Origin of the sequence: Mycobacterium appelbergii, assembly GCF_032883035.1 — a bacterium.
Lineage (GTDB): Bacteria > Actinomycetota > Actinomycetes > Mycobacteriales > Mycobacteriaceae > Mycobacterium > Mycobacterium appelbergii.
The window spans coordinates 56,683-105,447 of the sequence record NZ_JAMQTH010000022.1; the positions used below are offsets into that span (position 1 = coordinate 56,683).

48 protein-coding genes and 1 pseudogene (1 of these 49 only partly in view) are annotated in these 48,765 nt (G+C 66.8%); 23 read left to right on the forward strand and 26 right to left on the reverse strand.

The genetic code is table 11. The features are described 5' to 3' along the window. Positions 1 to 88, reverse strand: the start of a protein-coding gene (locus tag M1247_RS34600; RefSeq protein WP_317160971.1) for an APC family permease. Its footprint begins 1,442 nt before the window's first position; only the first 88 of its 1,530 coding nucleotides appear in the window; its start codon is at positions 86 to 88; the stop codon falls past the left edge of the window. A 179-nt stretch (positions 89 to 267) separates the two neighbouring features. Between M1247_RS34600 and M1247_RS34605 the strand changes: the two genes are divergently transcribed. Genes M1247_RS34605 through M1247_RS34620 form a run of 4 tightly spaced genes read left to right on the forward strand, consistent with a single transcriptional unit; the run spans position 268 to position 3,544 of the window. Continuing rightward, positions 268 to 1,017 (forward strand): FadR/GntR family transcriptional regulator, encoded by a 750-nt coding sequence (locus M1247_RS34605; protein ID WP_317160972.1) that lies wholly within the window; start codon positions 268 to 270, stop codon positions 1,015 to 1,017. Then, positions 1,014 to 1,754, forward strand: coding sequence for a cache domain-containing protein (locus M1247_RS34610; protein ID WP_317160973.1), 741 nt, complete (start codon positions 1,014 to 1,016; stop codon positions 1,752 to 1,754). Before M1247_RS34605 ends, M1247_RS34610 begins: the two co-directional genes overlap by 4 nt. Beyond that, a complete protein-coding gene (locus tag M1247_RS34615; protein WP_317160974.1) occupies positions 1,751 to 2,578 on the forward strand; it encodes a gamma-glutamyl-gamma-aminobutyrate hydrolase family protein in 828 nt (275 codons plus the stop codon). The genes M1247_RS34610 and M1247_RS34615 overlap by 4 nt, the downstream gene beginning before the upstream one ends. Before the next feature lie 9 nt (positions 2,579 to 2,587). Beyond that, positions 2,588 to 3,544 (forward strand): sigma-70 family RNA polymerase sigma factor, encoded by a 957-nt coding sequence (locus tag M1247_RS34620; protein ID WP_317160975.1) that lies wholly within the window; start codon positions 2,588 to 2,590, stop codon positions 3,542 to 3,544. Here the strand turns inward: M1247_RS34620 and M1247_RS34625 are convergent. Continuing rightward, positions 3,507 to 4,160 (reverse strand): annotated as a pseudogene (locus M1247_RS34625) (carboxymuconolactone decarboxylase family protein); the annotation flags it as partial. The gene M1247_RS34620 and the pseudogene M1247_RS34625 sit on opposite strands and share 38 nt — an antisense overlap. A 149-nt stretch (positions 4,161 to 4,309) precedes the next feature. On the opposite strand from M1247_RS34625, the gene M1247_RS34630 reads away from it, so the two are divergent. Then, the gene (locus tag M1247_RS34630) at positions 4,310 to 5,086 is read left to right on the forward strand and encodes a type IV toxin-antitoxin system AbiEi family antitoxin (protein WP_317160976.1); all 777 of its coding nucleotides are present in this window, start codon (positions 4,310 to 4,312) and stop codon (positions 5,084 to 5,086) included. A gap of 81 nt (positions 5,087 to 5,167) precedes the next feature. On the opposite strand, the gene M1247_RS34635 is transcribed toward M1247_RS34630, so the two are convergent. The 4 genes from M1247_RS34635 to sdhC all read right to left on the reverse strand — a co-directional run bounded on the left by M1247_RS34635 (position 5,168) and on the right by sdhC (position 8,633). Then, positions 5,168 to 5,881: a succinate dehydrogenase iron-sulfur subunit gene (locus M1247_RS34635; protein WP_317161021.1), complete on the reverse strand. Its 714-nt coding sequence runs from the start codon at positions 5,879 to 5,881 to the stop codon at positions 5,168 to 5,170. Between the two features lie 106 nt (positions 5,882 to 5,987). Further along, positions 5,988 to 7,742, reverse strand: coding sequence for a succinate dehydrogenase flavoprotein subunit (gene sdhA, locus M1247_RS34640; RefSeq protein ID WP_317160977.1), 1,755 nt, complete (start codon positions 7,740 to 7,742; stop codon positions 5,988 to 5,990). 4 nt (positions 7,743 to 7,746) lie between these two features. Next, on the reverse strand, positions 7,747 to 8,220 hold the full coding sequence (locus tag M1247_RS34645; protein WP_317160978.1) for a succinate dehydrogenase hydrophobic membrane anchor subunit: 474 nt from the start codon (positions 8,218 to 8,220) through the stop codon (positions 7,747 to 7,749). After that, positions 8,217 to 8,633, reverse strand: coding sequence for a succinate dehydrogenase, cytochrome b556 subunit (sdhC, locus tag M1247_RS34650; protein WP_317160979.1), 417 nt, complete (start codon positions 8,631 to 8,633; stop codon positions 8,217 to 8,219). The genes M1247_RS34645 and sdhC overlap by 4 nt, the downstream gene beginning before the upstream one ends. Before the next feature lie 214 nt (positions 8,634 to 8,847). Between sdhC and M1247_RS34655 the strand changes: the two genes are divergently transcribed. Next, positions 8,848 to 9,246: a cytidine deaminase gene (locus M1247_RS34655; RefSeq protein WP_317160980.1), complete on the forward strand. Its 399-nt coding sequence runs from the start codon at positions 8,848 to 8,850 to the stop codon at positions 9,244 to 9,246. Between the two features lie 32 nt (positions 9,247 to 9,278). Here the strand turns inward: M1247_RS34655 and M1247_RS34660 are convergent, their stop codons facing one another. Further along, positions 9,279 to 10,679: an MFS transporter gene (locus tag M1247_RS34660; protein ID WP_317160981.1), complete on the reverse strand. Its 1,401-nt coding sequence runs from the start codon at positions 10,677 to 10,679 to the stop codon at positions 9,279 to 9,281. A gap of 80 nt (positions 10,680 to 10,759) precedes the next feature. Here M1247_RS34660 and M1247_RS34665 point away from each other — a divergent pair, with 80 nt between their 5' ends. Genes M1247_RS34665 through M1247_RS34675 form a run of 3 tightly spaced genes read left to right on the forward strand, consistent with a single transcriptional unit; the run spans position 10,760 to position 13,722 of the window. Then, on the forward strand, positions 10,760 to 11,317 hold the full coding sequence (locus M1247_RS34665) for a TetR/AcrR family transcriptional regulator (protein WP_317160982.1): 558 nt from the start codon (positions 10,760 to 10,762) through the stop codon (positions 11,315 to 11,317). Between the two features lie 2 nt (positions 11,318 to 11,319). After that, positions 11,320 to 12,612 (forward strand): thymidine phosphorylase, encoded by a 1,293-nt coding sequence (locus M1247_RS34670; protein ID WP_317161022.1) that lies wholly within the window; start codon positions 11,320 to 11,322, stop codon positions 12,610 to 12,612. Between the two features lie 21 nt (positions 12,613 to 12,633). Continuing rightward, a complete protein-coding gene (locus M1247_RS34675) occupies positions 12,634 to 13,722 on the forward strand; it encodes an adenosine deaminase (RefSeq protein ID WP_317160983.1) in 1,089 nt (362 codons plus the stop codon). A gap of 10 nt (positions 13,723 to 13,732) precedes the next feature. Here the strand turns inward: M1247_RS34675 and satS are convergent, their stop codons facing one another. The 5 genes from satS to M1247_RS34700 are packed head-to-tail and all read right to left on the reverse strand — an operon-like array spanning position 13,733 to position 17,494. Next, the gene (satS, locus tag M1247_RS34680; RefSeq protein ID WP_317160984.1) at positions 13,733 to 14,995 is read right to left on the reverse strand and encodes a protein export chaperone SatS; all 1,263 of its coding nucleotides are present in this window, start codon (positions 14,993 to 14,995) and stop codon (positions 13,733 to 13,735) included. 35 nt (positions 14,996 to 15,030) lie between these two features. Then, the gene (locus M1247_RS34685; protein WP_317160985.1) at positions 15,031 to 15,234 is read right to left on the reverse strand and encodes a hypothetical protein; all 204 of its coding nucleotides are present in this window, start codon (positions 15,232 to 15,234) and stop codon (positions 15,031 to 15,033) included. Next, positions 15,209 to 16,297: a C40 family peptidase gene (locus tag M1247_RS34690; protein ID WP_317160986.1), complete on the reverse strand. Its 1,089-nt coding sequence runs from the start codon at positions 16,295 to 16,297 to the stop codon at positions 15,209 to 15,211. The genes M1247_RS34685 and M1247_RS34690 overlap by 26 nt, the downstream gene beginning before the upstream one ends. A 2-nt stretch (positions 16,298 to 16,299) precedes the next feature. Continuing rightward, a complete protein-coding gene (locus M1247_RS34695) occupies positions 16,300 to 16,605 on the reverse strand; it encodes a hypothetical protein (RefSeq protein WP_317160987.1) in 306 nt (101 codons plus the stop codon). Between the two features lie 46 nt (positions 16,606 to 16,651). Beyond that, on the reverse strand, positions 16,652 to 17,494 hold the full coding sequence (locus tag M1247_RS34700; RefSeq protein WP_317160988.1) for a helix-turn-helix transcriptional regulator: 843 nt from the start codon (positions 17,492 to 17,494) through the stop codon (positions 16,652 to 16,654). Positions 17,495 to 17,626: 132 nt separating this feature from the next. Between M1247_RS34700 and M1247_RS34705 the strand changes: the two genes are divergently transcribed. Further along, a complete protein-coding gene (locus M1247_RS34705; protein ID WP_317160989.1) occupies positions 17,627 to 18,565 on the forward strand; it encodes an SDR family oxidoreductase in 939 nt (312 codons plus the stop codon). Positions 18,566 to 18,578: 13 nt separating this feature from the next. Here the strand turns inward: M1247_RS34705 and M1247_RS34710 are convergent, their stop codons facing one another. From M1247_RS34710 to M1247_RS34720, 3 genes are all read right to left on the reverse strand, one after another. Next, positions 18,579 to 19,301: an SDR family NAD(P)-dependent oxidoreductase gene (locus M1247_RS34710; RefSeq protein ID WP_317160990.1), complete on the reverse strand. Its 723-nt coding sequence runs from the start codon at positions 19,299 to 19,301 to the stop codon at positions 18,579 to 18,581. Between the two features lie 19 nt (positions 19,302 to 19,320). Beyond that, positions 19,321 to 19,941: a sigma-70 family RNA polymerase sigma factor gene (locus M1247_RS34715; protein WP_317160991.1), complete on the reverse strand. Its 621-nt coding sequence runs from the start codon at positions 19,939 to 19,941 to the stop codon at positions 19,321 to 19,323. Positions 19,942 to 20,150: 209 nt separating this feature from the next. Further along, positions 20,151 to 22,970 (reverse strand): helix-turn-helix transcriptional regulator, encoded by a 2,820-nt coding sequence (locus tag M1247_RS34720; RefSeq protein ID WP_317160992.1) that lies wholly within the window; start codon positions 22,968 to 22,970, stop codon positions 20,151 to 20,153. A 132-nt stretch (positions 22,971 to 23,102) separates the two neighbouring features. On the opposite strand from M1247_RS34720, the gene M1247_RS34725 reads away from it, so the two are divergent. Next, positions 23,103 to 24,008 (forward strand): RNA polymerase sigma-70 factor, encoded by a 906-nt coding sequence (locus M1247_RS34725; protein WP_317160993.1) that lies wholly within the window; start codon positions 23,103 to 23,105, stop codon positions 24,006 to 24,008. On the opposite strand, the gene M1247_RS34730 is transcribed toward M1247_RS34725, so the two are convergent. Further along, complete coding sequence (locus M1247_RS34730) at positions 23,985 to 25,715, reverse strand: L-aspartate oxidase (protein WP_317160994.1); 1,731 nt, start codon at positions 25,713 to 25,715, stop codon at positions 23,985 to 23,987. The genes M1247_RS34725 and M1247_RS34730 overlap by 24 nt on opposite strands. 153 nt (positions 25,716 to 25,868) lie before the next feature. Between M1247_RS34730 and M1247_RS34735 the strand changes: the two genes are divergently transcribed. Both M1247_RS34735 and upp read left to right on the forward strand, forming a co-directional pair. Continuing rightward, positions 25,869 to 26,630, forward strand: coding sequence for an SDR family oxidoreductase (locus tag M1247_RS34735; protein ID WP_317160995.1), 762 nt, complete (start codon positions 25,869 to 25,871; stop codon positions 26,628 to 26,630). 65 nt (positions 26,631 to 26,695) lie between these two features. Then, positions 26,696 to 27,337 (forward strand): uracil phosphoribosyltransferase, encoded by a 642-nt coding sequence (gene upp, locus M1247_RS34740; protein WP_317160996.1) that lies wholly within the window; start codon positions 26,696 to 26,698, stop codon positions 27,335 to 27,337. Between the two features lie 27 nt (positions 27,338 to 27,364). Here the strand turns inward: upp and M1247_RS34745 are convergent, their stop codons facing one another. Together M1247_RS34745 and M1247_RS34750 are read right to left on the reverse strand one after the other, a co-directional pair. Then, positions 27,365 to 28,981: a phospho-sugar mutase gene (locus M1247_RS34745; RefSeq protein ID WP_317160997.1), complete on the reverse strand. Its 1,617-nt coding sequence runs from the start codon at positions 28,979 to 28,981 to the stop codon at positions 27,365 to 27,367. Then, the gene (locus M1247_RS34750) at positions 28,978 to 29,424 is read right to left on the reverse strand and encodes a MarR family winged helix-turn-helix transcriptional regulator (protein ID WP_317160998.1); all 447 of its coding nucleotides are present in this window, start codon (positions 29,422 to 29,424) and stop codon (positions 28,978 to 28,980) included. Before M1247_RS34750 ends, M1247_RS34745 begins: the two co-directional genes overlap by 4 nt. A 105-nt stretch (positions 29,425 to 29,529) precedes the next feature. Here M1247_RS34750 and M1247_RS34755 point away from each other — a divergent pair, with 105 nt between their 5' ends. Then, the gene (locus M1247_RS34755) at positions 29,530 to 30,633 is read left to right on the forward strand and encodes an AbrB family protein (RefSeq protein ID WP_317160999.1); all 1,104 of its coding nucleotides are present in this window, start codon (positions 29,530 to 29,532) and stop codon (positions 30,631 to 30,633) included. On the opposite strand, the gene M1247_RS34760 is transcribed toward M1247_RS34755, so the two are convergent. Both M1247_RS34760 and M1247_RS34765 read right to left on the reverse strand, forming a co-directional pair. Then, positions 30,579 to 31,286, reverse strand: a complete 708-nt coding sequence (locus M1247_RS34760; RefSeq protein WP_317161000.1) for a hypothetical protein — start codon at positions 31,284 to 31,286, stop codon at positions 30,579 to 30,581. The genes M1247_RS34755 and M1247_RS34760 overlap by 55 nt on opposite strands. Before the next feature lie 100 nt (positions 31,287 to 31,386). Then, on the reverse strand, positions 31,387 to 32,532 hold the full coding sequence (locus M1247_RS34765; RefSeq protein WP_317161001.1) for an FAD-dependent oxidoreductase: 1,146 nt from the start codon (positions 32,530 to 32,532) through the stop codon (positions 31,387 to 31,389). An 86-nt stretch (positions 32,533 to 32,618) separates the two neighbouring features. Between M1247_RS34765 and M1247_RS34770 the strand changes: the two genes are divergently transcribed. Beyond that, positions 32,619 to 33,164, forward strand: a complete 546-nt coding sequence (locus tag M1247_RS34770; RefSeq protein ID WP_317161002.1) for a TetR/AcrR family transcriptional regulator — start codon at positions 32,619 to 32,621, stop codon at positions 33,162 to 33,164. 24 nt (positions 33,165 to 33,188) lie between these two features. On the opposite strand, the gene M1247_RS34775 is transcribed toward M1247_RS34770, so the two are convergent. Then, complete coding sequence (locus M1247_RS34775) at positions 33,189 to 33,971, reverse strand: purine-nucleoside phosphorylase (RefSeq protein WP_317161003.1); 783 nt, start codon at positions 33,969 to 33,971, stop codon at positions 33,189 to 33,191. Between the two features lie 37 nt (positions 33,972 to 34,008). Between M1247_RS34775 and M1247_RS34780 the strand changes: the two genes are divergently transcribed. Both M1247_RS34780 and M1247_RS34785 read left to right on the forward strand, forming a co-directional pair. Further along, a complete protein-coding gene (locus M1247_RS34780) occupies positions 34,009 to 35,190 on the forward strand; it encodes a M20 family metallopeptidase (RefSeq protein ID WP_317161004.1) in 1,182 nt (393 codons plus the stop codon). Next, on the forward strand, positions 35,187 to 36,350 hold the full coding sequence (locus tag M1247_RS34785; protein ID WP_317161005.1) for an amidohydrolase: 1,164 nt from the start codon (positions 35,187 to 35,189) through the stop codon (positions 36,348 to 36,350). The genes M1247_RS34780 and M1247_RS34785 overlap by 4 nt, the downstream gene beginning before the upstream one ends. A gap of 34 nt (positions 36,351 to 36,384) precedes the next feature. Here M1247_RS34785 and M1247_RS34790 read toward each other — a convergent pair whose 3' ends face one another. After that, entirely contained in the window at positions 36,385 to 36,852 is a 468-nt protein-coding gene (locus M1247_RS34790) for a gamma-glutamylcyclotransferase family protein (RefSeq protein ID WP_317161006.1), read from the reverse strand. Between the two features lie 41 nt (positions 36,853 to 36,893). Here M1247_RS34790 and M1247_RS34795 point away from each other — a divergent pair, with 41 nt between their 5' ends. Genes M1247_RS34795 through M1247_RS34805 form a run of 3 tightly spaced genes read left to right on the forward strand, consistent with a single transcriptional unit; the run spans position 36,894 to position 40,977 of the window. After that, the gene (locus tag M1247_RS34795) at positions 36,894 to 38,309 is read left to right on the forward strand and encodes an NAD(P)H-quinone dehydrogenase (protein ID WP_317161007.1); all 1,416 of its coding nucleotides are present in this window, start codon (positions 36,894 to 36,896) and stop codon (positions 38,307 to 38,309) included. Positions 38,310 to 38,329: 20 nt separating this feature from the next. Next, positions 38,330 to 40,087 (forward strand): glycerol-3-phosphate dehydrogenase/oxidase, encoded by a 1,758-nt coding sequence (locus M1247_RS34800; RefSeq protein ID WP_317161008.1) that lies wholly within the window; start codon positions 38,330 to 38,332, stop codon positions 40,085 to 40,087. A gap of 11 nt (positions 40,088 to 40,098) precedes the next feature. Next, on the forward strand, positions 40,099 to 40,977 hold the full coding sequence (locus tag M1247_RS34805) for a pseudouridine synthase (protein ID WP_317161009.1): 879 nt from the start codon (positions 40,099 to 40,101) through the stop codon (positions 40,975 to 40,977). A 4-nt stretch (positions 40,978 to 40,981) separates the two neighbouring features. On the opposite strand, the gene M1247_RS34810 is transcribed toward M1247_RS34805, so the two are convergent. Both M1247_RS34810 and M1247_RS34815 read right to left on the reverse strand, forming a co-directional pair. Then, positions 40,982 to 42,799: a glycoside hydrolase family 2 protein gene (locus M1247_RS34810; protein ID WP_317161010.1), complete on the reverse strand. Its 1,818-nt coding sequence runs from the start codon at positions 42,797 to 42,799 to the stop codon at positions 40,982 to 40,984. Positions 42,800 to 43,209: 410 nt separating this feature from the next. Then, complete coding sequence (locus tag M1247_RS34815) at positions 43,210 to 43,797, reverse strand: Rv1733c family protein (RefSeq protein WP_458695279.1); 588 nt, start codon at positions 43,795 to 43,797, stop codon at positions 43,210 to 43,212. 161 nt (positions 43,798 to 43,958) lie between these two features. Between M1247_RS34815 and M1247_RS34820 the strand changes: the two genes are divergently transcribed. Further along, positions 43,959 to 44,729, forward strand: a complete 771-nt coding sequence (locus M1247_RS34820) for an SDR family NAD(P)-dependent oxidoreductase (protein WP_317161012.1) — start codon at positions 43,959 to 43,961, stop codon at positions 44,727 to 44,729. A gap of 15 nt (positions 44,730 to 44,744) precedes the next feature. Here M1247_RS34820 and M1247_RS34825 read toward each other — a convergent pair whose 3' ends face one another. Next, positions 44,745 to 45,431, reverse strand: coding sequence for a TetR family transcriptional regulator (locus M1247_RS34825; RefSeq protein WP_317161013.1), 687 nt, complete (start codon positions 45,429 to 45,431; stop codon positions 44,745 to 44,747). Between the two features lie 71 nt (positions 45,432 to 45,502). Here M1247_RS34825 and M1247_RS34830 point away from each other — a divergent pair, with 71 nt between their 5' ends. After that, on the forward strand, positions 45,503 to 46,570 hold the full coding sequence (locus M1247_RS34830) for a ferredoxin reductase (protein ID WP_317161014.1): 1,068 nt from the start codon (positions 45,503 to 45,505) through the stop codon (positions 46,568 to 46,570). A 29-nt stretch (positions 46,571 to 46,599) separates the two neighbouring features. After that, positions 46,600 to 47,772 carry a fatty acid desaturase family protein gene (locus M1247_RS34835; protein WP_317161015.1) on the forward strand — a complete coding sequence of 391 codons (1,173 nt, stop codon included), beginning with the start codon at positions 46,600 to 46,602 and terminating at the stop codon, positions 47,770 to 47,772. A 27-nt stretch (positions 47,773 to 47,799) separates the two neighbouring features. Here the strand turns inward: M1247_RS34835 and M1247_RS34840 are convergent. Beyond that, positions 47,800 to 48,765: HNH endonuclease signature motif containing protein (locus M1247_RS34840; protein ID WP_317161016.1), on the reverse strand; the 966-nt coding region annotated here is incomplete at its 5' end.

The window sequence follows — 48,765 nt, forward strand, 5'->3', positions numbered from 1 at the left end:
ACAGGCTCATCTCACGTTTGAACTCGGATTGAAAACCCAACGCCGCCAGTTGGGCGTCGTCGTCATGAGGCACTGCATCGGTGGGCATGCGGTTGTCTTTCCTCGGGGCGGTTGGCCATATCTGTTGCCGAGGCCCCGGTGTGAGGTCGATCCGTCCAACCCATCGATGTGGGCCTCGTCACAACGTAGAAAACATAAGCCTTCATAGTTCATAGTTCAAGTCTCAATTGTTACGATCGGTCGCGCGGTCACCAGCAAGGAGATGGCGTGGCAGTCGAACAACTGGGCGGGCTCACCGCCCTGGGGGCAGTGCTCTCCCCGCTGGACGGTGCCGGCCCACGCACCGACGCCGTGGTGGCGCGGATATCCGCGGCGATCGCCATGGGGGTGATGTCCGACGGCGAGCAGCTGCCCAGCGAGATCGAGTTGGCCACCCAACTCGGTGTCTCCACCATGACGCTGCGCGAGGCCCTGGCGGTCCTTCGTCAGCAGGGCCTGGTCGAGACGAAGCGCGGTCGCGGCGGTGGCAGCTTCGTGCGCGCGTCCGCCGATGCCGTCAACAGCCGATCCCTGGCGCGGTTGCACGACCTGACCATGCAGGACCTACGCGACCTCGGCGACGAACATTTCGCCATTGCGGGTGCGTCGGCAGTGCTCGCCGCACGCCGCGGGGTGGCCGGTGACGTCGCCCGCCTGAAATCGTTGGCACAGCGGCTCGTTGACGCCGAGGACCCGGTGCGCGGTCGCCGTGCCGACAGCCGCTTTCAGATCGAGGTCGCGGTGTGCGCACAGTCGGCGCGGCTGACCCGTGCCGAAGTCAATCTGCAAGCCGAGATTTCCGCGCTGAAATGGCTACCGCAGATGGCAACTGACGCCAAGGTAGAGGGCGAACAGCATTTGGCCCTCGTGGCGGCCATCGCCGCGGAGGACGAGGCGGCCGCCCGTGGACTGGCCGAAGCGCACAGCGCCGCGACAGTGCGACGGGTGATCGAGCTACGTATGGAGTTGACGCAGTGAACGACCGCGACGAAGTACGGGACGACGGGGCGATGGACCGGGTGCAGAGTGCGGTGACTGCGTTGGTGGAGCAGGTATTCGGCTCGCTGAACCGAATTGCCTCCGCCACGACCGCCCTGTGGGACGGCCTGCAGGACACCGGGGTCACTCCGCGCTCGACCGATCTCGCACCGTTACGCGACGTGATCGTCGGAGAACTGCACCAGCAGCGACCGATGTTCAACGGTGCCGGCGTGGTGGTCGCCGACAGCGTGCTCGCCGACCGGCCGCGTTACCTGGAGTGGTGGTGTCCGGACCTCGAGCACGGCGGGCCGGCCCAACGATTGCGCCTGGACCTGAATCCGCAGAGCGAATACTTCTACGACTACTACTCGATGGGGTGGTTCACCACCGTCCGCGATCAGAATGCCCGCTACGTGTACGGTCCCTACCTCGACTACACCGGCGTCGACCTCTACGTGTGCACCTTCAGCGTGCCGCTGCGATCACGGCGGGGAGAATTCCTGGGCATCGCCGGATCCGATGTACCGGTGACGACGATCGATGCCGCGCTGATGCCGGAATTACGCACGGCACGAAGGCAATTGGCATTGGTCAATGCCGAAGGACGGGTCATCCTGGCCAACCATGCCGACCATGTCCCCGGGTCGCGGTTGCGGGACAGCGGCTCGTCGGGCTCACGCCGGATTCCCGGCTCGCCGTGGACCTTGGTCGACCTGCAGCTTGCAACGCGATGAATCGAATGGAGGACGCCGAAACGATGCCGACCGAACTGGCGCCGATCACCGTCGACGAGGTGCTGCCGCCCACCTCAGGCGGTGACGGTCCCGACATCTGTGTCGTCGTGCCGTTGAACTCGCCCGACACCACGGCAGAAACCCGCGAACTCGTCGTCCGGTTCACCCGCACAGCGTTGGTCACCTTGATCGATATGGGGGCGAACCCGCAGGTTCTCGACATTTCTGCGCCGGACGCACCAGCACCGAGGCCCGGCGTCGCCGGTGTGCTGCTGCTCGGCGGTGGCGACGTCGACCCCACGCTCTATGGGCACCACGGCGAGGTGCCCAACCTCTACGGCGTCGACCGCGGGTGCGATGACCGGACGGTGGCGGTGATCAACGACGCCGTCAGCGCCGCCATCCCGATTCTCGGCATCTGTAGGGGATCCCAACTGATCAACGTCGCCTACGGCGGAACACTCATCCCCGATCTGGGCCCGGACACGCCTCACCACGGGCACGGCGACGACCCGCTGTTCGTCGACGACACCGTCGTCGTCGAGGAGGGCAGCCGCCTGGCCCGGATCCTCGGCGTCACCCGGTTGACGGTGCGTAACGGGCACCATCAGGCCGTGCACGCCGTCGCACCCGAATTGCGGGCGGCGGCACATGGTCTGGACGGGGTCGTCGAAGGTGTCGAGCACCGGGATCCGGCGAAATGGGTGCTCGGCGTGCAGTGGCATCCTGAAGACACCGATGGTCCCGCCGAAGCGCGGGTGGCCCTGTTCGGCGCATTGCTCGCTCAGGCGGCGCAGCGTTCAGGCATCTGCACCCCGACCTAGACTTGCTCCATGACCGCGAGTGCCCGCGTCACCGAGTTCGAGGAGCTGCGGCCGCACATGCTGGCGGTGGCCTACCGACTCACCGGAACCTACGCCGACGCCGAGGACATCGTGCAGGATGCCTGGATCCGGTGGGATGCCAACCGCGACCGGATCGAGGATCTGCGGGCCTGGTTGACCACCGTGGTGAGCCGGCTCGGCCTGGACCGGCTGCGCTCGGCCGCGCATCGTCGCGAGGCCTACCTGGGGGAGTGGCTGCCCGAGCCGGTGGTGACGGGATTCGAGGCCGATGATCCGCTGGCTGCAGTGGTCGCCGGGGAGGACGCGCGCTTTGCCGCCATGGTGGTGCTGGAACGGTTGACCCCGGATCAGCGGGTGGCCTTTGTCCTGCACGACGGTTTCGCGGTGCCGTTCCCCGAGATCGCCGGCGTTCTCGGTGTCAGCGCCGCGTCCGCCCGGCAGTTGGCGTCACGGGCCCGGCGCGCTGTGGCCGACGCACCGAGGCCGGTGGAAGGTGACACGCACAACGAGGTCGCCGGCGCCCTGATGGCGGCGCTCGCGTCAGGCGACATGGAAGCTGTTGTCCGGCTGCTTCATCCGGACGTCACGTTCACCGGCGATTCCAACCGCCGGGCCCCGACCGCGCCGCGTGTCATCTCCGGTCCGGAGAAGGTGGCCCGCTTCCTGTTCAGTCTGTCCAGGCGCTACGGGCCCAATTGGCTGGCCGGTAATCAGCTCGCGCTGGTCAACGGTGAGCTGGGTGCCTATACAGCCGGCGCACCGGCGGCAGAGGGCTATCCCGAGTTGATGCCCCGCGTCACCGCGATGACGGTTCGGGACGGAAAAGTCTGTGCGGTATGGGATATCGCCAATCCGGACAAGTTCACCGGTTCCCCGTTACGCGAAAGCGGGGTGGGCGACCTGGAGATCACGCCCAGGGAACCCGGCACGCATCGCCCGAGCTGAAGCCCTGCTCGGTGATGCCCAACGCCGAATACATCCGGGCGCGCATGTTCTCCACGCCGATCTGATAGGTCAGCTCGATGACACCGGCATCGCCGAAGCGCCGCTGCAGGTCGGCCACCTGCTCGTCGGTCACGGTGTGTGGATCGGTCGTCATCGCATTGGCGTAGCCGATCGCGGCGCGCTCGTCGTCGTTGAACAGCGGCGACGTGGCGTACTCGTCGATGAGTTTCAGCCGGTCGACGTCGAGGTTGTCCAGGCGCATCAGCATCGAGCCGAAGTCCACACACCAGGAGCAGCCGACGGTGCGGGCGGTCCAGAACACCGCCAGCTCGCGGACGCTGGCCGGCAGCTTCTTCGATCCGGACTGCAACAGGCCCTCGTGCACGGCGTTGGCGACGAGGAGCCGGGGATGATGCGCGGCGACCGTGAACGGTTCGGGCACCTCACCGAAACGGCGCTTGGCGTACCGGTACATCATTCGGGTCATCAAGCCGGCCCGCTTTGGGGTGACAGGGGCGATTCGGGTCTTGGTTGTTTCCGTCATACCCGTTAGACGAGGCAGCCCCGCGATGTGTGACAGGCCGAGCGTGAAGACGATCGCGCACATCGCGGCTGGATGCGCCATCGAGTTCACGTTCGCGGCTCGTGGAACCGGTTCAGCGTTGTCGGCGTCCTATTCATGTGACACGTGACTGGCCTTTTCTGGGCTCTGAGGCCCTCGCGGCGGGGGTCGTCACTCGGCATCAGTTGAGTACGAGGTACGAGATGATCCACCGAGACGTGTACGTTCCGCGCGGCGAAACGCTCACCGCCATCGACCGGGCGGTCGGGGCATGGCTGTGGTCAGGACGGCGCGGAATTGCTGCGGGCCTCTCAGCGGCCGCATTGCACGGTTCGCGGTGGATCGATCACCGCCTGCCCGCCGAACTGAATCAGCCCAGCAGGCACAAAGCCGCCGGCGTGCTGCTGCACAGCGATCGACTGACATGTGACGAGGCCTGCTCAATCCATGGCATCCGAGCCACGACACCGGCCAGGACGGCATTCGATCTCGGACGTCGTAAGGGCCTGACCACCGCAGTCATCCGTGTGGATTCGCTGTTGCAGGCCTGCGATCTGAAACTTGCAGAGGTACAACGGCTTATCGACGCTCATCGAGGGGTACGGGGACTGGTGCAGTTGAGGCACGTGCTGGCCCTTGCCGACGACGGTGCCGAATCGCCGCAGGAAACCCGGACTCGGCTGTTGCTGACGTCGGCCGGTATGCGTCCCAGTCACACTCAGATCAAGGTGTTCGATCACGGTCAACAGGTCGGTCGGATCGACATGGGGTGGCCGGAGTGGAAAGTGGGCGTGCAGTACGACGGCGTGCAGCACTGGACGGATGCCAAGCAACGCACGAAGGACATCGACCAGCACGTCGAATACCAAGACCTCGGCTGGCGGATGGTCCGCGTGGGCGCCGATCTGCTGCGATACCGGCAGGGCACGGTGATTGCCCGCACCCGGGATGCTCTTCGCGCCGCGGGAGCCCCGTACTGACCCCAACGTGAAGAAGATCGCGAGATTTTCGAGAAATCTCGCGATCTTCTTCACCTTGGGCGCACCGGGCGCAGAGAGAACCTAGCGCGCGAACATCAACGCCCGCTTGACCTCTTGGATCGCCTGGGTCACCTGGATGCCACGCGGGCAGGACTCGGTGCAGTTGAACGTGGTCCGGCAGCGCCACACACCGTCGACCTCGTTGAGGATGTCCAACCTCTCGGCGGCTGCCTCATCGCGTGAGTCGAAGATGAACCGGTGCGCGTTGACGATCGCCGCTGGCCCGAAGTACGACCCTTCACTCCAGTACACCGGGCACGACGTGGTGCAGCAGGCACACAGGATGCACTTGGTGGTGTCGTCGTAACGGGCCCGGTCGGTCGCGCTCTGGATGCGCTCCTTGGTGGGCGGGTTGCCGCTGGTGATCAGGAACGGCTTGACCGCGCGGTAGGCGTCGAAGAACGGCTCCATGTCCACCACCAGGTCCTTCTCCACGGGCAGCCCGCGGATCGGCTCGATGGTGATGGTCAGCTGCTTGCCCGCCTTCTTGGGCAGCATGTCGCGCATCAGCACCTTGCACGCGAGCCGGTTCACCCCGTTGATGCGCATGGCGTCGCTGCCGCACACGCCGTGCGCGCAGGACCGGCGGAACGTCAGCGTGCCGTCCAGGTAGCTCTTGACGTAGATCAGCAGGTTGAGCAGCCGGTCGGTCGGCAGACACGGAACCCGGAAGCTCTGCCAGCCGGCCGCGTCGGGATCTTCCGGATTGAACCGGGAGATCTTCAGCGTGACCATGACGGCACCGTCGGGTAGTGGCGGCAGTGGCGGGTCGCCGGCCTCTGGCTTGTCTATGACTGGTGCACTCACTGGGCACTCTCCTCTTCACGCAAGCGGCTCATCGTCAGTACTTCCGCTCCATCGGCTCGTACCGGGTCTGAACCACGGGCTTGTAGTCCAGCCGGATGTCGCTGAGTAGTTCACTGCCCTGCTTGTAGGCCATGGTGTGGCGCAAGTAGTTGGTGTCGTCGCGGTTGGGGTAGTCCTCACGCGCATGCCCGCCGCGGGACTCCTTGCGGTTCAGTGCGCCGACGACGGTGACCTCGGCCAACTCGAGCAGGAAGCCCAGCTCGATCGCTTCGAGCAGGTCGCTGTTGAAGCGCTTGCCCTTGTCGTGGACGGTGATTCGGGAGTAGCGCTCCTTGAGGGCGTGGATGTCGGTCAGCGCCTGCTTGAGGGTTTCCTCGGTACGGAACACCGCGGCGTTGTTGTCCATCGACTGCTGCAGAGACGTACGGATGTCGGCGACGCGTTCGTTGCCGTGCTCGGAGAGGATGTCTCCGACCCAGCCCACCACCATCTCGGCCGGGTTCTCCGGCAGGTCGACGTGGTTGTGGTTCTGGGCGTACTCGGCGGCGGCGATGCCGGCGCGGCGACCGAACACGTTGATGTCCAGCAGCGAGTTGGTGCCAAGCCGGTTGGCGCCGTGCACCGATACACATGCGCACTCGCCTGCGGCGTACAGCCCCGGGATGACGTTGGAGTTGTCCCGCAGCACCTGACCGTGCACGGTGGTGGGGATACCGCCCATGACGTAGTGGCAGGTGGGGTAGACCGGCACCAGTTCTGTCACCGGGTCGACGCCGAGGTAGGTGCGGGCGAACTCGGTGATGTCGGGCAGCTTGGCCTCGAGCACGTCGGCGCCGAGATGACGCACGTCGATGTACACGTAGTCCTTGTTGGGACCGGCGCCGCGGCCTTCGAGCACCTCCAGCACCATCGACCGGGCGACGATGTCACGCGGGGCCAGGTCGACGATGGTCGGCGCGTAACGCTCCATGAAGCGTTCGCCTTCGCCGTTGAGCAACCGGCCGCCCTCGCCGCGCACGGCCTCGGAGATCAGGATGCCCAGACCGGCCAGACCGGTCGGGTGGAACTGGTGGAACTCCATGTCTTCCAAGGGAAGTCCCTTGCGGAAGATGATGCCCAGACCGTCACCGGTCAGGGTGTGCGCATTCGAGGTGGTCTTGTACATCCGGCCCGACCCGCCGGTGGCGAACACGACCGCCTTGGCGTGGAAGATATGAATATCTCCAGTTGCGAGCTCGTACGCGATGACGCCGGTGGCCACCGGGCCGCCAGGGGTCTCGGTCAGCGAGATGTCCAGTGCGTAGAACTCGTTGAAGAACTCGACGTCGTGCTTGACGCAGTTTTGGTACAGCGTCTGCAGGATCATGTGGCCGGTGCGGTCGGCGGCGTAACAGGCCCGGCGCACCGGAGCCTTGCCGTGATCGCGGGTGTGGCCACCGAACCGACGCTGGTCGATGCGGCCTTCGGGGGTGCGGTTGAACGGCATCCCCATTTTTTCCAGGTCGAGCACCGCGTCGATGGCTTCTTTGGCCATGATCTCGACCGCGTCCTGGTCGGCGAGGTAGTCGCCACCCTTGACGGTGTCGAAGGTGTGCCACTCCCAGTTGTCTTCTTCGACGTTGGCCAGCGCGGCGCACATGCCGCCCTGTGCCGCGCCGGTGTGGCTGCGGGTCGGGTACAGCTTGGTCAGCACCGCGGTCCTGGCCCGCGGGCCCGCCTCGACTGCCGCGCGCATCCCGGCGCCGCCGGCACCGACGATGACGACGTCATAGCGATGTTCGTGAATCATTTACTCAACCTCCGATGTTCGCGTCGAAGGTGACAAGGACGTAGGTGCCCAACACCAGCGTGAATCCTGTCGCCAGCAACAACAGCGAATTCAGATAGAACTTGGTGACGTTCTTGCGGGCATAGTCGCCGATGATGGTGCGCATGCCGTTGGCGCCGTGCAGATTCGCCAGCCACAGCAGCGCCATGTCCCAGATCTGCCAGAACGGTGACTCCCACCGTTGCGCGACGTAATTGAAGTCGATCCGGTACACGCCGTCCTGCCACATCAACATGATGAAGAGGTGCCCGAGCGCCAGAAAGACCAGCGCCACACCGGAGAACCGCATGAACAGCCAGGCGTACTTCTCGAAGTACGGAATGCCGCGCGGGCGTCGCGGGGCGCGCGGATGGTCCAGCGAGGCCGGCCGGTCGTGCTCGCGTTCGAGCACGGGTGCCTGACGTCCCAGGCGGGATTCGGGGTTCGTCGGCGCGCTCACAGGAAACGCTCCGCCATGTGCATGCCGATCACACCCAGCGACCCGATGAAGATGACCGCGAAGACGCCGGCGACGACGGCAAGCATGTGCCGCTGGTAGCGCGGACCCTGCTGCCAGAAGTCGATGAGGATGACCCGGATGCCGTTGAGTGCGTGGAAAAGCACCGCCACGACCAGGCCGATCTCCATCAATCCGACGATGGGTGTCTTGTACGTGTCGATGACTTCGTTGTAAGCCTGGGGGCTCACCCGCACCAATGCGGTATCAAGGACATGGACGAACAGGAAAAAGAAGATCGTGGCACCGGTTATGCGGTGGAGTACCCAGGACCACATGCCTGGATCACCGCGATAAAGGGTGCGCCTGTTCGGCTTCCCGGCTCGTGGAGCCGGTAGCTCCGTCTGCGTACTCATAGGGCCCTCCAACGCCATCGGTGGACACTCGGGACCGGTCTGTCGATTAGCCCCAAACCTCGGGGCGACTCTAAACCCATTTGTATTGCTTAACGAATTACGGTGGAGCCGTTAATCCCCCTAACCAGGTCAAAGTTAGGCTTACCTATCTTGCGGGGCGGGCGGAGAGTCGAGGTTTACGGAATGGATTCAGAACCGGTGAGGCGTTAGAGACATGAGTGCCGATATTGATTGGAATGCATTGCGGCGCAAGGCGATTGAAGTATCAATTGATGCTTACGCGCCGTATTCCGGATTTGCGGTTGGCGCGGCTGCGTTGGTCGACAATGACCGGATCGTAGCCGGATGCAATGTGGAGAATGTCTCATATGGCCTAGGTCTCTGTGCCGAGTGCGCTGTGGTCTGTGCCCTCCACTCCGGCGGTGGCGGACGGCTGATTGCACTGACGTGTGTGGGTCCCGACGGCGCCTTGCTGATGCCCTGTGGGCGGTGCAGACAGCTGTTGCTCGAGCACGGTGGGCCCACGATGTTGATCGACCATCCGGTGGGCCCCCGAACCCTGCGCGAGCTGCTGCCCGACGCCTTCGGTCCCGAGGATCTGAATCGGCGGTAACGGCAAGTCGTGCAACGGTTGCGACGGTAGTTCTATCGACGGAATGCCGGCAGCAGCGCCAGGGCAGCGCCAGCCACCGCGACCCCGGCCGCGATCGTGAAGGCAAGGGAGAACCCGTTGTTCGTCGGGAACGGGGCTCCGGCAAGCGTGTTACTGGCGAGTACGGCGGCCGCGAGCTGTGCGCCGACGGCCCCGCCGACCGTTCGCGCCACGGTGTTGATGCCATTGGCGCTGCCGCTCTGTGCAGGCGGGCACGCGGTGTTCACCATCCGGGGGAGCGCCGCCATGGCGAACCCCCAACCGATGCTGGCGATCGCGTAGTTCAGCACCACCTGCCAGGCGGTGGCATGTGCGAGCGCCAGCAGGATAGTCCCGGCTCCGGCGAAGGCCAGCCCTGCCACCAACGGGGCGCGCACGCCGATACGCCGTTCGAGCCACGGTGTCGACCAGCTCGCAGGCACGGTCAACAGCGTGCCCGGCAACAGCACGAGGGCGGCGCCGGTGACCGACAGCCCGAAGCCGTAGCCCGGGAGCACTGCCAGCTTGGGTACGAGCACGTAGACGGCAAACTGGTTGACGCCCAGGATGAGTGCGCCCAGGTGCGCGACGGCCAGGGGGCGCTTGGTGAGCAGCCCCAGATCCACCACCGGGTGTGTGACGCGACGCTCGACCGCGATGAGAACGATGAGGCAGGCCAACGCGCAGGCGAGCAGGCCGAACAGCCGTGGCGACGACCATCCCCAGGACGGGCCCTGCGTGATGGCCAGCAGAATCAACACCAGCCCGGCCGTCATGACCGCCGTGCCCGGTAGGTCGAGTCGGCCCGGATGGCGTTCGGTGCTCTCCGGTATCCAGCGGACGGTCATTGCCAGGGCAGCGATGACCACCACCGCCCCGATCGCGAAGAGCCACCGCCAGGAGCCGTGGTCGACCACCAGGCCACCGATCAGCAGGCCCAGCCCCGCCGTTCCGGTCACGAGTCCGGAGGCCAACGCGAGCCCGGCATGCACACGATCGGCCGGTAGCGCTTCCCTGATGATCGCGAAGGACAGCGGCAGCAGGGTGAGGCTGACACCCTGCACGGCGCGGCAGGCGATGAGGGTGCCGATATTCGACGCCGCGGCGGCGCCCACCGTGCCGATCAGGAAGACGACGAGCATCCACAGGATCACCCGGCGCTTTCCGTAGCGGTCGCCCAGCCGCCCGGCAACGGGGGTGATCACCGCGCTCGCGAGCAGCATCGCCGTCAGCACGGCCCACGATGCGGCGGCGGTGCTGGTGTCGAGGTCGCGCTGGAGGACGCCGATCGTCGGGACCAGCATGGTCTGCATCAGGCCGTAGGAGACGACGATGGCGGACACGGCCGACAACACCCGCTTCGGCTGCTGACGGGCGTCCGCCGATGGGGCATGCTGACTGGCGATGGCGTCCATTGAGCTCCTCTGCGGCGTAGCCGGATACCCCGGAGACAGCCTAATGCGAACGATGTTCGCGGTGGGGTCTCCGTGCTGACATGAGTAGCGAACCGCAACGGCCTGCACTGAGCGCGGCGTCCATCACCGCCGCGGCCCGCCAGATCGCCGACCGGGAGGGCCTGGCCGAGTTGACGCTGCGCCGGATCGCCCGCGAGCTGGGCACCGGACCGGCATCGCTGTACCGGCACATCGCTGACCGCCAACAGTTGCTCGCGCTACTCGTCGACGACCTGGCCGGTGGCTATCCACTGGTCGACGCTCCTGGCCCGCCGATCGAGCAGTTGACGGCGCAGTGGTTGGCGATGCACGACTACCTCGCCTCGCACCCGTGGGCCGCCCGCATCATCGCCGACGGCGAGCACACGGTGTCCTCCGCGCAGCCGGTCGTCGATCGCTGCATGCTGTTGTTGCAAGCCGTCGGACTCGACGAGGCATCGGCGCACCGGACCTATCGCGCCCTGTGGCGACTCCTGATCGGCCATCTGCTCAGCAGGCACCCGTTCGGGCATCTGCAGGGCGCACCGCCCGAGCATGACGATTTCGACTGGGCGCTGCGGGCATTGCTCGCCGGCGTTGTCACGAACACCGAGAAGTGAGGATCCGCACCATCGACGCACCGACCATCATCCGGACAAAGCGCGACGGCGGCACGCTCTCCGAGCAGGCCATCGACTGGGTTATCGACGCCTACACCCATGGGGGCGTCGCCGAGGAGCAGATGTCAGCCCTGTTGATGGCGATCTTCCTGCGCGGGATGACCGCCGGTGAGACCGCCCGGTGGACAGCCGCCATGGTCGCCTCGGGGGAGCGGTTCGACTTCACCGATCTTCATCGTGACGGCCGACCACTGGCCCTCGTCGACAAGCACTCCACCGGTGGCGTCGGTGACAAGATCACCATCCCGCTGCTCCCGGTGGTGATGGCCTGCGGCGCAGCCGTACCGCAGGCGTCCGGGCGGGGTCTGGGACATACCGGCGGCACCCTCGACAAGTTGGAGTCCATCCCGGGCTTCACCGCCGAGCTGTCCAAAAACCAGATCCGCCAACAACTTTGCGATATCGGCGCGGCCATTTTCGCCGCCGGTGAACTGGCTCCAGCAGATCGCAAAACCTACGCACTACGCGACATCACCTCGACGGTCGACTCGATGCCGCTGATCGCGAGCTCGGTGATGAGCAAGAAACTCGCAGAAGGTGCCCGGGCGCTGGTGCTCGACGTCAAAGTCGGCCGCGGCGCGTTTCTCAAAACCGAGCCCGAGGCACGCGAGCTGGCCCGCACCATGGTTGACCTGGGCAAGGCGAACGGGATTCCGACGCGCGCGCTGCTCACCGCCATGGATCGGCCGCTGGGCCGGACCGTCGGCAACGCGGTGGAGGTCGTCGAGTCGATCGAGGTGCTCGCCGGCGGTGGGCCCGATGACGTCGTCGCGCTGACGCTGGCGCTGGCCACCGAGATGCTCGATGCCGCCGGCATCGACGACGTCGACCCCGCGGAAACCCTGCGCGACGGATCGGCGATGGACCGGTTCCGCCAGTTGGTTGCCGCCCAAGGCGGCGACCTGTCCCAGCCACTGCCCGTCGGCGCCAGCTCCGAGACCGTCACCGCCCCCCGCGGTGGGATCATGGGCGACATCGATGCCATGGGGGTGGCGATGGCCGCGTGGCGGCTCGGCGCAGGCCGGGCTCAGCCCGGGGAACCCGTGCAGTCAGGTGCAGGTGTGCGGATCCATCGCAGTCCCGGGGAACCGGTGACGGCAGGGGAGGCACTGTTCACCCTCTACACCGACACCCCCGACCGGATCACCGACGCCATGGCGGAGTTGGACGGTGCCTGGCGCATCGGTGATGACGCACCCGCCGACAGTCCGCTTATCATCGACCGTGTCGGGTGAGTGAACAGGGATGATGGTGGCATGAGTACGCCGTTGACCCTGGAGAAGATCCGACACGCACCCAAGGCCCTGCTGCACGACCACCTCGACGGCGGGCTGCGGCCGGCCACGGTGCTCGATCTGGCCGGCGAGTTCGGCTACGACGAGTTGCCGGCCACCGAGGTCGAGGAGCTCGCCACGTTCTTCCGCACCGCGGCGCACAGCGGATCGTTGGTCCGTTACCTCGAACCGTTCGCGCACACCGTGGCGGTGATGCAGACACCGGAGGCGCTGCACCGCGTCGCCCGCGAATGCGTCGAGGATCTGGCGTCCGACAACGTGGTGTACGCCGAGGTCCGCTTCGCGCCGGAGCTGCACATCGACGGTGGGCTGTCGCTCGATGAGGTGGTCGATGCGGCGCTGGCCGGGTTCGCCGACGGCGAGAAGTCGGCCGCCGCCGAAGGGCGGACGATCACGGTGCGCTGCCTGGTCACCGCGATGCGCCACGCCGCGCGGAGCAGGGAGATCGCCGAGTTGGCGATCCGGTTCCGGGACAAGGGCGTCGTGGGCTTCGACATCGCAGGCGCCGAGGCCGGTTATCCGCCGTCACGCCACCTCGATGCCTTCGAGTACATGCGAAGCAACAACGCGCGCTTCACCATTCACGCCGGTGAGGCATTCGGGCTGCCGTCCATCCACGAGGCGATCGCGTTCTGCGGCGCCGACCGGTTGGGCCACGGCGTCCGCATCGTCGACGACATCACCGAGTTCGACGACGGCTCGCAGAAATTGGGCCGGCTCGCATCGATCCTGCGGGACAAGCGAATTCCGCTCGAGATGTGCCCCAGCAGCAACGTGCAGACCGGGGCTGCGCCCAGCATCGCCGAGCATCCGTTCGACCGGCTGGCGCGCCTAAGGTTCCGGGTCACCGTCAACACCGACAACCGCCTGATGAGCGACACCACGATGAGCCAGGAAATGCACCGGCTGGTCGAGGCGTTCGGTTACGGCTGGACCGATCTGGAGCGGTTCACGATCAACGCGATGAAGTCGGCGTTCATCCCGTTCGACGAGCGCCTGGCGATCATCGACGAGGTGATCAAGCCGCGGTATGCGGTCCTGGTCGGCTGACCGGTAGGACCTATTCGGGCCGCAGCCGCGATTCCACGAAACGTTCGAGGGTGTCCCACTGTTCGACGGCCTCGGCATAGGGCGCCGAGGGCGCGCGCACGGCATCGGGGTCGAGCACGTGGCCGATGAACCGACCCAGCGGCTTGGCGGTGTCCAGGGTCTCGTCGACGGTCTTGTCCTCGGCGTAGTCGCTGACGTCCCGGAGCAGTTCGACCGCCAGCTCAAGCTGGTCACGATCGATGGCCTCGGGTCCGTCGGCGATGTCGTCGGAGATGCCGCTGAGCACGTAGACGTTCTCATCGGCCACCTCGACGCGCAGCGAGCCATCGGTGGCCGCGGTCCGGATGTCCTCATAGGTGGCCAGGTCCGACAGGTCGTGATCGTGCTCGTCGGCCAGGTAACGGGCCAACGCGCGCTCGGAGCCGAACACGCTGATGCGGCCGTTGCGGCCAAGGAACACCGGCTCGTCGTCCAGATAGCAGCGCAGCGTGTAGACGGTTTCCGAACCGGTCATGATCCTGACCGGATCGATACCGACCTTGAGCCAGAAGTCCTCGTCACCGCCCAGCACGGCGTTGTCGCCGACCGCGGCACGGGTCTCCACTTCCGCCTCGGCGTCGGTGTCGTCAATGGCGGTGTCGTCGACGGCCTCGGTTTCGTCTTCCTCCGGGGCGGGCTCTTCCAGTTCGGCCTCGGCCTTCTTGACCGCCGCGGCGTCGATGCCCTCGGGGACGGTGACGACCTCGTCGAGCGCATCGACCACGCCGTCCCACCCGCGGTTGATCACGGCCTCGATCTCACCCCAGCGCTTACGTCCGCTGCGGCCGCTGAAGGAATCGATCCCCCCGCCCAGCGTGCTCAGTACCGGATTGCCGTTGAAGAACTTGCTGATCGGCGTCAGTTCGCACACCGAGCCCAGCGACGACACGATCGCCAGCATGCGCTGCAACGACTCCACCGATTCCTCGGTGGGTTTCTCGGCCGCCAACTCGGGCACGCCGATGACGTCGTACCGGTGGTCCTCGGCCGGGTCGAGCTTGTGTGCCGATGCGGTGGTCAACTTCTCCCACGCCGGGTGATCGGCCAGGTCGTTGTCGGTGTCGGTACGCACGAACGCCACCAGATCGGCGACCGACTCGAAGGCGAACAAGTCCTCGTCCTTGCCGAGGAACGCCTCCCACTCGTCGCCGGCGTCACGCCAGCGCGGAGCCCACAATGTGTAGAGGTCGCCCTTGGTCAACCCGAGCCGGACCGGCACGATGTCAGCAGCCATGCGGCACAGCCTAACGGCGCACCCTTGGTGCTCAGTCAGGTTGCCTCCTGTTCGTCCCCGAACTCGCAGGCAAGCCCGTTCAGCAGCTGCCGTCGACGGCCGAGGTAACCGGGGTCATCACGCCGTCCCGCCAGGTCGTCACAGGCTTGCTCCAACGCGGCGAGCCTGCCCCTGGCCCGGGCCATCGTCTCCTCGAACATCAGGGCCAGTGCCTCAGGCGGTGGGCCGGAAGAATCCATGGAAGCCCTGCCCGGCGTTGGTGGTACGGATCGCGGACAGTTGCACGGGATCACCCGCCTCGATCATGACGTTGCCGCTGACGATCATGGCCACGTGACCGTCCCAGACCGCGAGGTCACCGGGCCGCAGCGCGTCCGCCGCGACGGCGGCGCCGACATCCTGTTCCTGCGCGAGACGCGGAATGTTCAGGCCCGCTTCGTGATATGCCCACTGGGTCAGCCCGCTACAGTCCAAACCGACGCCCGGTGTGGTGCCACCCCAGTGGTAGGGCACACCCAACTGGGTCAGGGCATGCCGGACCGCGCTGGCTGCCACCGCGTTCGGAGCCAGCGCGGTGCCGCCGTCGGGCAGCCGCACCGCGACGCCTTCGCCGAACATGCCGGGGTCACCCAATGCCGCCGCTTCAGGCGGCGCGGACGAAGCGAGGTCATCGGTGCCCCAGCCGCCGGGTGCGCCCGTCGGCGAACCCGAGCCCAGACCCGAACCAGAGGCCGAGCCCCAACCCGCACCTGACCCGGGTCCCGCGACCGGTCCGAAGCCCGGGGGCGGGGTCATCGGGGCGGGGGAGACGCCGGAGGTGACGACGGCGGCCTGACGGTCCAATTCCGAGCGCAGTTCATCGACGACGGCGAGCGCCTCGCGTAACGAGCGCTGGGCTTCACCCAGTAACTCTTCGGCCACCCCCGGCTCATCGAGATGAGGCTCCAGGGCGGCGGCCCTGGACTCGAAACGGTCGACGATGGCCTGCAACCGGGTGCCGGCGCGTCCTACGGCGGCCCCCGCGTGGTCTGCGCCTGCACTCAGTACCGCTGCCCGGTCAGCCAAGGCATCGGCGGCGGCCGCGGTCGCCGATGTGAACTGCCCGGCCGCGGCGGCCGCCGTGCCCGACCAGTCACCGCCGGCCTGATTCCATGACCGCCGCGCCGCGGCGGCGATGTCGGCGAGCCCTGCACGCACCTCGGCAAGCGTGGTTGCCGCGGCCTGTGCGGGCCAGCCAGGACCCACCAGGGCCCGAACCTCGTGCAACGGTGCGGCCAAGGCGCTGACCAGCGTGCTCGGCACCGCTAGACCTGCGGCAGCAGTCCGGCGGCCCGGTACACGGCCGCGTCGTAGCCGGCGGCGGTGAAACCTGCGGCGCTGCCGCCCGCCCGGGCGTCCACCTCGAGCGCACCAACCGCGTCCGACTGCTCGGCGACCGCGTCGGTCAACGCGGCCACGAAAACCGCACCCACGGGTCCCAGCGCCGTCGCCGGAAGCGGCACAGATCGCAGTGTCACCGCCACCGCCGCGAGTTCGGCGGCGTGCGCGGTGTAGTCGCGGCCGAGGGTGCGGATGGCAGCGGTGTCGGCGAGCAGCGGATCGGCAGGCATGTGGTTATGACGTCCGCCGGCGGCGTTCGGTTCCACCGAATTGTGATTACGCCAACGATGGAGCGGCGCCGACGACCGAGAGCAGTTGCAGGTTCTCGTGGCTGGCGCTGCCCGGGATCGCGGTGTACACGAGCAGAGAGTGGGACTGCATCGGATCGTGGAGGATTTGGCAGTTCAGTTCCAGCCGCCCGACGACTGGATGGTTGTATCGCTTGACCTCGTTCGGCGTGATCCCGACTTCGTGCGCTTTCCACAGCGTGCGGAACTCCTCGCTCTGCTGGGTGAGGAGCTCGGCGAGGTGTGCTGCCTTTGATCGGGGCCCGCGCAGCGTCAGGACTGTCCGAAGTCCCGAGACATACATCCGGGAGTAGAACTCGTGGTCCTCGGGCGGATAGAGCTCGCGCGCCGCCGTGTCGGTGAACCACCGGTAGCCGATGCTCCGCGCGGGGCCGGTGTATCGGCTCAGGTCTCCGACGAGGGCCACCCCGAGCGGTGTCTGCAGCAGCGTCTCGCCTAGTTCGGTCACAATCTCGGCCGGGGTGTCGGTCAGCCGGTCGAAAATCCGCAGCATCCCCGGGCTGATGTGGTCACTGGCCGAGCCGCGGGTCGGTGGCTGGTGTCCGGCGAGACGGAAGAGGTGGTCCCGCTCGTCGAGTGAGAGGTGCAGGCCCTGTGCGATCGAGGCGATCATCTGCTCGGAGGGTTGCGGGCCGCGCTGCCGTTCGAGGCGCGAGTAGTAGTCGGTCGACATGTGGCACAGCGCAGCGACTTCCTCCCGACGCAGGCCGTTGGTGCGGCGGCGTCGCCCGCGAGGGAGTCCGACGTCCTCTGGCTGCAGGGCCTCACGACGGCGGCGGAGGAAGTCGGCCAGTTCGGCGCGATCGATCACCCGGCCAGCCTGTCATGTCTGGGCCTCGCCCAGCCACGGATCGTCAGGCCGTGGATAACCACCTCGATGCCGAGCAGGCTTGTGTCGGCAAGCAGCTCGGCTGCAGATGACGAGAATCCAGAGGAGTGGCTGATGCCACGCAGGCAGTTCGAAATCACGGTCCCCAGGCTCTCGGGGAAGCGCGCGGTGATCACCGGAGCGAGTGACGGGATGGGGCTCGGCATCGCCATGACGTTGGCCGGTGCCGGGGCCGAAGTGATCATGCCGGTCCGGAACCGGCGCAAGGGGGAGACGGCTGTCGCGCGGATCCGCGAGCAGCATCCGGCGGCGGCGCTCACGCTCCACGACTTGGATCTGTCGTCGATGACGTCGGTGGCGGCGCTGGGCGAGAGATTGCGCGCTGCGGGAGCCCCGATTCACTTCCTGATCAACAACGCGGGGGTGATGACTCCACCGGAACGACAGGCGACCACCGACGGATTCGAGCTGCAGTTCGGCACGAACCATCTCGGCCATTTCGCGCTCACCGCTCACCTGTTGCCGCTCCTTAAAAAGGGCCGGGCGCGGGTGACGTCACAGGCGAGCGTCGCCGCCCGCAGCGGCACGATCAACTGGGACGACCTGAACTGGGAGCGCGGATATGACGGCATGCGCGCCTACCGGCAGTCCAAGATCGCATGCGGCCTGTTCGGGCTCGAGCTCAGCCGCCGAAGCGAGGCCGGTGCATGGGGCATCACGAGCAACATCTCCCATCCCGGTGTCGCACCGACGAGCCTGCTCGCGGCTCGCCCGGAGGTGGGACGCACGAAGGACACCCGTGAGGTCCGGATGATCCGCTGGCTCTCTGCGCGAGGCCTGATCGTGGGGACCGTGGAGACCGCGAAGCTTCCGGCATTGATCGCCGCGACCTCGCCCGAGGCCGAGAACGGCGGTTTCTACGGGCCGCAGTGGCCGGGCAACCTCGGAGGCCCTCCCGCTGCGCAGAAGCTGTGGAAGCCTCTGCGCAGCGTTCGGGACGCCTCGCGGCTGTGGTCGGTCTCCGAGGAGCTCACGGGAGCCGCCTTCCGCTGACGTCGTCGTCCTTTCAGATTGCGTGGCCGCCGCCGTCGGCGTGCAGCGTGGAGCCGGTGATGAAGCTGGACCGGGGCGAGGAGAGGAACAGCACCGCATGGGCGATCTCGGCCGGGTCGGCGGTACGCCCGAGCGGCAACGCGCGACCGAGTTCCTCGTTCGTATCGCCCCACTCCGCGTACACACCTTCGGTTCGGGTGGGCCCGGGTGCGACGCTGTTCACCCGCACCCCGCCCGCGCCGAATTCGGCAGCCCAAGTGCGGGTGAGAGATTCGACCGCGGCTTTGGAAGCGCTGTAGGTCGACGCTCCGGGAACGCCCTTTGAGGCGACCATGGAGGTGACGTTGACGATGCTGCCCCGGCCCCGCTCGAGCATTCCCGGAACCAGTTGCGCCACCAGGAAATAAGTGCCGCGCACATTGGTGTCGAACGTCCGCTGGAAGGACTCGGGGTCCTGCTCGACGGTGAGTGCACCGGGAAAGCTGGCGGCGTTGTTGACCACGATGTCGACCGCGCCGGACTGCTGGGCAAGCGATTTCACCGATTCCGGATCGGACAGATCCGCCCGTATGAACCGTGCGTTGGCGCCGATGCCGGCAGCTGCCTGCTCGCCGCGGTCCTGGTCTCTGCCCGAGATGATCACCGTTGCGCCCTCCTGGGCCAGCAGTGTCGCGCAGGCCAGTCCGATGCCGGCGGTCCCGCCCGTGACCAGCGCGGTATTTCCTGTCAGTTCCATTGAATAGTCCTTACTTTGGTTATGCAACTTGTTGTTCGTCCGGTTTGCGCCGCACGCCGCGCGCATCGGCGACTTCGGCCAGGGACATCCGCAGCCGGTCCCGGCCGCGGGATATCCGCGACATCACGGTGCCCATGGGGATGCCCATGAGTGTGGCGGTCTCGGCGTAGGTGAACCCTTGAACGTCGGCGTAGTAGAGGGCCAGTCGGAACCCTTCCGGCAACCGGTCCAGGGCTGCTCTGATGTCTTTGTCGGGAAGTGATTCCAGCGCTTCCTCCTCGGCAGAGCGGTGCCCGGTCGAGGAATGCCGTGCACTGCCGGCCAGATCACCGTCGGTGATCTCTTCCACCGGGAATTCATCGGGGCGTCGGCGCTTCTTGCGGTAGTCGCTGATCCACCGGTTGTGCATGATCCGGAACAGCCACGCCCTCAGGTTGGTGCCGGGCGTGAACCGCCGGAACCCCATGTAGGCGTGCATCAAGGTGTCCTGCACGAGGTCGTCGGCATCGGCTTCATTTCGGGTCAGGCGCTTGGCCGTTCGGTGCAGGGCGTCGCGGAACTGTAGTGCGTCGCGTTCGAAACGTGCGGTCAGTTCTTCGTCGGACTCGTCGGTCGGATCCGGTGCGAGGGCCGCGGTCATGGTGTGAATCCTCAATCCTGTTGTTGGCGATCAGACTGCGGCGAGGTTCGGGCACCGGATGAGCCCGGTACCGTCGACGACTACGACGTTGGTCATGATCAGACCTCCAAGTTGGCGCGGTGGGAGCTTCTTGTACTCCTGAGCCTTGTCGCCTGCGGTCCGTAGCGGACCCTTGGAAACCCGTAGTCACCCGTGGGGGCGGCCGTAGTTCAGCCGGCCCACGACATGCTGCGTAGCTGCCTGCGCGACGTGATGCCGAGCTTCACGAACACCTTCCTCAGATGCCACTCGACGGTGTGCGTGCTGATGAACAACTGCGCGCCGATCTCCTGATTTGTCAGTCCTTCGGCGGCCAGCCGTGCGATCTGCGCTTCCTGGGCGGTGAGGTCGTCACCGGAGCGCAGGGGTCGCTTGCGGGCCTTCTCTCCGGTCGCCAGCAGTTCCCGACGGGCGCGTTCGGCAAAGGCCTGCGCACCCATCCGGGTAAACATGTCGTGGGCCGCGCTCAGCTGTACGCGCGCGTCGACGCGTCGGTTCACACGCCGCAGCCACTCGCCGTAGCGCAGCCGCGCGCGTGCGAGATGGACGACGATGCGGGTGCGCCCGAAACGCTCGATCGCTTCGAGGTACAGACTCTCGGCGGCCTGATCGTCAGCCAACAGCGCGCCGGCACCGGCCAGTGCGCCCAGCGCCCAGTCCGTCCCACTGGGGAACGTGCGTTCTTCGAGCTGCCGCAGCCCCTGTTTGGCGGCGTCGTGTTCCTCGCACCGCGATGCCGCTTCGATCAACTCCAGGAGGGACCACCCGTAGAGGCCGAGGTCTTCGTAATCGCATGCCCGGCCGGCGGCGGCGAATGCCTCGTCATAGCGGCCCAGCCCGTTGTAGAGCACCGCTGCGGCGTAGCCGGTCAGGCCGAGTACCCGCCCCTCCTGTCTGGCGGTCCCGTCGACGGTGGCCGCATCGATCAGTTCGGTCGCCTCGGTCGCGACCCCGCGCCAGGCGGCCAGGGTCAGCGAGTGGTACTTCACCGACGCGTAGCCGGTCGAGGCGGTGATCGAATCGGCCTCCTCGATGAGCGCGGCGGCGGCCGTGAACTCTCCGGCCTGTACGTGCGCCCCCGCGCGGCACACCAGTGCCTGCGGTAGCACCGCGAGGGCTCCGGACTCTCGGGCGAGATGTACCGCTCGGGTTGTCAACTGATGCCACATCCCGTCGTCCCAGCATTCGTAGGCGGCGGTTTCCAGCAGGACCGGGAACGCCAGCCAGATGTCGCGACCGGTCGAAGTACTCGAATGATGGTGTTGGGCTAGGTCTTCCAGAGCGGAATAGATCAGTGTACGGCCGCCGCCCGGACCATCGGTGATGCGAGTGGCGATACCGTCGAGGAGCAGATCGGTCGTGGAGTTCGGAGTGGAAGCGCGCACGGCTGCGCGTGCTGATTTGGCGGCTGCAGGTAGGAGATGGGGGTCGCCGAGCCGTCCGGCGTACATCGTGGCGGCAAGCGCCTGCAGATAACTCTCGCGGGCCGACTCATCCTCGATCACCTCGAGTTGGTGTGCGACGGAGATCAATTCGGCCGCTGCCTCCGTGAGGGGCGGTGCCCACTCGTCGCCGCACCGGCTGCGGACAAAATCCATCTGGGCGCGCAACCGAGCCACCCGCGCGCTTTGGGATCGGGTCAACGGACCGAGCTCGGCCGCGGCGAGCAGATCGTAGGCTGCGATCGGTTCTGCGGCATCCCATTTCGCTTGTGCTGCCGCGAGCGCACGGGCACCGCGTTGCGCTGCGTCCGACGTCAGTGCGGTGGCTCGCTCCAGGAAAGCCGCGGCCGCGACCATGCCGCCACGTCGTTGTGCCCGGCCGGCGGATGCCTCCAACGCGGTGGCCACAGCGTCGTCGGGGCCCGTCGCGGCGTTGGCCGCGTGCCAGGCCTGCCGGTCGGGATCGAGCTCAGACGGGGTTGCCCGGGCCAGCGCCCGGTGGACGGCACGGCGCTCACCCAGATCGGCGGTGCGGTAGACGGCCGACCGCAGCAATGGATGACAGAACCGCACCCGGGAGCCCATCTCGAGTAACCCTGCGGCCTCCGCCGGTGCCAGCGCGTCGGCCGGGATGCCGAGAAGGTCGGCCACCCGTAGCAGCAGCGCCGGATCTCCGATCGGTTCGGCCGCCGCGGCCAGTACCAACCGCTGGGTGGCTGCGGGCAGTGCCTCGACCCGGCGTACGAAGCTCAGTTCGATCCGGCTGGTGAGCGGCCGGCTGCGCGGGTTGGGGAAGCCGCCGGCAAGCTCGGCGGTGGTGTGGCTGCCGGGCAGCTCCTGCAGCGCCAGCGGGTTGCCGCGGGATTCGGCGACGATGCGATCCCGGACCCGACCATCGAGCCGGCCCGGGATGATCGAGTCAAGGAACTCGCGGGCGTCGCTGTCCGGGAGGCCGTTGACCGGCAACTCCGGTAGCCCCGACAGGGCGTGGTGCACGCCGTCACGCACCGCGAACAGCAGCGCGACGGGTTCGGCCATCAGCCTGCGTCCGACGAAGGTCAGTGTCTGCATCGAGACGTGATCCACCCACTGGGCATCGTCGACCACACACACCACGGGCTGGTCTTCGGCCGCAGCCGAGATCAGGCTCAGCACCGCCAATCCCACCAGGAAGCGGTCGGGTGCGGGACCGGAACCGCGGCCGAAGGCCACCTCGAGCGCGTCGCGCTGCGGTGTCGGTAGTTCGTCCAGATAGTCCGCCAGCGGAGCGCACAGTTGTTGCAGGCCGGCGTAGGCCAGCTCCATGTCGGACTCGACACCACCGACCCGCAGTGCGCGGAATCGCACCGTGTGCTCCAGCAAGTTGTCGAGCAGCGCCGTCTTGCCGACCCCCGCTTCGCCGCGCAACACCAGTGTCCGGCTCATCCCGGAGCGGACATCGGTGACCAGTTGTTCGAGTGCCGCGCATTCACGGCTGCGACCGCGCAGACGCGGCTGCGACCGGCTGTGGTTCGACGACGGCCCGGCCAGCTGCGGTTCTTTCTTCATCAGTGACCCATTTCACGTCGGCGGCCCGGCCCAGGGCCGCTGTCTTCCTGCTCATTCAGATAGACAACGGAGCCGGTCGATCTGTGACAGTGGTCTTCATCACCACGAACGTGGGTGTGCTTGACTGTGCCCATGGCTGAACCGGATCCGGCCTCGCCCGATCTTGCGGATGCCGTAGACGTGTTCACCGCTGTCCGCTCACGACTTTTCGGTGTCGCCTACCGGATGCTGGGCAGTGTCGCCGAAGCCGAGGATGTCGTCCAGGACGTGTGGTTGCGGTGGCAGGAGTCCGACCGGGACACCGTGCGCGACCCCGTGGCCTTCCTCGTCACCGCCACCACCCGCGCCTGCCTCAACGTGCTGCAGTCGGCCAGGGCCCGTCGGGAAACCTATGCCGGGCCGTGGCTGCCTGAGCCGGTCGACACCAGTGCTGATCCCGCACTGGGCGCCGAGCGCGACGAAGCGCTGCATGTCGCGACCTTGATGCTGATGGAGAAGCTCGCGCCGCCGGAGCGCGCCGCGTACATCCTGCGGGAGGCGTTCGACTATCCCTACGGGCTCATCGCCGAGACGATCCAGGTCTCCGACGTCAACGCACGTCAACTCGTCAGCCGTGCCCGCAGACATCTGAATGTTCGACGCGCCGCCCCGGCCAGTAGCGCCGAGCAGAAGCGTCTGTTGGCCGCGTTCATCGAAGCCGCGCAGACCGGCGACATGGCTTCGCTGGAAGAGTTACTGGCCGCGGATGTGGTCAGTTACACCGACGGAAACGGTATGCGTAATGCGGCGCCCCACCCCGTCGCCGGGAGCAGAAATGTGGCGCGGTTCGTCCGTGCGTTCCGCCACCGGTTCTGGCCGGACTCGGTGGTGTCCTGGATTACCGCGAACGGTCAGCCCGGCGCGCTGGTTTCCCGTGGCGGCACAGTGGTTGCGTTCCTCACCGTGGCGGCCTCGTCCGGGGGTATCGATGAGGTGTTATGGGTGCTCACTCCGGAGAAGCTGACACATATCGCGTCACTCCACCAGCTTGCCGACTGACGAGACCTGCCGCATGTGCCTCGAAATCCGTTCGGGGATGGCAGGAATCGTTTCCCTCGTCAGGCGGCCGGGCCCCGACCAGACGAGATTGACCTGTAGTGACTCATCGACGTGCGGGTAGTCCGACCGGTTGTGGCAGCCGCGGGTCTCCCGGCGTTCCAGTGCGGCTTCGATCGTTGCCCGTGCAGCGAGGATCCCGGATTTGAGGTCGAACGCGTGGGCCAGATCGTAGAACCCGGCGATGTCGGGGTGAACGGCCAGATCCGACACCTGATTGTCGATGTCCGTCAGCACATTCAACCCGGTGCGTAAACCGGCCTCGTCGCGCACCACGCCGGCATGCTCGGTCATGGTGTTGCGGACCGCACGCTGCAGATAGCGCACGGTCTGTGATCCATCGGTGGCCAGCAAGGCGTCGATCTCATCGCGTGCATTCGATATTACTGCGGGGCAACGCTGTTGGGCGGTCAGTCGCGTCGAATAGGCGGCTGCGGCCCGGCCGACGATCCGGCCGTACACGAGCAGTTCGATCAGCGAGTTCCCGCCCAGCCGGTTCGCGCCGTGTAACCCGCTGGCGGCCTCCCCGATCGCGTACAGGCCCTCTACATCGGTGCTGTGGTCTTCCGCGCGAACCCACACGCCACCCATCGAGTAATGCGCGGTGGGCGCAATCTCGATCGGGGTGGTGGTGATGTCGAGAAGCTGCAATTCCATCAGCGTCTGATAGACCCGCGGCAGCCGCTGCATGATCTGTGTCCGTGTCAGGTGGGAGACATCGAGCCACACCCCGCCCCGTGGCGTGCCGCGACCCTCACGGATTTCGGTGAATGCGGCGAGAGCGACCCGGTCGCGGGTGGACAGTTCCATCCGCGCCGGGTCATAGCGTTCCATGAAGCGTTCCCCGAGAGTGTTCCGCAGGATGCCGCCCTCGCCCCGCGCTGCTTCTGAAACCAGTGTTCCTGCAGCATCTTCCGGTTCGATCAAGCCGGATGGATGGAACTGAACGAGCTCCGGGTCGCGGATCCGGCCGCCCGCCTCGACCGCCAACCGGAACGAGTCCCCGGTGTTCTCGTCACGGCGCGACGAGGTGTGGCGCCAGATCCGGGTGTGTCCGCCCGCGGCGAGTATGACGGCGTCGGCGTGGATGGTGAGGTGGGTCCCGTCCTCCAGATCGAAGCCGTATGCGCCGAAGATGACATTCTCCCGCACGAGCAGGCGCGTGATGTAGACCGAGTCGAGAATCGGGACAGCCAGCTGCGCGGCCCGTTCGACGAGCGTTCGCTGCAATTCGAGCCCGGTGTAATCCCCGGCGAACGCGGTCCGGCGGTAGGTGTGCGCGCCGAAGAACCGTTGGGAGATACGGCCGTCCCGTTCCCTGGCGAAGGCCATACCCCAGCGTTCCAGATCGGCGATGGCCTGGGCGGCGCCTTCGGTCACGGTCTGCACGGTCACGGGGTCGGCGAGCAGATAGCTTTCGGTGAGGGTGTCGGCGGCGTGTTGCTCCCAACTGTCCTCGGGATCCATCGTGGCCAGCGCCGCGTTGATGCCGCCCGCGGCCAGCGTGGTGTGCGCATCGGACTTCGGTCGCTTGCCGACCACCAACACATCGATGCCGCGCTCGGCGAGTTCGATTGACGCGCGCAGTCCGGAACCGCCCGTCCCGATGACGAGAACCGAGGTCGAGATCTGCTGTGCGGGACGATTCATTGCTGCTCCTGGTTTGGCCGGTACCTCCGCCTCTGGGGTAAACGCCGCGAACCTCGTCGATACATCCGGATGAATTCGGCCGCGCCCATCCGTTGGCCCAAGTAGGGGCGTGCTGCGTGGGCTGTGCTGCCCGGTGCTAACGAAAGGGTCATCATGCGAGTTGTCGTTGTCGGTGGTACCGGGCTGGTGGGGTCGCAGCTGGTGTGTGGGCTGACGGAATTCGGGCATGAGGCGGTCGCCGCTGCACCGCAGACCGGTGTCAACACCATCACCGGAGAAGGGCTGCCGGAGGTCCTCGAAGGCACCGATGTGGTGGTGGACGTGTCGAACTCGCCGTCGTTCGCCGATGCGGCGGTGATGGAGTTCTTCACGACGGCGACCACCAATGTGCTCGCCGCAGCGGCCGCTGCCGGCGTCGGACACCACGTCGCGCTGTCGGTTGTGGGCACCGACCGGTTGGCCCGGCAGAGCGGGTACTTCAAAGCGAAACTCGTGCAGGAGAATCTGATCCGGGAATCCCCGGTTCCGTTCTCCATCGTGCGGGCCACGCAGTTCTTCGAGTTCGTGACGAGCATCGCGGCCTCGGCCACCGAGGGGGACACGGTACGGCTCTCGCCGGCTCTCATCCAGCCGATGGCGTCGGCCGATGTGGCCGAGGCGGTCGCGATCGCTGCCGTAGGGGCGCCGTCGGCAGGCATCACCGAGGTCGCCGGGCCCGACCGGTACGGGCTCGACGAGCTCATCCGCGACGCGTTGCAGTTCCGAGGTGATCCCCGCACGGTGGTGGCCGATTCCGCGGCGCGGTATTGGGGCGCCGAACTGTCTGAGCGCATGTTGCTCCCGGGCGACGGCGCGGTCCTGTTCGAAACCCGGTTCGCGGACTGGGTTCGGGAGACTCCGGCCGCCGTAAGGTAGCCCCACTGAGCCCATTCGGTGGGCGGCCGCTACGCCCCGCGGCGGTGACCGTTTAAGGTCGGCGCATGGATGTACGCGTCGTCGACCACCCATTGGCCGCTGCGCGGCTCACCACGCTGCGCGACGAGCGCACCAACAATGCCGGCTTCCGGGCCGCGCTGCGTGATCTGACGATGATGCTGATCTATGAGGCGACCCGGGACGCCGCGTGTGAGCAGATCTCGGTGCGTACCCCGGTGACCGAGACCACCGGGATGCGGCTGGCCAACCCACCGCTGCTGGTGCCGGTGCTGCGCGCCGGGCTGGGCATGGTGGACCAGGCGCATGCGCTCATCCCCGAGGCACAGGTGGGCTTCGTCGGGATGGCCCGTGACGAAGAGACCCATCAGCCGGTGCCGTATCTGGCGTCCCTGCCCGACGACCTCAGCACCCAGTCGGTGTTTGTTCTCGATCCGATGCTGGCCACCGGCGGGTCGATGGCGCACACCATGGGCCTGCTGCGGGCCCGCAACGCCGTCGACATCACCGCGGTGTGTGTGGTGTGCGCCCCTCAGGGGATCGCCGCGTTGGAGGAGGTCGCCCCCGATATGCGGTTGATCACCGCGACCATCGACGACGGGCTTAACGAAATCGCCTACATAGTTCCGGGTCTGGGTGATGCGGGGGACCGTCAGTTCGGACCCCGCTGGGGCGATCGGGCGCCGTGACGGGCGACCGTTAGCGGGTCCGCGCCCTTACCAGAGCTTCACGGCGTCAACGAGTTCCGTGGCCACCGCATGGGCTCGGGCCTTCGCGGCATCGAGCTCATCGGTGGGTGGGCAGCGAACCTCGATGTAGGACTTGAGTTTCGGCTCGGTGCCTGAGGGTCGGACCACCACCCGGACGCTGGTGCCACAGTGATCACCGGTGAAGACGAGCGCGTCGGTGGATTGCTGTCCGCGTCGCTCCGCCAGGTCATCGACGGTGACATGGAATTCGGCCAGTTGAGTCGGAGGGGCCGAGCGCAGGCGGGTCATCGCGGCGGCGGCGTCATCGACCGCGCGGGACGCGGCGCGTGTCACGTGCACCCCGTGAGTGCGGGCCAGGTCGTCGAGGGCGTCGAGGACCGTGCGACCCTGATCGCGCAGGGCGCACACCAGGTCGCACGCCAGGATCGCCGCGCTGATCCCGTCCTTGTCGCGCACCGCCGACGGGTCGACGCAGTGCCCGATGGCTTCCTCGTAGGCGTACACGAGGGTGCTGCCGGGCGACCACGCACGGGCCAGCCATTTGAACCCGGTCAGCGTCTCGGCATGCTGCGCGCCGTGCGCGGCGGCGATGGCGGCCAGCATGCGCGAGGACACCACGGTGCTCGCCACCATCGCGGCCTCACTGACCGGACCCGGTTCCAGTTGCGACAAGATGTAATCGCCGAGCAGCCAACCGGTCTCGTCACCGGAGAGCATGCGCCAGCCGTCGGGGGTCGGAACGCTCACCGCGCACCGGTCGGCATCGGGGTCCAGCGCGATGGCGACGTCGGCCGCGACGTCGGCGGCCAGGGTCAGCAGTGCGTCGACGGCACCCGGTTCCTCGGGATTGGGAAAGGGCACGGTCGGAAAATCGGCGTCGGGGGCGAACTGGCTCTCGACCACGTACACGTCGTCGAAGCCGGCCAGGGCCAGTGCGTCGAGGGCGTACTCGCCGCCGACCCCGTGCAGCGGCGTCAGGGCCACCCGCACAGAACCGGTGGTGCGGCGCACCTTGGTGGTCCGGTCGAGATAGTGCCTGATCTGCCCAAGGCCGCCGGTCTGCACTGGTGCGCGCGGGATTTCATCGGCATGCGGGGCCCGGTTGACGGCCGCCTCGATCTCGACGTCGGTGGGAGAGATGATCTGCATGCCGCCCTCGGTGAACACTTTGTACCCGTTGTCCGAGGGCGGATTGTGTGAGGCGGTGATCTGAATACCGGCAACGGCAGGCATATGCCGCACGGTGAACGCGACCGCAGGGGTCGGTACGGCCGCCAGCATCAGCAGAACGTGGAATCCCTCGGCGGCAAGTACTTCTGCGGCGGCCAACGCAAACTCGTCGGAGCGGTGCCTGGCGTCGCGGCCGACCACGACCTGCGAACCGCCCAAACCGCTGTCTTTGAGCACTTGCGCGACTGCCCACGTGGTGCGCAGCACCACCGCCAGGTTCATCCCGTCGGGGCCGCCGCGTAGCGGTCCGCGTAACCCCGCGGTGCCGAAGGTCAGCGGATGGCTGAAACGGCGGTCCAGTTCTTCGGGGCTGCAGGCGGCCAGTTCGGCGGCGGTCTGTGGGTCGGGATCGTGGGCTATCCAGTCCCGCGCCGCCGTTGCGATCGACGTCATGAGGTAAGTGTGCCCGCACCGGCCTCGGAGTAAGCGAGCTTGCGGAGCACGGGCGCAACCAGCATCAGTAGATCGAACTCGAGATCGGTCAGGTTGTCGCGCATGGTGGCGTGCAGCCAGGCGTCGCGTTCGGCCCGGTCGGCCTGCAGTAGCGTGGCGCCGGCCTCGGTGATGTCGATGAGTTGGCGGCGACGGTCGTTCTCGTCCGGACGCCGGGTGATCAGCTTGCACCTGAGCAGTTCGTTGATGCTGTCGGTGAGGGACTGCACCCGAACCTGCAGCCGCACGCCCAGTTCGGCCGGGGTGGTGGTGCCGGCTCGGCTGATCTCGCCGAGCAACTGCAACTGGCTCAGCGTCAAGCCGTTGTCCGGGCGGTGTCGCCGCATCTGGCGGGTCACCGCCATCATCGACTCCCGCAGTTCAGTGGCCGAGGTCGCGATCATTACCAAGTTATACCTTGGTAATTATCCGATGTCATCCACATAACAGTGCGCAGATGTGCGCAAGTGGCAAGTGTGCGCTTACAATATTTGCTGACTGGAGGTGGGATGCGGCAGACGCTGAAGTGGGCGCTACTGACGGCGGTGACGATCGCTGTGAGTTTCGGGCTCACCCTCATCGAGGTGCCGTCTGCCGCCCTGTTCGCTGCGCTGGCAGTGGGCATCGTGCTGGCCCTCGCCTCGTTGGCGCCCGAGCGGGTGCCCCGGCGTGCGGGAGTCGTCGCCCAAGGTGTCCTCGGCGTGTATATCGGCACGATGGTGCACCACGACGCCGTCGAGGCGCTGCATTCGGACTGGCTGATCGTGTTGGCCGTCGCCGTGGCGACACTCGTGCTCAGCATTCTGGCCGGAGGGTTGCTCGGCCTGCACCGCGACGTAACCCCGTTGACGGGGTCGCTGGCACTCGTGGCAGGCGGCGCCTCCGGTTTGGTGGCCATCGCCCGTGAACTCGGCGGTGACGATCGTGTCGTCTCCGTGGTGCAGTACCTGCGCGTCGCGCTGGTCACCGGGACCATCCCGCTCGTGGTGACCCTGGTGTTCCACGCCGACCGGTCGCATCCCGCCACTGAAGTGAGCCAAACGGCGCCGGCCCCTTGGTATCTCAGCCTGGGAATGCTCGTGGTGCTGGTCACCGTGGGCGCCGTCGGCGGCCGGCTGATCCGGTTGCCCGGCGCGGGGTTGCTGGGGCCGCTGGCGCTGACCATCGTGCTGCAACTGACGGGCCTGTCGTTCGGGCTGACCGTGCCGATGGTGCTGGTGCAGGTGGGCTACATGGTGATCGGCTGGCAGGCGGGGGTGTCTTTCACGCGGGAATCGCTGCGCGCGATCGGCCGCATCCTGCCGTTGGCGTTGGTGTTGATCGTGGTACTCGGAGTGGCGACCGCGGGTCTTGGTGTGGTGCTGGCCAACGTGACCGGCATGACGCAACTGGAGGGTTACCTCGCCACCAGCCCCGGCGGCGTGTACGCGGTGCTGGCGACTGCGGCCGAAACGGGCTCGAACGTCACGTTCATCATCGCCGCGCAGGTCTTGCGGGTGTTGTTGATGTTGTTCGCGGCGCCGTTGATGGCGAAGGTGATGGTCAGGCTGACAAGCCGTCAATCTGCCGCCGGCGTGCCGGATGCCTTGTCGGAGTTCAGCACCCGGCGGTAGATGACGGGCTGGGCGGCCACACCGTTGGCTTTGAAGTTGGCAAGTACGAACGAACGGAAACTGGGACGGAACAACAGCCCGGGCAGGAACGTGCGCAGCCGTGGCCAGCTGGCGTGATTGACGACGCTGTAGTCCATGCGTTCGCCGTCCATCGGGCGGAGCAGCGTCGAGTTCGGCAGTGCGGTGCGGTTCTGGAACCAGCCGGCCGTGTATTCCCAGACGGCGTAGACAGTCTCGGCGTCGTCGCAGTGAAAGTAGTTGAACAGAAACCAGTGATCGGGGCCGTGATCGACATCGGCGATGCGGGCGGCGTTGCCCGCAGCCACCTGATAACCATGGCGCGCCGTGCGTTCCAATCCATCAGCCATGGCACGGAACGCGTTGTCGGCACGGACCTCTTCGATGGAGCCGGTGCCCCTGGTGCGGATGAGCACGACCACGTCGTACCTGGCCGGTCGCACCCCGGCATGGTGGAGGAGTTCGGCCCCTTCGCCCGGTGGACGCAACGCTCCGCGGAATACGACAGTTTCGATCACGTCCTCGCGCGCGGCCAGCTCGTCGCACCACGCCGAAACCTGGTTGAGCAGGTGCCGGCGAGCCTGCGAGGGCAACGCCAATGGGCCTGCCCACCGACCGATTTCGCCTGCCAGCACCAGAAATCCGTCGGCAGTCGGCTCGGTGAGCCGGACCTTGGTTGCAAGACTGTCGTTGACGATTCACGTTCGCTCCTTTCTGTTGCCCATGGATGAGGATTCAGCGGCGGTCCAGGCCGGACAGCCGCCAGGCCAGGTTGCGGCGGACGGCGGGAATCTTCCCGGCCAGGCGCATGACGGCGTTGCGGATCGGACGACGGCGCGCTGAGGCGGTGGCCAGTGCGGTGAGTCGGCCGGCCAGGGCGACGACGCTCTCGGCGGTCTGATGACGTGCGGTGGCGTATTCGTCGAGCAGCTGTTCAGGTTCTCCCGACAGCACCCGTGACAGGCTTTCCCCGGCGGTGATCCCGTCCTCGATGCCCAGGTTCATGCCCTGCCCACCGGCCGGGGAGTGCACATGCGCGGCATCGCCGGCGAGCAGCACGCGGTGTGCTCGGAAAGAATCCGCGATGCGGTGGTGGACGCGGAACCGTGAACCCCACACCACTTCCTCGACCACTGCCGGCTGCCTGGCCGGACCACGCCCGTCCAGCAGTCGTTGTACGAATGCGACGTCTGGATGCTGTGGTGCGTGATCGACCGTGGCGACGATTCGGTACAGGCCGTCAGGCAGTGGGGCGAGCACCACCAGGCCGGCCGGTGAGAAGTACAGGATCACCTCGTCGGCGGGCACCCCGCCGGACACGCGGACGTCGGCCAGCACGAACGACTCCTCGTAGGTTCCGCCGCTGAACGCGATGTCCGCCTGATCGCGCACCGTGCTGTGCATGCCGTCGGCGCCGACCAGATACCGAGCGCGGATCCGTTGGCCATCCGCGAACGTCGCGTCGACCCCCTCGTCGTCCTGGACGATCTCGGTGACGGTCGCGGGCCGGCTGACCTTCCCGCCCAGGCTCTCCAACCTGCTCAGCAGGAACGATTCGGTGTCGGCCTGCGAGATCATCAGCGTGTACGGGTAGCGGGTGGGCAGGTCGCCGAACGGCACCGCGATCAGCAGGTCGTCGCGATCGCGGATGGCGAAGGATGGCGTGTGCACGCCGCGCGCCACAAGATCGGCGGTCACCCCGTAGGGCTCGAGGATCTCCAGCGTGTGCGAGTGCACGACGGCGGCGCGGGAGGTGTTGGTGCCCTCGGCTTGGCTGTCGACGACTGTCACGTCGTGGCCGCGTTGCTTCAACACGATCGCGGTGGCGAGCCCGACCGGCCCCGCGCCGACTACCAGGACATCTGTGGCGGTGGTGTGCATCTCGACTCCTTTGTCAACAACTGTTGACTTCAACCGTAGGACGGTTCCGTGGCGATGTCAACGGATGTTGGCCTACAATCGTTGACATGAGGCGTGTGGCGACCGAGACCAAAGCGGCGATCCTGGCCGCAGCCCGCGAGCGGTTCGCCGCCGACGGGTATGAAAGAGCCACGATCAGGGCCATTGCGGCCGATGCCGACATCGACCCGGCGATGGTCATGCGCTACTACGGCAACAAGGAGCGGTTGTTCGCCGCCGCGGCCGAGTTCGACCTCGACCTGCCCGACCTGAGCCAGGTGCCCCGGCAACAGGTGGGCGCGACGCTCGCCGCGCACTTCGTCGAACGGTGGGAGCGGGACGAGGCGCTGCTGATCCTGTTGCGCGCCGGGGTTACCAACGAGGCTGTGGCCGAACGAATGCGGACAATCTTCGCCGCTCAGCTGGCGCCGGCGATCGCGAAGGCGGTTGCGAATGCGCACGACGCGCCGCAGCGCGCCAGCCTGGTCGCCTCACAGGTACTGGGCATGGCGCTGTGCCGGTACGTGCTCGCCTTCGGGCCGCTGGCGGCGATGTCACGCCAGGAGGTGGTCCACTGGATCGGGCCGACGCTGCAGCGCTACCTTGCCGGTTGACCGCCTCAGAACTGGTGGACCGCCTCAGAGCCGCGCGATGACCGACGCGAGCAACGACCCCATCCGCGTCGCGGACTGACGGCCCGCCTCGAGCACCTCGGCATGGCTCAACGGTTCGCCGGTCATCCCGGCGGCCAGGTTCGTCACCAGTGAGATCGCCAGCACCTCGGCTCCCGCGGCCCTGGCCGCGATCGTCTCGTGCACCGTCGACATCCCGACCAGATCGGCGCCCAGCGTGCGCAGCATCCGGATCTCGGCCGGGGTTTCGTAATGCGGGCCGGGCAGGCCTGCGTAGACACCGTCGGCCAGGTCCGGGTCGATCTCACGGGCGATGGCCCGCAACCGTGGTGCATACGCGTCGACCAGATCGACGAACTGCGCGCCGACCAACGGTGAGCGTGCGGTCAGGTTGAGATGGTCACTGATCAGGACCGGCTGGCCCACCTGATACTCGGCTCGCAGACCGCCTGCGGCGTTGGTCAACACCACCGTGTGCACCCCGGTGGCCGCGGCCGTACGTACTGGATGGACGACGTGCTGCAGGTCATGGCCCTCGTAAGCATGGATGCGGCCCACCAGCACCAGCACCCGGCTGGCACCGATCCGCACCGACAACACCTGCCCGCCGTGACCGGCCGCGCTGGGTGGGGTGAACCCCGGCAGCTCAGCCATCGGCACCACCGCCACCGGCTCACCGAGCTCGGCCACCGCCGGGGCCCAGCCCGAGCCGAGCACCACCGCGACATCATGGTGTTCGACGCCGGTGCGCGCGGCGATTGCGGTTGCGGAGTCCTCGGCTTCGGTCACAATTCGGGAGCCTAACCGGCAGTGAGATACTGCCAGCATGCCCACCGCCACCGCGTCGCTGCGCGTCGAAGACGTCGTCAATCGGCGTCGGGGCGACCTCATCGAGCTTTCCCACTCGATCCATGCCGAACCGGAGCTGGCCTTCGCCGAGCACCGCAGCTGCGCCAAGACCCAGGCGTTGGTGGCTGAGTACGGGTTCGAGATGACCGCGGCCCCCGGCGGGCTGGACACGGCTTTCCGGGCGTCTTACGGCAGCGGCCCGCTCGTCGTCGGGATCTGCGCCGAATACGACGCCCTGCCGGACATCGGGCACGCCTGCGGGCACAACATCATTGCGGCGTCGGCCGTCGGCACCGCACTGGCGCTCGCCGACGTGGCTGACGCGCTCGGTCTGACAGTGGTCCTCGTCGGCACCCCCGCCGAGGAACTGGGCGGCGGAAAAGTGTTGCTGCTCAAGGCCGGAACGTTCGACGACATCGCCGCCACGGTGATGCTGCATCCTGGCCCGGTGGACATCGCCGCGGCGCGTTCGCTGGCGCTGTCGGAGGTGACCGTGAGTTACACGGGCCGCGAATCGCACGCCGCGGTGGCGCCCTATCTCGGCGTGAACGCCGCCGACGCGGTCACGGTCGCGCAGGTGGCCATCGGCCTGCTGCGCCAGCAGCTGCTGCCCGGGCAGATGATGCACGGCATCGTCACCCACGGGGGCCAGGCCACCAACGTGATACCGGGCCGGGCCGAGATGCGTTACACCATGCGAGCCACCGACATGTCCGCGCTGCACACGCTGGAGGGCCGGATGTCCGGCTGTTTCGAGGCAGGTGCGCTCGCAACCGGGTGCACACACCATGTGGGTGAAACTGCGCCGGCCTACGCTGAACTCCTGCCCGATCCCTGGCTGTCGGAAACAGTCCGTGCGGAAATGGTCCGCCTCGGGCGTGAGCCGTTACCGGAAAGTGTGGAAGCCAGCGTGCCACTGGGCAGTACCGATATGGGCAACGTCACCCAGGTGATGCCGGGGATCCATCCGGTGATCGGCATCGAGTCCGGCGGTGCGGCGATCCATCAGCCGGAGTTCGCCGTCGCGGCTGCCGGACCGAGTGCTGACACTGCCGTGGTGGAAGGAGCGATCATGTTGGCCCGCACGGTAGTTCGGCTGGCCGAGACACCCGCTGAGCGAGACCGGGTGCTGGACAGCCTGGGGAGGCGAACATCATGAATCTGGCAGAGGTCGCGGACCGCTGGCTCAACGCGAACTACGACGAAATGGTGGCCTGGCGCAGGCACATTCACGCGCACCCCGAGCTGGGGCGCCAGGAGTTCGCCACCACCGAATTCGTCGCCAAACATCTCGCCGATGCCGGCCTCAATCCGAAGGTGCTACCCGGAGGAACCGGACTGACATGCGATTTCGGTCCTGAGGACGGCCCGCGGGTCGCGTTGCGTGCCGACATGGATGCCCTGCCGATGGCCGACCGGACGGGTGCGCCGTACGCCTCGACGGTGCCCAATGTGGCCCACGCCTGCGGTCACGACGCCCACACCGCGGTGCTGCTGGCCACCGCGCTGGCGTTGACTTCGGCGCCGGAGTTGCCGGTGGGTGTGCGGCTGATCTTCCAGGCCGCCGAGGAGCTGATGCCCGGCGGTGCCATCGACGCCATCTCGGCGGGGGTGCTGACCGGGGTATCGCGGATCTACGCCTTGCACTGCGATCCCAGGCTCGCGGTGGGTCGGGTGGCGACCAAGCCCGGGCCGATCACCTCGGCCGCGGATTCCATTGAGATCACGCTGCATTCGCCGGGCGGGCACACGTCCCGGCCGCACTTGACCGGCGACCTGGTCTACGGGCTGGGCACGCTGATCACCGGTCTGCCCGGAGTGCTTTCCCGCCGTATCGATCCGCGTCACGACACGGTGATGGTGTGGGGTGCGGTCAACGCCGGCGTCGCCGCCAATGCCATCCCGCAGATCGGCACCCTGGCCGGGACCATCCGGACCGCCAGCCGGGATACCTGGCTGACGTTGGAATCGATTGTGCAGGAAACCGTTACGGCGTTATTGGCTCCGCTGAACATCGAGCACAGTGTGAATTACCGGCGCGGCGTGCCGCCGGTGGTCAACGAGGCGTGTTCGACACGCATTCTCACCCACGCGATCGAGGCCGTCGGCCCGGATGTGCTCGCCGACACCCATCAGTCGGGTGGGGGCGAGGATTTCTCCTGGTACCTGGAGAAGGTGCCCGGCGCGATGGGCCGGCTCGGGGTGTGGAGCGGTCAAGGGCCCCAACTGGATCTGCACCAACCCACCTTCGACCTCGACGAGCGGGCCCTGGGCATCGGAGTCCGCACGATGGTCAATATCATCGCTGCCTCGTCCTGACCCCTCTGCACGCTCTCAGAGGCAGGGGGACCAGCTATGGTCCGACGTTGCTCGCCGGGCGGGTGCGCAGATCGTGCACATACTCCGGCGGCGCCCCGGCGATCTCGGCGGCATCGGCCATCACCCCGATGTACCGGGCCGACGGCAGGCCGCCTTCCCACGCATCCACCACATACAGCCAGGCCAGCGCCGGATCGGTGTCGGTATCGGATGACAGCCGGTCCACCCGGCACCGGATCTTCTTGTGGAACCCGAGCTCGGAGCCCTCCCAGCGGTCCAGGGAGAGCTCATCGGCCGGCGTCATGTCGTAGAGCACCACAAATACCTTCGACAGCGGGTCCTCGACGACGGTGGCCAGCGCGCCTTCCCAGCCGATGTCCTCACCGCCGAAGGTCAGCCGCCACCCATGGAGCCACCCCGTTCCCGCCATCGGCGAATGGGGTGCCCGCTGGAGCATTTGCTCCGGATGCATGTTGGATCCATACGCGGCGTAAAGCGGCACGGTAAGACAGCTTAGTGCGCAATGTTCGTTAGGTTGGTGCGGTGGTAACCCGCATTGTGATCCTCGGCGGCGGCCCCGCCGGTTATGAGGCGGCATTGGTCGCCGCCGCCCGTGGCCCCAAGGTTGCGCAGGTCACCGTCGTCGACTCTGACGGCATCGGTGGCGCCTGCGTGCTGTGGGACTGTGTGCCGTCGAAGACGTTCATCGCCTCGACCGGCGTGCGCACCGAACTGCGGCGCGCCCCCAACCTGGGCTATTCGCTCGATCTCGAGCAGGCCAAGATCTTGCTGCCCCAGATAAACGAGCGGGTCAAGACGCTGGCGGCAGCCCAGTCCAGCGACATCGGCGAAAAGCTGCGCAGCGAGGGCATCGACGTGATCGCCGGCCGCGGCGAACTGATCGACGATGTGCCCGGCATGGCCCAGCACCGCATCAAGGTCACCGGTTCCGATGGGCGGGTCAGCCAGCTGACCGCCGATGTGGTGCTGGTCGCGACCGGGGCCAGCCCGCGGGTACTGCCCAACGCCGCGCCCGACGGTGAGCGCATCCTCAACTGGCGTCAGCTCTACGATCTCGAAACCCTGCCGGACCATCTCATCGTGGTGGGTTCCGGTGTGACCGGAGCAGAGTTCGTCAACGCCTATACCGAGCTCGGTGTGACGGTGACCGTGGTGGCCAGCCGCGACCAGATCCTGCCGCACGAGGACTCCGATGCCGCGGCCGTCCTTGAGCAGGTGTTCGCCGAGCGTGGTGTCACCTTGATCAAGAACGCCAGGGCCGAGTCCGTGACCCGGACTGACTCCGGCGTGCGCGTGACGATGACGGACGGACGCACCGTCGAGGGCAGCCATGCCCTGATGACCGTCGGCTCGGTGCCCAACACCACGGGCCTGGGCCTGGAGCGGGTCGGCGTCGAGCTCGGCGCAGGCAACTACCTGACCGTGGACCGGGTCTCGCGCACCACGGTGCCCGGGATTTACGCCGCGGGGGACTGCACGGGTCTGCTGCCGCTGGCGTCGGTGGCGGCCATGCAGGGCCGGATCGCGATGTACCACGCGCTGGGGGAGGCGGTGGCGCCGATCCGGTTGCGGACCGTGGCCGCCGCGGTGTTCACCCGACCCGAGATCGCGGCGGTCGGGGTGCCGCAAGCCAAGATCGACGACGGCTCGGTGCCCGCGCGCACCCTCACCTTGCCGCTGAGCACCAATGCCCGCGCCAAGATGTCCAGCCTGAGCCACGGCTTCGTCAAGATCTTCTGCCGCCCGGCCACCGGTGTGGTCATCGGCGGCGTGGTGGTCGCCCCGATCGCCTCCGAACTGATCCTGCCGATCGCGCTGGCCGTGCAGAACGGCATCCCGGTCACCGACCTGGCCCAGACGTTCTCGGTGTACCCGTCACTGTCGGGCTCGATCACCGAGGCGGCGCGTCAATTGATGGCACACGACGATTTGGACTGAGTCCACGTAGCCTGAGGTACGTGACCGACCCGATCTCAGCACCTGGCGACGGGGAGACGCTCCTCGGGCCCGACCAACGGGCCCAGGCCTGGGCGCAACTCGGCAATGAGCAGTTCGACGTCGTGGTCATCGGCGGCGGTGTGGTCGGGGCCGGTGCGGCTCTCGACGCGGCGACGCGAGGCCTCAAAGTCGCCCTGGTCGAAGCCCGTGACTTCGCCTCCGGCACCTCCAGCCGCTCCTCGAAGATGTTCCACGGTGGCCTGCGCTACCTCGAGCAGTTGGAGTTCGGGCTGGTTCGGGAGGCCCTGCACGAACGTGAACTGTCGTTGACGACGCTGGCGCCACACCTGGTCAAACCGCTGCCGTTCCTGTTCCCGCTCACCAACCGCGTGTGGGAGCGTCCCTACATCGCGGCGGGCATTTTTCTCTACGACCAGCTGGGCGGTTCCAAATCCGTTCCCGCGCAGAGGCATCTGACCAGGGCCGGAGCGTTGCGGTTGGCGCCCGGGCTCAAGCGCAGCTCGCTGATCGGTGGTATCCGCTACTACGACACCGTGGTCGACGATGCCCGTCACACGATGACCGTGGCCCGCACCGCCGCCCATTACGGCGCCGTGGTGCGTACCTCGACACAGGTCGTCTCGCTGCTGCGCGAAGGCGACCGGGTGGTGGGGGTGGAAGCCCGTGATTCGGAGGACGGCGCCACCACCGAGGTACGCGGGCATGTGGTGGTGAACGCCACCGGCGTGTGGACCGACGAGATCCAGGCACTGTCCAAAGAGCGGGGCCGGTTCCGGGTGCGGGCCTCCAAGGGCGTGCACGTGGTGGTGCCGCGCGACCGGATCGTCAGCGAGGTCGCGATCATTCTGCGTACCGAAAAGTCGGTGCTGTTCGTGATCCCCTGGGGCACGCACTGGATCATCGGCACCACCGACACCGACTGGAATCTCGACCTCGCGCATCCCGCCGCCACGAAGGCCGATATCGACTACATCCTCGGCCACGTCAACACCGTGCTCGCGACGCCGCTGACCCACGACGACATCGACGGCGTCTACGCCGGGCTGCGTCCCTTGCTGGCCGGCGAGAGCGAGGAGACCTCGAAGCTGTCGCGTGAGCACGCGGTCGCGGTGCCGTCGCCGGGCCTGGTGGCGATCGCGGGTGGCAAGTACACCACCTACCGGGTGATGGGAGCCGACGCGATCGATGCCGCCGCCGGATACATCCCGGCGCGCGTGGCGCCGTCCATCACCGAGAAGGTGCCGCTGATGGGTGCGGACGGCTATTTCGCGCTGATCAACCAGACCGAACATGTCGGCTCCCATTACGGGTTGCATCCCTACCGGGTGCGCCACCTGTTGGACCGGTACGGTTCGCTGATCGGTGAGGTGCTCAAGATGGCCAGCGATGAGCGCGCGGTCCGGCCCGACCTTCTCGAGCCGATCACCGAGGCGCCGGTATATCTGAAGGTCGAGGCCTGGTATGCCGCGGCGGCCGAGGGAGCGCTGCATCTCGAAGACATTCTGGCCCGACGGATGCGCATCTCGATCGAGTACCCGCACCGGGGGGTCGACTGTGCGCGTGAGGTCGCCGAAGTCGTTGCGCCGGTGTTGGGTTGGAGTGCGGCCGACATCGACCGTGAGGTGGCCACATATGTTGCCCGGGTCGACGCGGAGGTGCGTTCCCAACAGCAGCCTGACGACGAATCGGCCGACGCACTGCGCCAGGCCGCACCCGAGGCTCGCGCGGAGATTCTCGAGCCCGTGCCACTCAATTGAGACGACGGCCCGTGCCGCCGTTACCGGTGCGCGATGGCCTGGGTCCGGCGCGGCTCCGGTTGGACGGTTCGGCGGGCAGGAGCGCAGCGACCGGGGGTGAGTTGGTGAATGTCCGCGATGAGTTGCAATCCCGCTTCGGCATCGGGGCGAAGGTGCTTGCCGGGGAAGTGCTGTGCCCCGACGGCACGGTGGTGACTGCGACGACGACGCTGCCTGCCGGCTCCCACGTGTACTTCTACCGGGACCTGGCCGCCGAGACTCCGGTGCCGTTCGACATCCCGGTCCCGTACCGCGATGACGACATCGTCGTGGTCGACAAACCGCACTTCCTGGCCACCATGCCGCGGGGCGGCCACGTCGCGCAGACCGCGCTGGTGCGGTTGCGTCGCGAACTGGATCTGCCGGAACTGAGCCCCGCACACCGGCTGGACAGGCTGACCGCAGGCGTGTTGCTGTTCACCGCGCGGCGTGCGGTGCGCGGGCGGTATCAGATGCTGTTCGCTCACGGCGCGGTGCGCAAGACCTATCTCGCCCGGTCGGCGGGGGAGTCCAGGGTGGCGCTACCGGCCACCGTGTGCAGCCGCATCGTCAAACGGCGCGGACAGCTACAGGCGGTCGAGGAACCCGGCGAACCCAACGCCGAGACTTACGTCGAGACGCTGGGAGACGGCGGGTACCGCTTGTCTCCACACACCGGCCGCACCCATCAACTGCGCGTGCACATGGCGTCCATCGGGTTGCCGATCCTCGGGGATTCTCTGTACCCCGAGGTGATCGATGTCGCTCCCGACGATTTTTCGCAACCGCTCCACCTGCTGGCGCACCGGCTGCAGTTCGACGATCCGCTCAGCGGTGAGCATCGCGAGTTCGTCAGCCGCCGCACGCTCTGAACTGTCAGCGGGGGTTCTGCTCGTCCGCCGGGCGGCTTCCTGCGGCGATCACCGCGCGATTTCGTTCCGCCACCGTCGGAAGATCCATTTTGACCAGCCGCCGGTCGTAGCTCAGATAACCGTTGACCTCGTTCTCCACATCGGTGGTCTGGGTGTAGATCGCGCCTGACAGCCCGGTCTCCCGTACCACCTTCTCCAGATCCAGGCTGACCTCGACGTACCGCTGGGTCAGCCGCGCCCGGCTGTCGGTCATCTCGTATGCCTCGGGGCGACCCGGCCATCGGTTCTCTGCGAGCGTGAGCCCGATGCCGCCGTACTCACCGAGCACGGTCACCCGGTTGTCACGTACCTCCGGGCGGCCCGGCCCGACGTAGGTGTGGTCGTCGTAGATGTCCCCGGCGCGGGAGTCGGGACGGGATTTGCAGCAGTTCACGCCACTGTTGGCGTCGACCATCCGGGTGGGGTCCTGCGCCTTCACGGCGTTGGCGATCCGGGCCGCGTCGTACTCGCCCCAGCCCTCGTTGAACGGCACCCAGCCGATGATCGAGGTGACGCTTCGCAGCTGATCCACCATTTCCGACAGCTCACGCTCGAAGTGTGCCTTCGCCGCGGGAACCGGGTCCGGCGCGGGGCCCGTCGGTATCTCGAGCGATACGTCCAGCGACGGCATGTCCTGCCACACCATCAGCCCCAGCTTGTCCGCCCAGTAGTACCACCGCGCCGGTTCCACCTTGGCGTGCTTGCGGACAAAGTTCATTCCCAGTGCCTTGGTCTGTTCGAGATCAGACCTCAGCGCATCGTCGGTGGGCGCGGTGTAGATCCCGTCAGGCCAGTACCCCTGGTCCAGGGGACCGTGCAGGAAGGTGATCTTGCCGTTCAGCGCGATCCGCGGCCGGTCTTTCGCGTCCCTGACCGTGCCGATCGTGCGCAACCCGCCGTAGCTGCTCACCTCGTCGACGACCTGCCCGGTCGCGCCCACCAGGCGGACCGTGAAGTCATAGAGGTATGGGTCTTCCGGGGTCCACAGGCGTGGCTGCGGCACGGTGACCCGCAGCGGCCGGCCCGGCTTGGCCGACGTGCGTACGACTTCGGCGCCCTCTGGCGTGGAGACGATCAGCTCCGCGTGCTCATTCTTAGTTCCAGTGACCCTCGGCGTGACGCGGAAACCGGTGAGATCGGGTGTGATGTCGAGCTTTTCGATGTGCGCGGTGGGCACCGGCTCAATCCACACCGTTTGCCAGATACCCGATGCGCCCGTGTAGAACAGCCCCTGAGGATTGTTGCGCTGTTTGCCCACCGGGAACGGGTTGGCCTCATTGCGATCCTCGACGCGCACGATCACTTCCTGGGTGCTCGACCGGCGCAGTGCAGCGGTGATGTCCGCGCTGAATGAGATGTACCCGCCTTCGTGGTAGGCGACTTTCTGGTTGTTCACCCAGACCGTGGCGATCTGGTCGACTGCGCCGAAGTGCAGCAGTACGCGCTGTCCACGCCAGGTGCTGGGTACCTTGAAAACCTTGCGATACCACATCTGATCATCGTGGCGCTGGATGCCGGACAGTGCCGACTCCGTGGGATAGGGGACCAGGATCCGCTCGCGGTAATCCTTCTTCGCGGGCGGGGCCGCCGAGGTGGCCTGGCCGGAGCGCCCGGTGTAATCCCACCCGCCGTTGAGGCTGAGCCAACGCTTTCGGGTCAACTGCGGGCGCGGGTACTCGGGCAACGCATTCCTGGCGTCCACCAGATGAGTCCACGGGGTGGACAGTGGCGGATTCTTGCGCTGCCAGATGTCTGCGGCGTTGGCTCGCGCGTTCACTGTCATGACGCTAACGAATAGGACAAGTCCCGCCACCGTGAGCCTTCGAAACCAGGTGAACCGCGTTCCCGACAACCGGTTGTGGCCACGGCGGGCGATGTTCACCACTCCCCGCGTGGAGTCGGGCATGGTTGACGCAATTTACGCACAGCAAACGTATCGCGGGGTGAGAAATGATCGTTACATGCGGCCTGAAGTGCCACGATCGGAGACGATCGGCCAGGCGAGGAGGTTACCAATTGCAATATATTGCAGGAGTATAGGGGAAGTGCAACCGTCAAGCGGCCGGGGGTGCGAAGAAAGTCAGCAACGCGCGGTCTCGTCGTCCCTGCCGATTGCTGGTTTGCGGCTGGCAAACTCTGTGGTGGCTTGTTCGCTCGCGGAAAATGGTATCGATGGGAGCGGTTGTGGCCGTTCTAGCCGGGCCATTTCGTTCTGCCGTCGCCTCGATCCAGCAGCACCTGCAGTTCAGACGACCACACGCGGTACCGGTACCGGTTCGCCAGCCGACGCGTCGCCGCAATCGCGAGCACGCCCACCAGCGCGGCGCCCAACCACGTGGCAACTGCCGCACCGTTTCCGTAAGCGGCGGCCGACGAGGCGGAAATGGGCGGTGGGACACGGCGCCCTTGGTCGTCGATCCAGATCTGGACGTGGTCACCGGATTTGACCGGGCCGGGAGGTCGGACCGCACCGGTGTGCACCGAGCCTGCGGCTGTCCATTGCACGTTGACGATGCTCGGGGAGGGGGCTTCCAGCGTGGTTTCGCTGTCTGCGGTAGCGGTCGCCTGGACCGGGATTCGGGTCTTCGCCTGAGCCTCGGCGGTACGGAGAGCTTCCGCGTGCAGGTCGTCGCCGACCCCGGCCGCGAAAGGGATGATCAGGACGGCGGCGATCATCATGAGAACGACGGTGAGTGCCTCCACGCGATCGGCGCGACGCACGAGTGGATTTCTGCCGAGTGCTCGTAGCACCCACCAGCGGCGCGGGCTGAAACCAAACACTTGTATCAATCCTCTTTGCTACATGTTTCGCCCATGTATCCATGCTGGCACCGGAGCCACCATTCATGCCAGCTTGGAGCGGGGGCCGGAGGCGAATATCACATCGACGCCGCTGACGCGATGTGGGGAACAGTCGAGCTGGAACATGTTCTACTGGCGGCGTGGATCGTCGCACGTTCGACCGCCTTTTCGACCTCACTGACCGCACCGTGATCGTCACCGGAGGGACCCGCGGCATCGGCCTGGCTCTCGCCGAGGGCTTCGTGCTCGCAGGCGCTCGCGTGGCGGTTGCCAGCCGCAAGCCCGAAGCCTGTGAATCGGCCGCCCGGCATCTGCGCGGACTGGGCGGCCAGGCGATCGGGGTGCCGACGCACAGCGGCGACGTCGACGCCCTCGGCGCGCTCGTGGAGCGGACCGTGTCGGAGTTCGGCGGCGTCGATGTGGTGGTCAACAACGCGGCCAATGCGTTGGCCCAGCCGTTCGGCGAGATGACGCCCGAGGCGTGGGCCAAGTCCTACGAGGTGAATCTGCGCGGGCCGGTGTTCCTCGTGCAGCACGCGTTGCCCCATCTCAAAGAAAGTCCCCACGCCGCGGTGCTGAACATGGTGTCGGTGGGCGCGTTCAATTTCGCGCCCGCGCTGTCCATCTACGCGTCGGGCAAAGCGGCGTTGATGTCGGTGACCCGCTCGATGGCGGCCGAGTTCAGTCCGTTCGGTATCCGGGTCAACGCGCTGGCGCCCGGCCCGGTCGACACCGACATGATGCGCAACAACCCGCAGGAGGCTATCGACCACATGGTGAGCGGAACGTTGATGAAGCGACTGGCCACGCCCGACGAGATGGTCGGCGCGGCGTTGTTGTTGTGCTCGGGTGCAGGTAGCTACATCACCGGTCAGGTGATCATCGCCGACGGCGGCGGAACACCTCGGTGAACTCCGGCGCAGCGCTCATGGGCGATCTTGATCCGCGCTGTGCCACCCGTCGACGCCGACCGCGATCATTCGCAATTGTTTGACCGCCGTGCGGTGGATGGCCTCGATGGACTGGGCATCCCCGGCATCCTCCAGCGCCTCGGCTATCGAGATCATCGCATTGACGAACAGGCTCGCCAGGATGTTGAGGTCCTCGCTGCTCCACTCCTTGAGACCGGGGAAGCGGGCCAGGTCGATCGCCAATTCCGAGGTGAGTAACCGGATTTCGGTGCGAATCGCATAGCGCAGCACCAATACTCCGCTCGACCGCTCCCGTGCGATGAACCGCCAGTGCTCGTGGCGCTCGTTGAAGCTGCCGATCAGGATCTCGGCGGAAGATTCGATCACGTGGTGCGGATCGAGCTTGCCGGCCCGCGCACCGCGCAGCATGTCGCGCAGCGAGCGGAACGACTCATCGATGAGCACCAGTCCGAGGGCGTCCATGGAATCGAAGTGACGGTAGAAGGCTGCGGGCACGATTCCCGCCTCGCGGGTGACCTCCCGCAGGCTCAACGCGCTGAAGCTGCGATCCTCCAGCAGTTTGAGCGCGGCGGCCACGATGGCCCGCCGGGTGGCCTCCTTGCGTTCCTCCCTGGACAGGGTTTCACGCGAACGCGACGAATCGGTGCGTCGTGTTCTTGAAGTCGGCGTACGTTTGTTCACTGATGTGAAGCCTAACACAGCCTGCAGTTATACCGTTGACAGACCGAGTGGAGTGCGCGCACTGTGTACACATGTTCACTCAAACTTTGGGTAAGCGGGTACTCGCAGGACGGCGGATCAACGCGCTGGCGAACCTGCTCACCGGGCCGCACGGGGTGGATCGCTACACCGAGCTGGTCGAACCAACGTGGACGCAGGGCGATGCCCGCGCCAAGGTGATCGCCGTGCGACGGCAGACGCCTCGCAGCGTCACACTGACACTGGAACCGAACGAGGCCTTTGTCGGCTTCCGGGCCGGTCAGCACATCAACCTCTCCGTGGAGATCAACGGCCGGCGCCGGACCCGGTGCTACTCACCGGCCAGCGCCGAGGGGTCCCGCTACATCGAGCTGACGATCGGCCGTCACGACGGCGGCCTGGTCTCGTCCTACCTGTGCGACCACGCCCACCCGGGCATGGTGCTCGGGCTGGATTCGGTGGGCGGCGATTTCGTGCTGCCGGGCCGACGGCCACGACGCATCCTGTTCGTCTCCGGTGGTAGCGGCATCACCCCGGTGATGTCCATGCTGCGTACGTTGCGGGCGGAGGGCTTCACGGGCCAGGTGGCCTTTGTCCACTACGCGCGCAGCGTCGAGGAAGCGTGTTATCGCGACGAGCTCGACGCCATGCGCGGCGTGCGGGTGCTACACGGCTACACGCGCGACGCCGACGGCTCGGACCTCGACGGTCATTTCGGGCCGGCGCACCTGGACGTTGCCATGTCCGATCCCGAGGCTGTGTTCGCGTGTGGGCCGCCGGCACTGGTCGACGCCATCGGAGAACATTGCCGCAACGTGAGTTCGGAAAGCTTCGTCCCGCCCACCTTTGCCGTGGCCACCGAATCAACTGGCGGCACGGTCACGTTCAGCGGCAGTGGCATCGACGTGACCGATGACGGTCGGCCGCTACTGGCGCAGGCCGAAGCCGCCGGACTCGTCCCCGAGAGCGGATGCCGGATGGGCATCTGCCACAGCTGCACCCGGTTCAAGAGCCGCGGTGTGGTGCGCAACCTGATCACCGGAGCGGTGTCGACCGCCGACTGCGAAGACATCCAAATCTGCGTCACCGCCCCCGTCGGTGACGTCGCCATCGATCTCTGACTACTGGTCTGACAACTGGAAGGACTGCCATGTCCCAGGAACACATCGCATTGACCCCCGAGCAGGCCGACGCCTTCGGCCGTGAACTCGACGCCATCCGTGAGCGCGTGATCGCCGATCTCGGCGAACGCGACGCCACCTACATCCGCAAGATCATCAAAACCCAGCGCACACTGGAGGTCGGCGGCCGCGCCCTGCTCTTCGGGGGGATCTTCCCGCCGTTCTGGCTGGCGGGTACCGCGATGCTGGGGATCTCGAAGATCCTCGACAACATGGAGATCGGTCACAACATCATGCACGGTCAGTACGACTGGATGGGTGATCCGGCCATCTCCAGCAAGGCATTTGAGTGGGACAGCGCCTGCCCTTCCGACCAGTGGCGGCACTCCCACAACTACATGCACCACACCTATACCAACATCGTCGATATGGACCGTGACATCGGCTACGGCATCCTGCGGATGAGCGAAGACCAGAAGTGGTCGCCCTACTACCTCGGCAATCCTGTCTACGCGTTCCTGCTCATGGTGTTCTTCCAGTACGGTGTGGCGCTGCATGAGATGGAGACCGAGCGAATCCGGTCCGGCGAGATCAGCATCGCCGACAAACGTGAGGTGCTGCAGGGTATTTGGCGCAAAGTGAAGCGTCAGACCATCAAGGACTATGTGGCCTTCCCGCTCTTGGCCGGGCCGTTCGCGCCGTTCGTGTTCACCGGAAACATGACTGCCAACCTGGCACGCAACGTGTGGTCCTACATGATCATCTTCTGCGGTCACTTCCCCGAAGGGACACAGGAGTTCTCCATCGAGGAGACCGAGAACGAGTCCCGCGGCATGTGGTACTACCGGCAGCTGCTCGGATCGGCGAACCTGGATGGCGGCAAGCTCTTTCACATTCTGAGCGGCAACCTGTCCTTCCAGATCGAGCACCATCTCTTCCCGGACATCCCCGCGCATCGGCATGCCGAGATCTCGGTCGAGGTCCGGGAGATCTGCGAGCGCTTCGGTCTGCCCTACAACACCGGCCCGCTGTACAAGCAGTTCGGCACCGTGGTGCGCAAGATCGTCAAGTTGGCGTTCCCGTGGGGCGGTGGCGGCAAGGACTCCGAGGAGGCCAAGAAGGCCAAGCCGGCGGATCGGGCGCCGCAGGCTGAACCGGCACCCGAGCTCCAGCCCGAACGTGAGTTGGCTTCCGTCAACTGACTTTCGGACTGTGGTGCAGCCGCACACCTAGCGTGGGCTACCTCGTGCCAGCTCGGCCAAGTGGGCCTCGTTGAGTGTGCGTTCGGCTTTGATCTGTCGTGCTTGTTGTTCGGCGCGGGTGTGTTTGCGGCGGGGCATCATGGCGCCGCGGTTGGTGTGTTGGGGTGTGGCTGGTGGGGGTGGGGGTAGTGCTGCGGTGGTGGTGTCCCAGTGGGGGAAGAACAGCCGGCTGGCCGGTGTGGTGGTGTAGGTCCTGCCGGTGGGGGTGGTCCAGATGATGGTGCCGTCGGGCAGTTGTTGATCGGTCCAGCCGGCCCAGAACGTTTTGATCAGGTGATGAGTTCGGCACAGCGGCTTGTTGTTTGACGGGTGAGTCACCCCGGCCGGGTAGGGGGTGGTGTGGTCGATGTCGCAATACTCGGCGGGCCGGTCACAGCCGGGGAACATGCACCGCATGTCGCGCATCCGCACAAACGCCGCCAGCGCGGTGGAGGGCCGGTACCGCGGTTCGGGCTGGGCACACGGTGCGCTCAGTGCCCGCACGGTGGCCCCGCCGGCGATCAACCCGGCCAGCAGCGGCGTGGGGATCACCCCACCGTCGACGATGACCGCGGTCGCCGGTGCCGGTGCGGGCCGAGCAACCCGCTCAGCCTGCTCGGCCGGCTCGGCCGGTTGGGGGTCTTGTTGCGGGATGGGGTTGGTGTCGTTGTCCCCGGCCAGGTAGGGGTCGGGTTCGGCGTCCAGCGCGGCGGGTTCGGCCAGGATGTAGACCACGGTGTTGGCCGCGCGCGGATCGGCGGTGGCCGCCGGACAGTCGGGGTCACCGCACTGGCAGCTCAACTGATCCCCATCCACCGCGATCACCCCGAGCGCATCCGAACGACGCTGCCCCACGGTGCGGGGATCGTCGGCACACACCCCGCTGATCACATAGGCCAGGCGTTTTTCCAGCGCGGCCGAATCGGTGGCCAACAACCGCCCGTACAGCGAGGT

What these genes read in the sequence shown, in the direction of transcription:
- M1247_RS34765 (WP_317161001.1), bottom strand. Translation starts at nt 32,532, where the DNA reads ATGCACACCACCGCCACAGATGTCCTGGTAGTCGGCGCGGGGCCGGTC.
- M1247_RS34770 (WP_317161002.1), top strand. Translation starts at nt 32,619, where the DNA reads ATGAGGCGTGTGGCGACCGAGACCAAAGCGGCGATCCTGGCCGCAGCC.
- M1247_RS34720 (WP_317160992.1), bottom strand. Translation starts at nt 22,970, where the DNA reads ATGAAGAAAGAACCGCAGCTGGCCGGGCCGTCGTCGAACCACAGCCGG.
- M1247_RS34710 (WP_317160990.1), bottom strand. Translation starts at nt 19,301, where the DNA reads ATGGAACTGACAGGAAATACCGCGCTGGTCACGGGCGGGACCGCCGGC.
- M1247_RS34755 (WP_317160999.1), top strand. Translation starts at nt 29,530, where the DNA reads ATGCGGCAGACGCTGAAGTGGGCGCTACTGACGGCGGTGACGATCGCT.
- satS (WP_317160984.1), bottom strand. Translation starts at nt 14,995, where the DNA reads ATGGCTGCTGACATCGTGCCGGTCCGGCTCGGGTTGACCAAGGGCGAC.
- M1247_RS34630 (WP_317160976.1), top strand. Translation starts at nt 4,310, where the DNA reads ATGATCCACCGAGACGTGTACGTTCCGCGCGGCGAAACGCTCACCGCC.
- sdhA (WP_317160977.1), bottom strand. Translation starts at nt 7,742, where the DNA reads ATGATTCACGAACATCGCTATGACGTCGTCATCGTCGGTGCCGGCGGC.
- sdhC (WP_317160979.1), bottom strand. Translation starts at nt 8,633, where the DNA reads ATGAGTACGCAGACGGAGCTACCGGCTCCACGAGCCGGGAAGCCGAAC.
- M1247_RS34620 (WP_317160975.1), top strand. Translation starts at nt 2,588, where the DNA reads ATGACCGCGAGTGCCCGCGTCACCGAGTTCGAGGAGCTGCGGCCGCAC.
- M1247_RS34830 (WP_317161014.1), top strand. Translation starts at nt 45,503, where the DNA reads ATGTTCACTCAAACTTTGGGTAAGCGGGTACTCGCAGGACGGCGGATC.
- M1247_RS34675 (WP_317160983.1), top strand. Translation starts at nt 12,634, where the DNA reads ATGAGTACGCCGTTGACCCTGGAGAAGATCCGACACGCACCCAAGGCC.
- M1247_RS34715 (WP_317160991.1), bottom strand. Translation starts at nt 19,941, where the DNA reads ATGACCGCGGCCCTCGCACCGGATCCGACCGACGAGTCCGACGAAGAA.
- M1247_RS34655 (WP_317160980.1), top strand. Translation starts at nt 8,848, where the DNA reads ATGAGTGCCGATATTGATTGGAATGCATTGCGGCGCAAGGCGATTGAA.
- M1247_RS34785 (WP_317161005.1), top strand. Translation starts at nt 35,187, where the DNA reads ATGAATCTGGCAGAGGTCGCGGACCGCTGGCTCAACGCGAACTACGAC.
- upp (WP_317160996.1), top strand. Translation starts at nt 26,696, where the DNA reads ATGGATGTACGCGTCGTCGACCACCCATTGGCCGCTGCGCGGCTCACC.
- M1247_RS34780 (WP_317161004.1), top strand. Translation starts at nt 34,009, where the DNA reads ATGCCCACCGCCACCGCGTCGCTGCGCGTCGAAGACGTCGTCAATCGG.
- M1247_RS34835 (WP_317161015.1), top strand. Translation starts at nt 46,600, where the DNA reads ATGTCCCAGGAACACATCGCATTGACCCCCGAGCAGGCCGACGCCTTC.
- M1247_RS34810 (WP_317161010.1), bottom strand. Translation starts at nt 42,799, where the DNA reads ATGACAGTGAACGCGCGAGCCAACGCCGCAGACATCTGGCAGCGCAAG.
- M1247_RS34725 (WP_317160993.1), top strand. Translation starts at nt 23,103, where the DNA reads ATGGCTGAACCGGATCCGGCCTCGCCCGATCTTGCGGATGCCGTAGAC.
- M1247_RS34750 (WP_317160998.1), bottom strand. Translation starts at nt 29,424, where the DNA reads ATGATCGCGACCTCGGCCACTGAACTGCGGGAGTCGATGATGGCGGTG.
- M1247_RS34665 (WP_317160982.1), top strand. Translation starts at nt 10,760, where the DNA reads ATGAGTAGCGAACCGCAACGGCCTGCACTGAGCGCGGCGTCCATCACC.
- M1247_RS34660 (WP_317160981.1), bottom strand. Translation starts at nt 10,679, where the DNA reads ATGGACGCCATCGCCAGTCAGCATGCCCCATCGGCGGACGCCCGTCAG.
- M1247_RS34635 (WP_317161021.1), bottom strand. Translation starts at nt 5,881, where the DNA reads ATGGTCACGCTGAAGATCTCCCGGTTCAATCCGGAAGATCCCGACGCG.
- M1247_RS34745 (WP_317160997.1), bottom strand. Translation starts at nt 28,981, where the DNA reads ATGACGTCGATCGCAACGGCGGCGCGGGACTGGATAGCCCACGATCCC.
- M1247_RS34695 (WP_317160987.1), bottom strand. Translation starts at nt 16,605, where the DNA reads ATGCCTGCCGATCCGCTGCTCGCCGACACCGCTGCCATCCGCACCCTC.
- M1247_RS34685 (WP_317160985.1), bottom strand. Translation starts at nt 15,234, where the DNA reads ATGGATTCTTCCGGCCCACCGCCTGAGGCACTGGCCCTGATGTTCGAG.
- M1247_RS34735 (WP_317160995.1), top strand. Translation starts at nt 25,869, where the DNA reads ATGCGAGTTGTCGTTGTCGGTGGTACCGGGCTGGTGGGGTCGCAGCTG.
- M1247_RS34705 (WP_317160989.1), top strand. Translation starts at nt 17,627, where the DNA reads ATGCCACGCAGGCAGTTCGAAATCACGGTCCCCAGGCTCTCGGGGAAG.
- M1247_RS34615 (WP_317160974.1), top strand. Translation starts at nt 1,751, where the DNA reads ATGAATCGAATGGAGGACGCCGAAACGATGCCGACCGAACTGGCGCCG.
- M1247_RS34730 (WP_317160994.1), bottom strand. Translation starts at nt 25,715, where the DNA reads ATGAATCGTCCCGCACAGCAGATCTCGACCTCGGTTCTCGTCATCGGG.